We start from the raw sequence: 57,671 nt of genomic DNA on the forward strand, positions 1-57,671 counted from the left end.
CTGATGGCGATGCTACATGGCAAGAACCTCAATTTAAGGATATAAATGGAAATCTATTTTTTAATGGAAGAATTGGAATCGGAACAGAAAATGCTGGCACTCATAAATTAGCAGTAAACGGCTCCATAAATGCCAAAGAAATTCTAGTAACCGAAACAGTACCAAGTTCTGATTATGTATTTGAGGAAGATTACCCATTGATGCCATTAACAGAGCTAGAAAACTACGTAAACACCAAAAAGCATTTGCCAGAAGTAATGAGCGCCAATGAGTTTGCCGAAAACGGATACAACCTTGGAGAAATGGATGATGTCTTATTAAGGAAGGTGGAGGAATTGACTCTTTATATTATCCAACAGCAAAAGGATATTGCTCAACAGCAGAAGGAGATAGATAGTTTAAAAGAAAAGCTTGAAAACCAATAAAAAGAAAAACGATATGAAAAATATAATATTTGTGCTTGCCGCACTTTTGATTGGACTTAGCTCTTGTAAAAAAGAAGAGGAAGTGGAACCACAAGTTAATAAGGATGATTTGCTTTGTAGGACATGGCAATTAGATAAAGAAATTAAAAATGGAGTAGAAAACGAAACTATGTTTGATACCGACTATAAGTTTAATAAAGATGGTACAGCCACTGCCATAGTGTATTTTGCTCAACCATATACTTTTAATATTGAATGGCGATGGATAGATAATAAGGAGAATATAGAGATTTATGTTATCAATTCGAAATCTCATATTCTAAAACAATTTGAAAACTTTTCCTTTCCATATTTCAAATTAGTGAAGTTAGGATGGGATAAGGTGGAGATAAAAAAGCTTACTGCTCAGGAACTAGTATTTGAACAATTAATTGGAGAAGACCTCTACAGGATGGAATTCTCAGAAAAATAAAACATAATGAATAAATTGTATTTTAAACTTTTGATGTATTCTTTGGCATTATTAATACTTTCAATGTATTCATGCGATAAAGAGGAGAACTTAATAGAATTAATCAAAGGAAGTTATAATATTAAGTATGCTAGTGTTGGTGGTGAGGATTTGACAGGATATTTAATTAATGACTCTGTGAGTTTAACAAATTTAGTTGTTGGTCAAGATGGAGGTAGTTACTTGTTTTACATGTATTTCCAATCTTATGATCGTCACTTTGTTTATTCATCGAGGTATTCATTTTTAAATGATGAAAAGTTATCAATAACAAACACAACTTCAGAAAGTGGTATGCCTATGATTATTTACGAAAACATTGCTTTTCTTCCTTTTTCTAAGCAAGAAAAAATTGTTTTTAACCTTGAAAAACTAACTGAAAATCAATTGGTTTTAAATACTTTTTATTCTGGCAAAACATATAGATATGAATTTGAAGAATAAACTTATTATATTTTTTACTCTAGTTTTTTCAATGCAATCTTTTACTCAAAATAATTTTAATACCTCTATGGCTTCTGAATTGCATGAGAAATATTGGTTCTATAGAGAGCGATTAAAATATTTTGTCTTACCTGGTGAAGGTCCTGGTAACAGTGTTGTATTTGGTTCAAGAAACCATTGGGAAAGTGAAAAAGTTAGTGTTGGAGACCAAACAATTAAATTAGGTTGGTATTTATCTGTACTTGCGACAGAATATAAGCTATTAGGGAATCAGTCTTTAGAAAGGGATCAGACTTTGACAGAATTGTATTATGCAATAAAAGCTTTTGAAAGATTGGACTTATGCGAAACATATGATCCATGGTTTAAAAATGTGGCTTATAAAGATGGTTTTTTTATGAGGTGTGATATTCAGTTGGTTAACGGAGAAGCAGAACCTGATTATAATCATTTAAACTTTGGTATGAATCAAGAAGACGATTTTAAAAGTAGGCCACCTGGTTTGCCTGCATATATTAGTGATGTTCATTTTGATGGAAATACTTCTCAACATAAGAAGGCTGAAGCAATGAGTCAAGATCAAGCTGCTGTAATGATTATGGGATTTGGTATGGTAATCAAGTGTATGCCTTGGGGCGATATTACTTTTAATAACACATTGACAGGTGAAGAGAACTTTCCATATAATTTTGTACAGAATGCCATAACAAATGTGAATAATATTGGTGACTATATTGGCAATGTTGATTTAAGCAATGGTCCTGCGTATTTTAGTTTTGATGATATGGATGAAGAAGAGGGGATATATTGGGAGATATTATTTAATAGAATTCTTCCAAACCCATTGCCAGCTGTTGATGTGGCGAGTTATTGGACTATTTTTGATCCTAATCAAGAATTAGTAAACAGAGGCCCATGGGTATATTTTTTTAGATGGGGTTTCAGTGAAGCGATTAGGAAGTTAACGGGTCATACTATTCCAACCTCATTTCTAAATGATTGCACGAATGGTGACGGTAGTGAGCTATGGTGGGGATTTTCAATGTTTGCTCCAGCTGGTAATCACTACAACAGAGTGAATGCTTCTACATTAGCAGCTATTGCAAATTCATGGGATCAAGCATTTACTAATACAGATGGAAGAATTAATGACCTGCTAAATAATGAAAATCATCAATATTTGTATTTATTAGCCTATATCCTGTTTCAGGGTCCAGATGATGATGCAAATACTGAATATATAAATGATGGAACTGGGTTGTCAGGAAGTTTTAATGGAGAAGAAAATTCGGAAGCTGTTATACATGAAATGTTAGAAACAGCTCCTTGGTGTGGGCCTTATCAATTTAAGCCTGAGGGAGGAGATGATTATATCCATTTTGATTTCTGTGATTGTGAAATATATAGAAGGGCTGGGAATGGATGGGCTTCTGGTAATAGGTTTAGAAGTTATGTATCAGAACAGTATGGTGAGGATTGGATTGAGCAAGGTAGGGGTAGCTCACCTGGTTTAGACTATATGCTTTTATATAATCTATTCCATTACTATCTCAATTGGTGGTATGGTTGGGATTATGGATATATTCCATATAGAAATATGTTAAACTCTGTTTCTTCACAAGATTATCCATATCAGGAAGATGGAGTCACATATGGAAATGTTAATAACCCGGCAAATCTCCGAGCCTTTCATTCATTTACGGATAATGGAGTTGTGAGTTCAAATGGTGATTTAAACCTGGTGGCAGGGGAGATGATTAAGTTAACTCCTGGTTTTCATGTTGTTCCGGGTGGGCGTTTCTCAGCTAAAATAGAAGAATTCGATTGTTGGGATAAGGCTCAAAATAGCAAATCAACCCAGTTTGCCGATAATAATTATATTCAATATGAATGGGAAGACCTACCGGATAACTCAAGTTTTACTTCATCAAATGAGGAGGCTAAAAATATTGACAAAAGCAGTATCGTTGATAGTGAAAATGTTTTTGTAGTTATCCCTAATCCAGCTAATAATCAATTGCATTTTGAGTTTAGTAATCGTTCAGGTTTATCCTATCAGATCACAATTAGAGATGCATATGGTAAAACAGCCCAAATAGAACCCAATTATCATTCAGGAACTACTATAGATATCTCTGCCCTAAGCAATGGACTATATATTGCAGAGGTAGTAATAGATAATCAAGTTTATCAGGAAAAGTTTGTAGTGTTATAATCAATAAATAATCATTTATAAAAACCGTTTCATTTGTTCGAAACGGTTTTTATTATATAGAAGCATTTGATAATAATGGCATAGCATTTCGAGAAAAATTTATTGTAAAGCACTAAAAACTAAAATATGAAAAAAGCGTTTTTTTATCTCTCATTAATTCTATTGGTTTTAATAATCAGTTCTTGTAATGACTGTAAGGAACCTGATTGTCCTAAATTAACAGCTGAAGAGTCATCTTGGTTTCCATATAATGAATATGACTCCTTGCTTTTTAAACATACTGCATCTGATTCAATAATACTTGTCCGATTAAGTAATTACGGTAATAGTTCAAACCTTTATACTCCAACAAATGGAGATGAATGCAATAAGTACTGTCGAGCGAGCATGGGCATATATTCGCGTTATTATATTGACCAAATAGAAATATTTAGTGGTGATTTTGTTATTAGTAGAGTAAAAGAAGGTTTCTATGTTGTTATTTCTCCTTCAACTAGTATTGATGTAAGTCGTCCTGAAGCGAATAGTTACTTCGATTTGAGGTATGCCATAAAATTAGACAGCATAAACATTAATGGTAACTTGCTTGAAGATGTCTATCATTATACCTGCAAACCACAGCAAGAGGAGTTGGCAGAGACTTATGTAAAAAAAGGCATGGGCTTGGTAAAAATAGTTTTAAGAGATGGACAGGAATTTGAGTTAGTGGAGCATATAAAAGCGGATTAAATAATTAATAGTCAGGGCGCGAATGAATTATATTTTGTGAAATATTCGCAACCTGACTTCATTTTATCAAAAACAAAATGAAAAAATCAATTTTAACATTATTCATTTTTGCAGTGCTTTTTTCGGCCTGTAAAAAAGACGAGGAAGAAGAGCCAACACCTCCTACAAAAGAAGAATTACTATGCCAAACATGGAATATTGACACCTATTACTTAAATGGCCATGGCTATGCCTATCTCACCTGGCAATATGTATGGAAATTTAAAACCGATGGTAGCATAGAGTGGCGTAAAATAGAAAATGGTGAGCTTTACAAAACCACCACTTGGGCTTGGGCAGAAAACCAAACAGCATTGGATATCACGGTACCCGATTGGAATGACAAAACAGCCCGCACCACAATTAAAAAGCTAACAGAAACCGAAATGATACTAGAACCCGGGGAAACTGATATTGTTTTGGAAATGACTTTTTCCAGGTAGATTATCTCGTTTGGAAAGTTCTGCTGAGGGTAGCCTTAGTATGTTTTCTGAGTGGATATAATACTCAAAACAATTTGTTACTATCGTGGTTAGTAAAAATATAACACACAAAAAGTTTACATAAGACGAAACATTGTGTATCTTTGTAGTCTATTTTTCTTTCAAGACAATATGGTAAAACGATTTGAAACAAAATTACTAGAGGAAGCTTTTGAATTTATTAAATCGCAAAATCTTAAAACCAGAAACAAGATATTACAGAATATAAGAAGAGCAGAACAACAATCTGATCCAAAATTCTTTAAGAAACTTACTGACGAGATTTGGGAGTTTAGAACCTTGTATTCTGGGGTTCAATATCGGCTTCTAGCATTTTGGGATAAAGATGATAAAACGGAAACGCTAGTTTTTGCAACTCATGGAATTGTAAAGAAAAAGAGCAAAGTCGAAAAAAAGGAAATTGATAAGGCAAATAAAATTAGAAGCGAATATTTTAAAAATACGGAGAGATGAAAAGTTACACTTTAGACCAGGCAGAAGACCTTTTAATTGGGAAAAAGGGGACTGTAGAACGAGATGAATATGAATTTGAGTTAAAGCTTGAATTGATTGGGGATATGATTAAAATTGCCAGAAAGAAAAGGAATCTAACTCAAGAGCAATTAGGAGAATTAGTAGGAGTAAAAAAAGCACAAATCTCCAGGCTTGAAAATAGTACAGGAAATGTAACTCTTGAAACAGTAATGAGAGTTTTTAATGCTTTAGGAGCAAAACTGAATTTGAACCTTCAGATATAGAGATTCACCTTTATTAGTAAACTAGCTCGCTCGGAAAGTTCTGCTGAGCCTAGCCTCAGTATGTTTTCCGAGTGTGTAAGTTTCTCAAAACTATTTTGTTATCTTTGTTTAGCTCAGCTAGAAATCCGATAACTATCGGATGCTGAATGGCCTATTGTATTGGATATAATAATGGAAATACTTGAATTAAAAACATATGCTTAAGATACAGAAATACAGTATTGTAGGGCGCATGGAAAGCGTTTCTGCGCTAGCGGGTACTGGAGCCCGGCGACTCTGATCATCAGCTTGAAATGACTTTTTCGAGGTAAATGAAAACCAAATAACAAGATAAAAGCCGTTTCAAATGAATTGAAACGGCTTTTATTATATTTTAATCTGCGATTAATTACACTTCAAAACTTCTTTAACTTGAAATTCGGCAGCTTTAACATTTGGGCCACCAGTAACTTTTTTATAAGAAGTACATGCATTGGCAGCATCGCCTTTTCCTTCGTAAGCTTTACCAAGCTCAAAATTAACGCTGTTTCCATCTACACCTTCTGTAGCTAGAGCTTGAGTGGCAGCTTTAATGGCATCGTCAAATTTACTTTGCTTGTTATAGGCTAAAGCTAACATATAATAAGTGTTTGCAGAGCCTGTACCATAAGTGTTGGCTTTGTTTAAATAATCAATAGCTTGCTGTGTATGCTCAATTTGTAATTCTTTAGCAGCATTGGCTTCTAACATGTTTTGAGCTGCTGACTTGGCTTTATTTACTGTTTTTTCAGCTTTAGGATTTCCAGCTCCATTTTTAACTGCATTATCGAAACTTTCAACTGCAGCATCAATATCGTCTTTTTCTTTATAAGCAAGTCCCATACCGTAATAAGCATTTACACAATCGGCTTTAGATCCTAAAGCTTTTTCGAAAATCACTAAAGACTCGTCGTACTTTTTGTCACCAACTAGGGATAAACCTTGACTGGCATATACCTTAGGGATAAAGTTTTTAGCTTTTCCAGCTGTTTTTGTATCTTTAGATACTGCAGCAGCTTCAATGGCTTTATTGAACTCAGCAACAGAAGCGTCAAATTTCTTTTTCTTATAAAGAATTTGGGCATTATAATAATATGCTTTTGTTAGCTGTTTTTCTACATTAGCTTGCAGATCAGCAGCGTCAGCACCAATCATATTACATTCGTCTAAACTTGATTCGTAAAATCCAACAGCACCAGCAAAATTCTTAGCTTTAATGGCTTCGTTACCATTATTAAAAGCTTCTCCTGCAGCGTTCATATCTTGAGCATAATTAAAGCTCACCAATCCAACAAATAATAAAATCAGTACTTTTTTTAGGTTTTTCATAGTTTTCTCTTCTATTTTATTTCAATTTCATTTTAATGAGTGGCAAATATAAAAAAATACAGGAAAAATCGGGTCCACTTAACATTTTTTGGTATTCAATGAAAAAGTCATGCCAAAAGTAAAATCACTTTAGTAGTCTAAATATCAGTATGAAATACGCTGGTTATTTTTGGTGCTAATAGTGGAGATGGTTAATGTTTTCTGTTGTTGTTTTATAGTAAATGGATTCTCTTTAAAAACAAAATATTATCTTTATCAAAAATTAAAACTATGCATGGAAAAAGATTTTTAATAGCAACAGCCATAGGTGCGTTGGCAGGTGCGTTTTGCGCTTATGGAACAAAAATGTCTTCAGATGCTGGAGAATTAGGCTTTGTAGCTACTACTGGCATTATCGGCTCTGTATTTTATAACAGATTGCTCATTGGTATGTTTATTGGTTTTATGGGGAACTGTAGACCACATCCTGTAATTAGAGGTGCTATTGCTGGTATCATTGTTAGTATGGGATTAGGTATCACTCCTTTGTTAGATGGTAAGCCCATGGGTGCTGTTATTCTAGTGGGTGCAGGAATGGTGATTGGAATTATTATAGATGTAGTTGCCACATGGCTGAGCAAGGAAAAAGCTGTAAAATAATTATTTTTAAAGCTTCCAACTTCGAGCTTCGCGCTTCAAGCTTCAAGCTTCCCAACAGATTTAAAAAAAAGCTTCCTCATATTGGAGGCTTTTTCCATATCTATTATCCATGCTTTTCGCTCAATGCTTAGACAATTAATTGGTGAAACACCTTGTTTTAGTTCTAGTTTCTCATATTGCTCAATGGCCAATTCTATGATACTCGTAAATACGGCCAATACTTGTTTAAACTTTTTGAAATACCTAGGAGAGGAGCTTACTTTAAAAGCCAAGCCTAAAATTTGTTCTTCTTTCTCCTCTAAAACAAATCGGAGATCAATTATTTTTTGCGATTGATTCACATAGGTTCTAATTCCTTCTTTTTGATCATCATATAGGTCAAACACATCATCCATCAATTGTCCAAAGCTACCCAATTGATAACCTAGTGATGAGAAATCCTTTGCACTAGACTCCTGCAAAAACAGGGTGTACATAAGACCAGAAAAACCACCTTTCCTATCGCTAATATCCAAAAGCTGTTCTTGGTTTAAGGATTGGTCTTTTTGATTTTTGCTTTCTAATTGAGCCAAGAATAAATCGTCAGCCGCTTGTAAGAAAGCCTTTTGATTTATGTCAGACTTTAAAATATTATTTAAGAAATGGACAGATAGTTTTTCAGAAGGAGATAAAGCACTGTTTTTATCTGGATGATGAAGTAGTGTTCTGATGTGGTCTAAATCGGTTTTGTTTTCAAAGAAATCATCAAAAATGGGAGCGCAGGAACTTAGATTGGCAAAAAGCCTTCTTTCTTCTTTGCTCATCTTTCTCCCCAAAATACTCGTGAGCAATTCACCAAAAAAATGATTGGCATGCATATATTGCTTGGTTCTATTGTAATAACTGGAATGATAGAAATAGTTCTTTTTCAACTCCTCAGGAAAATCTAGATCCTTTGAATATTCTATCTTTAAATACAAATACAACTTCAAGTATATAATTGAAGCATTGCTATAAAGACTAATGGCTTTGGTATAGGAGCTTATTTTTGTCAAAGGAATAATTTTGGTGATAAAGATAGATATTATTCCCATTAGATAATTCTTCCTGAAAAGCGGATTGGGAATTACCTAGAAAAATTTTCCTTAATTCTTTCCTTTTTATTATATTTGTTTCGCCTTATTAAAATATGCTATGGATATTATTCTACAAGTAATTTACGTCATTATCAGTTGTTTAGTCATTTGGCGTGCAAGTGACGGTTTTGAAGCAGCTGCTAGTTATTTAGGTCGTCATTTGTCGGAGGGGGTAAAAGGAGCCACTATTAATGCCATTGCTAGCTCTATGCCCGAATTGCTCACCACTTTTTTCTTTTTGTTTTATCTGGGAGATGAAAATGGTTTTAGTGGAGGAATAGGAACTACTGCCGGGAGTGCTATATTCAATGGTATGATTATACCTGCTGCTGTTATCTTTGTGGTTATCTTCTCAGGTGTTGCTAAAAACATTGTGGTGATGCGTAAAGTTTTATTGAGAGATGGAATAGCATTGATTTTAGCAGAGATTATTTTAATAACCATGATTAGTGGTGATACTTTGCATTGGGGGCACGGTTTGATATTGATGGTAGTATATGTGATATATGCAGCCTATACTTTAGGCACCATGAAGAAAAAGGACAGAGATGCTGTTGAAGAATATCATTTGGAGGTAGATAGAATGCCTGCTATTCGAAGCTTTTTTACTTTTAATCTAAAGTCTCTAGTGTTAAGTGATAGGAAAATTAATAAATCCAATGCTTGGTTTTTATTAGTTTTGTCTACTACTATTATTGCTGCAGCTTGTTTGTTATTGGTTTTTTCCATTGAACAAATGGGTCATACTATGGGAATTCCCATTATGTTTCTGGCTATTGTTTTGGCTTCTGCTGCTTCTAGTGTTCCCGATACCATTTTATCCATGCGTGATGCTAAAAAAGGGAATTACGACGATGCTGTAAGTAATGCTTTGGGAAGTAATATTTTCGATATTAGCTTTGCACTGGGTTTACCATTGTTCCTTTATACTGTTATTTATAGTCCTATTCATATGTCCCATGAAATTATCTTGCAAAGTGGTGAACTGAGGATGTTTTTGTTGATTCTAACGGTGATAGCTTTTGTTATCTATCTCTCTGGGAAAAAACTTGGTATTGGGAAAGCTATAGCTTTAATAAGTATTTATGTGGTATTCCTACTTTATATTGTTGGACGTAGCGAAGGAGTGGAAATCACCAATCAAATTGCAGATTTCTTGTTAAAAATAGTAGACCTCATTTCCATTAAATGGTTTTAAGTTTCGGTGGTTCATTACCAGATTGAAATCTTTCCTATCTTAGCTTTTTATTAGAAACAAAAATATAGCTATGAAGAAAACTGCTACACTTTTATTATTATCATTATTTGCATCTATTGGATTATTTGCACAAACCTATGGTGAACTCACCGTCACGGCTACTACCAGTAATGCCGGAGGAAATTACAACCCACGAAATGTTGTGGCCATTTGGGTAGAAAATGACAATGGGGAGTTTGTAAAAACCCTGATGGCTTATGCTCAAAACAGAAAGACTCACCTCAATACTTGGCAAGCCTCCACAGGTGCTGCCGGAAGTGAATATAATACCACAGATGCCATTACTGGCGCTACTCGAAATAGTCATGCCACTCGTAGTTGTACTTGGAATGGCCTAGACTTTAATGGTGATTTAATGCCTGATGGAACTTATCATGTTTGGATGGAATTGACTGATAAAAACAATACTGGAAATTATTCGTCTTTTACTTTTACCAAAGGAATTGACCCAGATACACAAACCCCAGCAGATGTTCCAAGTTTTGCAGGTATCAGTATCCATTGGCAACCAAGTGGTACAGGTATTGCTGTAACTGATAAAGAAAATCTTTATAGCATCACTAATAATCCTGGGAATGGTATTTATACTATCAAAGGAGCTCAATTTGATGAAATATTAATCACAACTATGGCAGGAAAATTAGTCTACCAAGGTCAAAATGCCAATATCGATTTAAGCAAAGAGAATAAAGGGATGTATTTATTGACCATCAAGAATGATCGTCAAAAAACGGTAAAGAAATTAATTAAGAATTAATCATCCACAAACTAAACCTTTCGAGGTAATCCCAAAAAGATTGTAATAAATGAGCTGGCACATCTGTCAGCTCATTTAATGCTATCTGATAGCATTGTAGCCAAACTATTCTGGCATTCATATCAATAGTAAAAGGCAAATGTCTTTTGCGCATCATGGGCTCACCACGACTTTCCTTATAATATTCCGGACCTCCCATTAATTGAATAAAGAAGTCGGCAGAATGCTTTTTGGCAGCTGCTATTGCTCTTTCATGGGTTGGGAATATTTCTTTAATAGAACTCTCCACTAAGAGGTCGTAATGTCGGCTCACTAATGCTCTAAACTTCTCTTCGCCAAGATATTTCAAAAACTCAGGATTTGGTAAAGTCACTCGTGGTGGATTGCCATCGAAATCGGTATTAATATTGAAGTGTGTTGTGTTCATGCTACAAAATTACTGTATACTGGTTCAAAGCTTGGATATTATGAAATATTTATGAGTTCTATTCTTATGACAAAGGTTTCAATAAGTGTATTTTTGCTTTACAAATAAAAAAAATAATATCCCATGTCAGATCAGCATAAGCACAGCAATAAACTCGTTAACGAAACCAGTCCATATTTACTTCAACATGCCCATAATCCAGTAAACTGGTATCCCTGGGGAGAGGAAGCTTTGGCCTTGGCTAAGGCAGAAAACAAACTTATTTTGGTGAGTATTGGGTATTCTGCTTGCCATTGGTGTCATGTAATGGAAAGAGAAAGCTTCGAAAATGTAGAGATAGCACAGTTGATGAATGAAAATTTTGTGTGTATCAAGGTGGATAGGGAGGAACGACCCGATGTGGACCAAGTTTATATGAATGCGGTACATTTGATGAAAGGACAAGGGGGCTGGCCTCTCAATTGTTTTGCCATGCCCGATGGAAGACCTGTTTTTGGTGGAACTTATTTCCCTCCAAGCCAATGGCGTCAAACTCTTAAGTCGTTGCATAATTCTTATAAAGAGAATCCACAGAAGTTCGAAGACTATGCCAATCATTTATTGAACGGAATTGCCCAATCGGAAGTGATTCATGTGAAAAGTGATCATGACTTATTTGAGGAGGCTGATTTACATGAAATATACAAAAATACTGCTGCTACCTTTGACCATAAAGAAGGAGGTTTTGGTGGAGCTCCAAAATTCCCATTACCCATAGGACTCGAATTTGTATTAGCTTATGGTCAATACTACAAAAATACAGAGGCATTAGATTTTCTTCATCTTACTCTTGACAAAATGGCCATGGGTGGAATTTACGATCAAATTGGAGGAGGATTTGCTCGATACTCAGTAGATAATATATGGCTGGCACCTCATTTCGAGAAAATGCTTTATGATAATGGGCAATTGATAAGTTTATATGCTAGAGCTTTTAAATTAGCACCCAAAGCACTTTACGAAAAAACCATTCGCCAGAGTTTGCAATATATTTCTAGAGAAATGAGCCAAGAAGAGGGTGGATTCTATTCTGCTTTAGATGCCGATAGCGAAGGAGTGGAAGGTAAATTCTATGTATGGACTAAATTAGAAATAGACCAAGTTCTTGGAAATAGTGCTGAAGTCTTCTGTGCAGCCTACGATATTAGTGAACAAGGTAACTGGGAAGGTCATAATATTCCCATGAGAATTGAGACTTATGAAAAACTAGCTCATCAATTTAATTTGGAGGAGTCTGAATTACAAGAAATTCTAACTAGGTCGATTGAGAAATTATTAGAAGTTCGAGCAGAACGAGTGAGGCCGGGATTAGACGATAAAATCCTCACTTCATGGAATGCTATTATGTTACAAGGTTTGATAGATGCCTATGTATCCTTATATGAAACAAGTTATTTGATTATGGCTGAGAGGAATGCTAATTTTATTTGGGATAAACTGAGTGACAAGAAAGGTAAATTATACAGGACCTATAAAAATGGAGTGGCAAAAATTGATGCTTTTCTCGATGATTATTCTTTGCTCATCAAGGCTTATGTGAGTTTATACCAAGTGACTTTCAAAAAAGAATACCTAGATAGAAGCCAGTTATTGCTCAATAATTGTTATCATGAATTTCTTCATGCTGATTCTCAAATGTTCTTTTATACAGAGGAGGATAATAATTTAGTGGCGCGAAAAATGGAAACGACAGATAATGTGATTCCTGCTGCCAATAGCATCATGGCTCAAAACCTCATGGATTTAGGTTTGATATTATCCGATCAAAGATATATCAGTCATGCACAGGTGATGCTTCAGAATGTGCAGTCGAGCTTGAAAAAAGGACAAGTTTATTATGCCAATTGGGATTTATTACTCATGCGTTTTCTTAGTCCAGCCAAAGAAGTGGTGATGATGGGAGAGAAGAGTCAGGAATGGATTATTGAAATCCAAAAATCCTATAGTTTTAATACTGTGTTTGCAGGTAGTAAAAAGGATGCTTATTTGCCTCTTATGGAAGGAAGATATCAAAAAGGCACATCTTTGATTTATGTTTGTGAGAATAAGTCTTGTAAATTACCAGTTTCTAGTGTTGAAGAAGCACTAGCATTAATGTAAAACTTCATTTGTTTAAGAATATTAGAATTATGGCTGATTATGATAAATACTACGTGACTGAGAATTTGTTTGGTGAACCCTATGTTGAATTAATAAAGTTTTTTAAAGATTATCCAGTCAAAGGTAAGTTGATTGATATAGGTTGTGGTCAAGGTAGAGATGCCATTGCATTAGCAAAACTAGGATACGAGGTTACAGGTCTTGATCAATCAAAGCTTGGAATTGATCAAATGAACAAAATATCTGAAAGAGAAAAATTGAAATTAGTAGGCATAGTAGATGATATCTACCAATTTGATCAGTTCCAAGATTTCAATATTATTCTGTTTGATTCCATGTTTCATTTTGAAAAAAGAGATAGAAAGCGTGAAACAGATCTGATTATTAAAGCGGCTTTAAAAATTGAAAAAGGAGGGGTCTTATATATTTGTATTCAGGATACATGTTCTAAAGTTAAGATTCTAAAAGAGACTATTCAGAATTCAAATATAGATTTTGAAATATTAAAGGATTCATCATTAATCTATAAATATGAAGATAAGGCATCGGGGCATAAATCAGAGACAAAATACCTGATGTATATTATTAGAAAAGTCTAATGAATCTCATTAAGCTTGGTGTTTTTTCAGTAAAAAGGAATGAGCCTATTTTTTCAAGCCTTCCGCATAGAAAGTCAAAGGAAGTAAACTACCAATACCTTCTAAAACCTGAATACGAGTATGGGGACTTCCGAGAATGATTCTCAATTTTGTACGATAAAGATTTTCGTATTCTGCCATGACTTGTCTACAGGATCCACAAGGACTCCCAGGGTCTTCTAAATGCACCACATCAGATTTTACGCCTACGGCAATCGCTTTCATTGGTACTCCAGGATAGTGCGCCGAAGCATAATACATGGCTACTCTCTCTGCACACAGACCACTTGGATAGGCCGCATTTTCTTGATTATTTCCACTAACAATTTCACCATTTTCTAATAGAACAGCAGCTCCAACATTAAACCTACTATAGGGAGCGTATGCGGTATCACAGGCTTCCCATGCTTTTTTAAGTAATTCTTGATCTTGCTGGTTTAGTTCTGAGATATTTTCGAACTCTTCGATTTTTATATGTAGATCTATTGTTTTCATCTGTTGGTTTTTCATTCCTGAGCTTTGATAAGCCCTAGGAAAATTGAATTTACAAAGTAACGAAAGAATTTTTTAATTCTTCAAGTTTTTTTAAGGCCTATCTTTTGATGAGTTTGATAGTGTTAATGCGGTTTCCATTCACTAGTCTCATGATGTATAAACCATCAGAGTTTTCATGTAAATCAACTTCTGAGATTCCAACTTCTAATACTTCTTCTTTTATGATATGGCCTTTTAAATCAATGATTTGCATATGGGTTCGTTCTGAGAGTTCTATTTTGAAGTATCTAGAGCTTGGGTTTGGATAAGCGAAAATTGAAGAGGTCTCTGTATTCTCAATGCCATCAATAAATTCGAAAACTGCTTTAATATTGCGATTTGACCAAGCAGAGAAGTTATAATTATCATTTTCACTCACCAACTCACCATCCTCTTTCCAACCTACAAATGTGTAGTTGGTATTTGGCGTGGCACTAAGGGTGATGGAGCTACCATAATCATACGAACCAGCTCCTAATATAATTCCACCATATGCAGGAACTGCTAATGCTTCTATGTTGAATTGTTGAACCTTGAAATGTGCCTTTAAGTTTCTGTCTGAGGTAACAGTGAAACTGAATTCTGGGTCTATAGATACCACATCACCATCCTCTGTCCATTTTAAAAAGTAATAAGTAGAAGAAGAGTTGGCAATAACAGTGGCTGTTTCTCCGTAAATAAAATTTCCGTCTCCTTCAACTTCACCACCATCATCGGTATTAGCTGAGGTAGAAATATGATATTCTGCAATGATGAAATTGGCTTGTAAAATCATGCTGTTGTTCACTGAAAATGTGTATGTAGCTTGATCACTAATTACAATGCCATTATAGGTCCAGTTAAAGAATTCCCAGCCCGTATGGGGTGAGGCCAAGACAGTAGTTTCATCGCCAATATTAGCAAACCCACCACCGCTAGCAATACCTGCAATTGATGAACTCACAGTTGTTGAGATTTCAAAATCGTAAACACCAAAATGAGCTTCTAGATTTCTGTTTTGTTCCACAGGAAAAACAAGGTGAGGATTACTTGATATCGATGTGCCGTTTTCTTGCCAACTGATAAAATAGTATCCTGGATTTGGAATGGCATACATGTGACAAGATTGTTCCGGAGTAAAGTTTCCATCTCCTTCAATTATGGCTGAACCATCTGGAATAGCATCGGCGGTAATGGTATAATAATCTTCAGAGAAATTGGCTACAAGATTTCTGTTCTTTGTAATTTCAAATTCATAAATGGCATTTGATGAAACAACTAAGCCATTTTCTGACCAATTTACAAATTCGTAATCGTTTATTCCTGAGGCTGTCATGCTTACAATATCACCATAGTTATATTCTCCAGCACCAATTATATTTCCTCCTCCAGTAATGTTAGCCTCAGCAGTTACGGTAAACGAATTGCTCTGGAAATAAGCTATTAATTCGGTATTTTGACCGACATAAAAAGTATAATTGGTATTGGTGGATACCTGCACTCCATTTACTCTCCATTCCATGAAAATATATTCTGGATGTGCAATTGCTGATACCGATACTGACTCTCCATATTGATAGATTCCTCCACCTTCTACATTTCCTCCGATACTAGGATTGGAAATAAGGTTAACTGTAAAGTCCTTTAAAGCATAATTAGCTTGTAGTATTAAGTCTTCTTCAACAACAAAGCTATAGGTTTCGTCAGAAGTAATTTCGGAGCCATTTTTTGTCCAATTTATAAACTGATATCCTTCGTTTGCTTCAGTATGAATGGTGCAGGCTTCTCCTAGTAAATAACTTCCGTTCCCTTGGGTGTTCCCAGCTGTGCTGGGTGAAGAAAATGTTTCAATTTGAAAGTATTGATAAGGAGTGATATGAACTAGAAAGGCCACATTCCAAATTCCTTCATCACCTTCTAATTTCAAATTAAAGATAACATCTTTTTCTGGGCAGTCCTGAGCAATTTCAAAGTTGAAATCATTAGATGACCAAGCTTGTGATCCTTCAGAGATGTTGCCAAATTCTTCAAAATCATCGGTTATGGTAATGTGAGGATCGTTGGTAAAAAGTTGCCCAGAAACAGAGTGAACTGGACCATTTCCAATGTTACTAATATTAATAGGTAGTTCTATGGTTTCTCCAGGTTGGGCAACACCATTGTTGTCACCTGAACTTCCGCCTTCATTATCGTCATTTATTTCAAAGGAATCAAATGTTAATTGTGGAATGCCTGCACCAGCTATAGGTAAAAAGAATGTGCTGGTCCAGCTTCCTTCATCAGCAGAAATACTTAATGTAAACATGACTGTTTTGTCTTCACAATCATTGGCAATTTCAAAATTATAAGCATAGTTGGATAATCCATATTCACCTACATTTAAATTGGGATAAGATTCGTTGGCATCTGTAATATTAATATCGGAATCTTCGCAATTTAATACTGCAGAGATGTTATGAGCACTGGCATCGCCCATATTCTCAATTTCTATTTGTAATTCAATATTTTCTCCAGCAGAAGGAATACCATCACCATTACCATTGGAGCTACCATTGTCATCATCATCAATAATATGGTCGTTAAATCCTATTGTAGGAAAGCCTTCTGTTGTATGAATGTGTACTATAAAGGTATCGGACCAATTACCTTCGTCAGATAGAATGTTTAAGTGAAATATGACATCCTTTTCAGGAGTTCCATAACCCACAGTAAAGTCAAAATCTAAATTGGACCAATCCACTTCACCTACTGAAACAGTGCCGAAACTTTCTGTATCATCGGTAATGCTGATATCAGAATCGGAACAAGAAATAATTGCGGTTACGTTGTGAGCTATGGCAGTACCAGTATTGATTAGGGCTAATGGAATTTCTATGTTTTCACCAGGTTCGGCTTTATGGTCGCCATCTCCAGAGCTGGAGCCTTCATCGTCATCATCAATATTGAAACTTGAAAATTCTAGTTCAGGATTACCAGCTATGCTCACATGAATAGTGAAATTGGAAACCCAAACCCCTTCGTTGGAGCTGATGCTTAAGGTAAAAAGGACATCTTTATCTGGGCAATTTGGTTGTACATAAAAGTCAAATTCATTATTGGACCAATCGGAATCACCAGCATCAATGCTGCCAAAATTTTCGTTGGCATCCGTAATATCGATATGAGGATCGTTTGTGCTTAAAACTGCACTTACATTATGGGCATTTGCTTCCCCATTGTTTTGGATGAGAATAGGGAGTTCTATATGTTCTCCTGGTTCCACAAATCCATTAATATTCCCATTGTTATTTGAGTTGTCATCGTCAATTGTTAGTTCTTCGAAAGCCAATTGGGGCATTCCTTGTTCAGAAATGTGTAGCACAAAACTATCAAACCATATTCCCTGATTGGATTCAATGGTCATATTAAAAACCACATCTTTATCAGGACAGTTGGAATTCACTTCGATATCAAAGTCATTATTGCACCAAGCAACTGCTCCAGCAGCAATATCTGCATAGTATTCAAAATGATCAGTAATTACAATATGAGGGTCTGATGTAGAGATTGAAACAGAAATATCTGTGGCGTTTAGGACTCCTGCATTATGAATTTGTATGGGAATTTCAATGGCCTCACCAGCTTCTGCAACTCCATCTCCATCACCGTCACTAGAACCAGAACTGTCATCGTCAATATTATGATTGGCATATTCTAAAATTGGGGAACCTGGATGAATAATGGAAATAGTAAAACTTGAGTTCCAGCTACCTTCTTCAGAAGTAATTTGTAGAGTGAATTCTACATCTTTATCGGGACAATTAGGTGAGATATTAAAATTGTATTCGTAATTAGACCAAGATTCGTCATTTGTAATTATATCTCCAAATGATTCAGAAAGATCAGTGATTTCAATATCAGGATCGGTACAGGTAAGAATTGCCGATACATTATTGGCTGTTGCTTCGCCTGTGTTTTTTATACTTATTGGTAATTCAATAGATTCTCCAGATTCTGCAATTCCATCTCCATCTCCGTCGCTACTGCCGTTGTCATCGTCATCAATTTGGTGATTGAAATAAGAAAGCTGAGCCTGACCAGCTTCGCTCACATGAATGATAAAAGTACTCACCCAATAGCCTTCATCTGATGTAATGCTTAATATAAATTCAATATCTTTTTCTGGGCAAGAGGCAGATACCTCAAAATCGTAATCATTATTACTCCAATCAATTTCATCAACAGAAATGGTTCCAAAGGATTCTTGATTGTCTGTAATATCTATCATGGGATCGGAGCAGGAAAGAATGGCACTCACATTATGTGCTGTTAAGGTTCCGGTATTAACAATTGCTAAGGGGAACTCAACTGTTTCTCCTGCTTCAACTAAACCATCTCCATCACCTTCGCTTGCACCACTCGTATCATCATCAACCAGGTGAGAAGAATAGACAAGCTCTGCTGAGTTGACTCCTCTATTTCCTTGTGCCATAGTTTGGTAAGGAATAGATGCAAGCCAAATGCAAGCCAAAAAAATGACGCTTAAATTTGAAGACTTTAGTCTCATGAATACAACATTTACAACACAATTTGAAATTCAAAGTCTACCTTAAATTGAATTCCGACTAAAGTTTTCAGCTTTAGCTAGTTCGTTATACTCAGGATATAAGGAAAAGTTACAGTTTTATTGGATGTTTATTTTCTGGCTAGCAGTTCTTTTGCCATCAAATAAGCGAAGGAAATATATGCCTTTTTGTAATTGAGAAACGTTAATCTCGATCTCTTGACTGTTTAGAGTGTTTTTTCGTTGATTTAAGATCATTCTCCCTGAAAGGTCGAGTATCTGATAGTTAATTTCTGAATCAAAATCGGAAATTTCAACTTTTATAAATTCATCAGCAGGGTTAGGATAAATAAATAAAGAGCTTAGTGCATTTTCTGGCTTAAAAATACCATTGGCTTGTTGTGTGGTACTTGGGTATATTGTGCTGTCTGCAACTAATATAGTATCAATGATATCTGTAGCGTGAATAATAGGCCAGATGTCTTGAATAATAATGTTAGTATGAAGTATTTCAATACTGTTAATGGTGTCGTCAGCCATAATCGTATCAATATAGGTTATACTATCAAGACTCATTAAAATAACTGTTGGAAAAGATTGTATTTCGAAAGCATTTGTGATGTCATTTCCATTACCTCCTATTCCAGGAACAACGCCATGTTGAATAGATAAGGAGTCGATATACTTTTTACAGGCTGCAGAGTCATTTCCCATATTTATGGAAATAAAATGAATGTCATGCTCATTATTTCCAAAATACTGATAAGCTGAATCTACCATTGGAGAAATTTCCTGACAAAATTGGCTTTCTGTAAAGAAGAACTCTAAGGCCACATATTTATTGGGATATTCATTCCAAAATTCTACCAGATTAAAAGTATCCTTCTCCATGGTAATGGCAGTGAAATCTGGGGAATATTGAGCATTTGATTGTCCAATAGACATCATATAAAGCGTGGCAAAAAATGCTAATAGTAAACTTTTCTTCATATCATTATTTTTTCAGGCGGTAAAGATAATAGTTTGCACCAAACCAGCCTATTTAAAATGATGGGGAAATCTTAAAAAAGCTTATGGTAAAGAATGCACTGTGAATATTGAGGTAATCCTCTTGTGAAACTCAAGAAAAGATTTAAATATTTTAAGCTTTATTTATTGAAAATGGTTTTAATCTGGTCCAGAAACGCGAGATCGTTTTCAATAGCTGTTCCAATAACAACCAAGTCGGCACCAGCATCGATTTTCTCTTGAATGGCTTCAGCACTTCTTATGCCGCCACCCACCATTAATGGTAAATCAGTGATGGCTCTCACTTTGCAAATCATTTCTTTTGAAACGCTATTTTTTGCTCCACTACCAGCATCTAGATAAATCATTTTCATACCTATCATTTCTCCTGCCTTAGCAGTAAGTGCAGCAATATCTGGTTTATTGGCGGGAACAGGTAAGGTGTTAGAAATATATTGAGCTGTGGTCATGCTTCCACCATCCACTAATATATAACCCGTGGAAATAGGTTCAATATTTGCGTGAAGAATATATGGAACAGATTCTACCTGTTTTCCTATTAATAGTTCGGCATTTCTACCAGAAATAAGAGAAAGAAAGAGTAAGGCATCAGCTTTGGGATTAATTTGCATTACACCACCTGGGAAAATAATCAATGGAATATTGCAGACTTCTTTAAAGGCTAGAAGGCACTCGTCCAGCAAATCTTTACTTAATAAGCTCCCACCAATTAAAAAATAATCGATAGGGTAAGAAGACAACTTGCTAGCTAAAGGAAGGAAATCTGACACTTTATGTTTGTCAGGATCCACCAATACAGCTAATTGCTTTTTTCCTTGCTCTGATTTTTCTTTAATGCGGGAATAAATATCCATTATTCAATTTTGGCCTTCAAAATTATTAATTATGGCGGATTTATCATAAATAATATGGTTATTTCTCAAAAAAGACTTCAATCTTTGATGTTTCGACCTTTAAATGCTTGTTTTTTTATGAATCTGCTTCTTTCTGTAACATATGCCACCGCTATTCAAATTTAGATGGAGATATTTCCCTATTTTTGCAACACAATACCTAAATATACGTAACAAATAAAAAAATATACAATAAATGGCTAATTCATTAATGGATCCTATTGGGAAACTAATGGGCTTAAGATATAAATCCCACCCATGGCATGGTGTGGATGTTGGTACAGGTGCTCCAGAAGTAATGACTTGTTATATCGAAATGGTTCCTACCGATACGGTAAAGTATGAGGTAGATAAGGAATCAGGATATTTGAAGCTAGATCGACCTGCAAAATATTCTAATACAGTACCTGCTCTTTATGGTTTTATTCCTCAAACCTATTCTGCCGAGAATGTGGCGGAGTATTGTAAGAAAATGACGGATAGAAAAGGAATTGTTGGGGATGGTGACCCAATTGATGTTTGTGTTTTAACAGAGAAAGAAATCACTCACGGTGATATTCTCGTTAGAGCACGACCTATAGGTGGTTTTAGAATGATAGATGGTGACGAAGCTGATGACAAGATTATAGCAGTTTTGGATGGTGATGTGGTTTATGGAAATATGAAAGATATTCATGATGCACCTGCTTTAATTATTGAAAGACTAAAGCACTATTTCCTAACTTATAAAGATATGCCAGGGCAAAATGAACTGAATGTAGAGATAACTCATACATATGGTGCCGAAGAAGCTCAAGAAGTGATTAAAAGGTCGCTAAAAGATTATCAAAATAAATTTGAAACTCTTCAGACTATTTTATCAGGATATTAAAATTTGAATATTATTTCTTGATGAATGTTCTGGAATATCTTTCTCCAGATTTGTATTCTACAGAAATAAGATAAACCCCATTTTGAAAGTCATTCACATGGATAGTTATATCTGATGTGGATGATTTTCCATTTATAGTGAGTACCTCTTTTCCAGTGATAGCGTATATCCTAATGTTTTCAATGATTTGATTGGATTGAGATTGTATTTGAATATTATCGGTACTTGGGTTTGGAAATACATTAAAGGCCGTTTGGTTTGTAAGCTCATTTGTGGAACTAGAAATTAAACCATGTGATTCTAATAACTCAATGAGTTCTTTGGCTGAGGAGGGCTCCGGAATAGCTTGTTCTATAATACTATGATCTGGAGCTATCAGTATTAAACTTGGATAATATGGAATTTGATAAGCCTCATATGCATCACCACCACCACCATCTAATCCTGAAACCAAAGGGTAATGAGTGGCATAATCCTCCTCAAAGCCCATCACCATATCAGTAGGGAAGAACTGGTCGATGGCCATGACATATAACCCATGTTCGTTTTGGCCGAAATAATGATACACTGAATCTATCATAGGAGCCATAGTTTGACAAGGTCCACAAGTCACACTAAAGAAATCAATAAGTACATATTGTTGATCTTCATCCAATATAGTAAAGAGTTGTTGGATTCCGGCATGAATATCTTTGGTTTTAAAATCTACAGCTTCGGTTAAAGGCGTTTGCGCTTGTAGGCCTAGGCTGAGTATTAAACTAAATAGGATAATATAGATTGATTTTTTCATGATTCAGAATGATATAGTATTGTGTCTTGCAAAAATAGGCAAATTCCTTGCTTGCATTTGTTAAAAGATTTTAAAGGGTAGGCCTTCTGTTTCTTTTATGAACTTTCGCATCTTGTTGGAGTATAGGGGGTAAATTTTTTTTTCTGTCCGCGACAATTTGCGTTTAAACCTTGACCGTAGTGTCAAGGCTTCCTTTTTTTTATGCAATTGCCATTTGTGGTCATCCATATCTGTCTTGGTTTACCTTGCCATTCCTGCATGGGTGGCAAATTAATAATTCTCCTATTTGTAAATCCAATTTCATCCCCATCCTCAAAATTCTTATTTTTGCGCAAATAGCTGATTTCTCATGAGAAGATTTTTTGTTTCCCTATTAATGTTTATGGTGATTTTGTCTTATAGTCAGGTGACTATGGAGAATGTACTAGTAGAGATAGGTACGGCCACATGGAGTTCTGCTTGTGCAAATGAGGCTCAGATTATTGAGCAAATGAAAGCTGATGGCTATCAGATTAGTGTCATCAACTATCACTTAAACGACCCCTTCTCTAATATATATGCCAATCAGAGAGCTGGTTTTTATCAGATTCAGAATATTCCATATCCTATAATAGGTGGTCAAGCCATAGCAGCCGGAGCATACGAAGATTACGTTAGTGCCTTCCATCAATCAAATAATACACCATCTTCATTTACAATAACCGCAACAGGTGAGTTTTTTGAGGATACTCTGGTTTTAGAATTAGGTATATTTAAAGTAGCAGCTATTGAAAGTGACACCATTAGTTTGATTTTGGCACTTACCGAATCCGAAATAAACTATGAGTGGCAAGGCAGTTATATTTTGAATCATGTGGAAAGAATCATGTCGCCCAATGCTCAAGGTATATCTTTGGATTTTTCAGAATCAAATTACCTTGAAATAGAAGCACAATTTTTATTAGAGGGGGAGTGGAATCCTGAAAATATGGAATTGGTAAGTTTTATTCAAAATGACACCACCAAGCAAATTTTGCAATGCCATTCTGAAAATGTTACCGCATTTGCTCCTTTACCTGTTCATGCTTTTTTTCAGGTAGAAGATACTATGATTTGTCGTAAAGATATCATCACATTCGAGAACTACAGTACGGGTGATGTTGTGAATACCCATTGGTATTTTGAAGATGGAAATCCTGAGGAGTCGAATGATATTAATCCTGCGGTTAAATATGAAGAATCGGGTGTTTATCAAGTAAAATTGGTGGTGAGTAATTCGGTAAGTTCCGATACTTTGCTCCTTGAGGATTATATTCACGTTCAGGAATTACCAGAACTTTCATTTGCTTTATTACCTGAGTTTTGTCACAATCATGTGGCTTATCCTCTAATCGAAGGACAACCTGAGGAGGGCCAATATTTTGGACTTTTTGTTGATACCGGTTATTTTCATCCTGAAGCAGCTGGAATAGGAAATCATTTTGTCTATTTCACCTATCAAGATCCAGTAACCCTATGTTCTGATACTTTGGGGCAAGAAGCTTTTGTTGATTTATGTGAATCAGTTGAAGATTTTGAACAAGAAGATTTTCAGATGTTCATTACTAATGATGATCAACAAGTCAGGGTGTCTTTCCCTTTTTGCAAAAATGTGATAGTGAGCGGTTTTAGTGTTTTTGATTTGAAAGGAGCAATGATTTATCAATTGGCTAAGGAACCTAAAAATGAGGAAATCATTCAATTTCCCATCCCTTCATACAACCCCTGTTTGATTTTTCGTGTCCATACAGCCAAAGGAATTCAAGTATTTAAATATAGTTTAAAGTAAAGCTGATAAATTTAATAATTAACAGCTTCATACTTAAATTATTAGTATACTTGCGCTATCTTTTGAAATATTTTTACAAACTCAAATAAAATTCAATCATGAAGAAATTTTTACTAATTGCTATGGCTGTAATGATGGGCTTTGCCTCATTTGCAGACGGTAGCTTTTCTGTGAATTATTCACAGAGCTCTGATAGTGAAAGACAATTGTCGTTTACACTAGGCGAGTACAGTATTGAAAACACAGTAATTAATGGTCAAAACTATTCTAAAATTATTTTTGACCATAGTGTAGTTACTCGAGAAAAAGGATGGGCTGAACTACCATTTTTAAATAGTTCTGTTCAAATCTCGAATCAAAAGAACGTAAGTATTGATGTCGCTAATAGTGAATATGTAGATATCACATTAGATTATCCTTTGGTACCTTCAAGAGGAACCATCTACAGAAATCAAGATCCTAACACTATTCCTTATGAGATAGATCCAGCTTCTGTAAATGATTCTTGGTATCCAAAATCAATTGCAAGTGCAGATGAACCTTTCATTTTGAGAGATGTTCGTGGTACTAATGTTAAGGTATATCCTTTTCAATATAATGCCGCAAATAATACACTAAGAGTTTATACTGAAATCACAGTAAATGTTAATGATAACAATAGCCGTGCTATCAATCCTAAAACTCGTACTTCAGTTATGGTTCTTCAAGAAATGGATGCCATGTATAATAGTATGTTTGTAAACTATGCAGACTATACTCGTGAAGCACTTCCTATCGGAAACTTTGGTGATATCTTGGTCATTACTACTGAAAGAGATGAGGATGCTTTACAGCCATTTATCGATTGGAAAATGGAAAAAGGATTCAATGTTTATAAAGAAGTTGTTGCTACTGGAACAAATGTAAAGTCATTGATTCAAGAGTCTTACGATAATAATCCTGATATCATGTATGTTCAACTTTCAGGTGATTGGGCTGATATCAAAAGTGATTTAGGTGGTGGTGCCAATGCACCTATGGATCCTATGATGGGTTGTGTGGAAGGAACTGATTGGTATCCTGAAATTGCAATAGGTCGTTTCTCTGGTTCTTCTCCTGCTCATATTACTATTCAAGTTGATAAAGCTATTAACTATGAGAAAAATCCTGAAGTAGGTGGTGAATGGTATACTCATGCTTTATCATTAGGAAGTAATGATGGTAGTGGTGGTGATGATGGTGAAAAAGACTGGGCTCATACAAATGTTATCTATGATAATAAATTAGAGCCTTTTTCATATACTACACATACCACAGCTTACGATCCAGGAGCCAATTCTGGTATGGTAGCTAATGCTGTAAACGATGGTATTAGTATTGCTAACTATTGTGGTCATGGTTCTGAAAATTCTTGGGTAACTTCTGGTTTTAGTAATTCTCATATTGCTTCCTTAACTAATGAAAACAGGTTACCTATTCTTTTCTCAGTAGCTTGTGTTAATGGTGCTTTCCATTCTGGTGAGTGTTTTGCTGAAGCTTGGTTGAAAAAAGAAAATGGTGGTGCTGTAATGGCATTAATGGCTACCATTAACCAGCCATGGAACCCTCCAATGAGAGGACAAGATTATTTCAACGATATTTTAACTGGTGGATATGATTATGCTACAAATCCTGGTAATGGTACAAGTACCGAAGAAGGAAGAACTTTCTTGGGAAGTATTGTTGTTAATGGATTGAACTTGATGTATGCTGAGGCATCTCAAGGAGAGGATCTTGAAACTGTTCAAACATGGACTACTTTTGGTGACTGTGCATTACAGCCTAGAACTATGGCTCCTGCTGAGTTGAGTTTAAGTAGCGAAACTATTATTAGTGGTATTGCTTTTTCAACAACAGTAACTAGTGATGGAACTCCAATGCCAGGTGCAATGGTTGCTATCTCTCAAGCTGCTGATGGTCTTTATTATAGTGCTATTGCTGATGAAAATGGTGAGGTAACTATTGAGCATGAATTACTTCCTGGTGATGCCAAACTAGTAGTTACTGCTATGAATACCCAAACTATTTATGAAACTGTTCAGATTATTTCTCCTGAAGGACCTTATATGGTTATCGAAGGTTTTGAAGTAAATACTGATGATGGTTTAGTCATGTATGATTCTGAAATTTCTATGGATGTTGCATTTAAAAACTTAGGTGCTGATCCTGCAACTGCAGTTACAGTTACCATTACTTCTGAAAATGATGATTATTGTACTTTATTATCAGCTGCTACCATTACTCTAGGTGATGTTGATGCTGATGAGATGATCACTATGGAAGATGCATTCAGCTTTGCTATCGCTGATAATGCTCCTGACCAATATATGGAAACCTTAACTTTCGAAATCAATGGTACTGCTAAAGATATGTGGGAAGATAATGTAAGTTTCAAAATTAATGCTCCTGCTTTAAATATTGTATTTGCTGAGATTGACGATGCAGCTGGTGACGGAAACGGTCGTTTAGATGCTGGTGAAACTGCTATCCTTAAATTCAATGCTAATAACAATGGCCATGCAGGTTCTCCTGAAGCCAATATGACCATTGCTACTTCTAGTCCTTATATCACTATCAATACAAGTGCTGCTACTTTAGGTGCTTTAGATGCTGCTGGAACTGCCATGGCTGAATTCGAAATTACTGTTGCTGATGACGCTCCTCTTGGAGAATTAGCTAATTTCTCAACTGATTTAAGTGCAGGAAATTATTCAACTAGTAATTCTATCATGCTTCCTCTAGGTTTGGTAATTGAAGATTGGGAAACTGGTGATTTCACTCAGTATGAATGGACTTTCTCTGGAAATGCGGATTGGACTATTATTGAAGGTTCTGATGTTTACGAAGGAACATATTCTGCAAAATCAGGAACTATTTCCCATAACCAAAGTTCAAGTTTAGAAATTGAAGTTTCTGCTGCGAGTGAAAGTTTGGTAAGTTTCTATAGTAAGGTAAGCTCTGAAGGAAATTATGACTTCTTAAAGTTCTTCATTGATAATACTGAGATGGATTCTTGGTCTGGTACAGAAGCATGGGGAATGCATGAGTATACTTGTCCTGCTGGAGAACATACCTTAAAATGGTCTTATTCTAAAGATGGTTCTGCATCAAGTGGTAGTGACTGTGCCTGGGTTGACTATATCGTTCTTCCTGGTGCTAGCTCTTCTTCTCCTTTATTCGCCGATTTTGCTGCTGACCAGCAAGATGTTTGTGATGGTGAGATGGTAGAGTTCTCTTCTAATTCTGTTGGAGCTGTAACTACTTATAGCTGGACTTTCGAAGGTGGAGAGCCTGCAACATCAACTGATGAAAACCCAACTGTAGTTTATGCTACTGCTGGAGTATATAATGTAAGCTTAACTATTGGTGATGGTACTAATGAAAATACTATGACAAAAGAAGCCTATATCACCACACATAACTGTACTGGTTTAGGTGATGTACAAGCTTTCAATATGGAAGTATATCCAAATCCTAATAATGGTCAGTTTACTATTAAATTGAACCAATCAGCGAAAGTTGAAATTATCAGCGCTGTTGGACATACCGTTTATTCAAACCAATTGATTGGTAAAGAAATGATTGATTTATCAAGTCAAGCGGAAGGGGTTTACTTTGTAAAAGTAGAAACTGAAACAGAAAGTAAAGTAGAAAAAGTGGTTGTTAGAAAATAATAACTGTTTATGATATTTTTAAAACCTCGGCTTTTGGTCGAGGTTTTTTTTGTGCTTTTTTTGAGGAGCTTATCTTGGGTGTTTAGTTTCATTCCCAAATAGCTGCAATGGATTTGTAATCCGTTGCCAACTTCTTTTATCTATCATATTGTAGAAAGCTTAAATTAAGAAAGCGGAAAACATTTCCGCTTGAGCTGGAAGATTAAATAATGAGCTGGAAATATTTACCTAAAACAAAAAAGCGACAGAAAACCTGTCGCTCAAAATAATATCAATAGAAATATCTTATTTCTCCGTTAGAAAATGTCAAACTCTTCGTTACTTTCGTTTTAAAACAGTCATTTACGAAAGTAAATTCCTTGGCTTTTAAAACTTCAAAAGCCTCTATTTTGCCTTTTTCTAATCAGAGATTTTCGCTTTCTTATCCATGTAAGTCCAAAGTGTGAATCATATAGATAGAATGCATTAGTGTTTTTTGAATTTCTTCTAAATACTCTTTTACAGCTCTTGGGCTACCAGGTAAACAATAAACTAAGCTTTGGTCGATAACACCTGCAACAGAGCGACTGGTTAAGGCAGAAGGATGAATCTCGCCATATTTCATGCGAATTAAATCCATGATACCAGGAATCTCTTTATCAAGCATAGGTAGCACGACATCTGGAGTTAGATCCTTTGGTCCAATTCCAGTACCGCCAGTGGTGACAATGATGTCGCATTTATCTTCAACCATTTTTTGAAGGGTAGCGGTAAGTATTTCAGCATTATCAGGTATCAGTTGATAATCGAATTCTATAGGACGTTTTTTCTCTTCAAAGAAAGAAGTCATTAGTTTTTGGATTTCTACGCCACTTACATCTTTATAAAGTCCTTGAGAAGCACGATCGCTTAGAGTAATCACACCAACTCTGATTACTTTTTGTTTATATTTAAAAGTATCTCCGGCTTTTAAATCGCCATATTTCAGAACTCTTACAAAAATACCTTCCTTAGGCATCACGCAATTACCTACTTCTTGAAAAATCTGGCAATTACTACCATGGCATTTTTTACCAATTTGAGTGACTTCCAACTCTACATTCTCGCCTACAAAGCGATCCAATGGTAAGGTTTCGTAAAGTACTAGTCCTTCTGTAGTGATGTTTTCAGCAAATTCACCGTATTCTATTGTTCTTCCAGCTTCCTTGGAAAATTTATCGAAGCTTTCGGTTCCTAATAAGCTCACCATACGATTCCATTTTCCAGAATGGGCGTCGTTTTTAACTCCAACATCGCAAAGCTGTATTTGATCAACGGCTTTTTTTACGGTTCCTTTTTTCTCAGAAACATTTACAGATATGACTTTGAATTTTTGCATCTTAGTTTTCTTTGGTTTTTTCGATTAATTGTACAGCGTCTAATACCATGTTTTTGTCTACGGCTTTACACATGTCATAGATGGTAAGTAATGCCACCGAAGCAGCTGTTAAAGCTTCCATTTCTACGCCAGTTTGTCCTTGGCATTGTACCATGGTAAATACTTCTACTCCATGTTCTCGTAAATGGCATTTTACTTCTATTTTTGAGAGCAATAGATTGTGACAAAGTGGGATGAGATAAGGAGTTTGTTTCGCCGCTTGTATACCGGCCAATTCGGCTACTGTTATCACATCGCCCTTTTTCATTTCATTTTGGCTTATGAGTTCTACTGTGGCCTCCTCTAGTTTTATAAACCCTCTAGCTTTGGCTCTACGTTTTTGTATAGGTTTATTCCCAACATCTACCATGCTGGCTTTTCCTTCATCGTTGATATGACTTAAAGCTTCCATTATCCTCCAATATTATAAAATGAACCTACTTTATTACTGTGGCCACTTTTTGGTTTTAAACCAACAGCCATGTTATAAGCATTTTCTATACCTAATTCTTTAACATTATATCCACTAGAACTAAATAAGCAAGGCATAATATCGCCTTTAGCTGTTAATCTTAGTCTATTGCAGATACTGCATTTTCCTCCTTCACCACCTTCTACAACGGAGAATTCTCCTTTCTCAAGAGACATTTCTTGAATGAAACGTAATTGTAATCCTTCTTTGTTACAGAAAGATTTCAAATCTTCTTTGTCAACGGTGGTGGTAGTTGGAGTAACTACACAGTTTATTTTCACAGGCTCCAAACCTGCTTCTTTTGCAGCTTGAATTCCTGCTAATACTTCTTCTAGTTGACCCACTCTAGATAGCTTTTTAAATTTCTCAGCATCTAAACTATCCAAACTAATATTAACCCTATGAAGTCCGGCTTTTTTTAATTCTTGTGCAAATTCTGGAAGTAAGATTCCATTGGTGGTCATAGCGATATCTTCAATACCATCAATAGCTGCTATTTCTTTCACCAGACTCACAATACCTTTTCTTACTAAGGGTTCACCACCTGTAAGTCTAATCTTTTTAATGCCTAAACTGGCTCCAACTCTGGCCACTTCAGCAATCTCTTCTAGACTGAGTATTTTTTGATGTGGAATCCAATCGATACCCTCCTCCGGCATACAATAAGTACATCGAAGATTACAACGGTCGGTCACCGAAATCCTTAGGTAGGTGATAGGTCGTTTATAGGAATCTAACATCGACTTTATCTCCTTTTTTTAGTTGTTTTTTTCCAATAGGGAAGCATGCTAAAGCCTCCGCATTCTCGTAAGCATTAATATGAGCCGAACCATGATATTCCAAAGGATGCACTTCCATGTTTTCATCTACAACAACAGGTAAGAACAAATCTCTTTCACATACTTTCCTATCCATATCATTAGAGATAGGAAGTTGGAAGATTCTTGTGGCTTGACTTTTCCCCATTAATTTATTGATTAAGGGCTTGGTCAATAATTCAAATTGAATGGAGGAGGATACCGGATTACCAGATAGTCCAAATAAGAACTTATCGCCAAGCTTACCATAAAGCATAGGTTTGCCGGGCTGGATAGCTAGTTTTTCGAGTAGTATTTCTGCTTTAAGCTCTCGTAGAACCTCTTCAGAATAATCGAAGTCACCAAAGGAGGCCCCACCAGTAAAAACGATGATATCATGATCTGGAATTAATGATTTTATCTTCTCCAATATGGCTTCAGGACTATCCTCAACTACGCCTATATTATTTGTTTCTGCTCCTAATCTGTGGCAAAGTGCTTGTATTTGATAGGAGTTGCTATTTCTTATTTGAGGAGGAGTGATGGATTCTGATGGGTCCACTAATTCTGTTCCAGTGGCTAATATTCCAACCTTAACAGTTTTGTGAACAGGAACTTTTACCGCTCCCACATTGGCCATAATGCCAATATGTGCTGGATTAATGATGATACCTTTTTGAAGAACTACATCACCTTTCTTTTTATCTTCACCTTGGTATAAGATATTGCTTTTGCTCTTTTCTTTAAGGAATTTTATCTTTCCATTTTCTAAGGTTTCAGTTTGTTCAATCATGATTACAGTGTCTGCACCTTTTGGAACCATAGCTCCAGTCATAATGCGACTACATTGACCGCTTTGAACGACTTTCTGAGGAGCAATACCAGCAGGAATATGCTCAATCATCTCCAGCTCTTTAAACAAATCTTCCTGTTTCATGGCAAAACCATCCATGGCAGATTTAGAAAAAGAAGGGACATCGGTATCTGTTTTGATATCAATTGCCAAACATCTATTTAGCGATTCGTGAATATTCACTTCTTCGGTTTCCACTGACTGCGCGTCTTGCAGAACAATTTCCAAAGCTTTACCTAATGGAGTCATCTTTTTTAACATACAAAGTATTTTATTAAGAGCATTATGTTGCTAAAAATATTCATCATCAAACTATAAAATATACGGAAAGGACAATATCAGAAAATGACATTGTTTTACTCCTTTCCAAAGTCAACCTGATAAAATCGTCAGGTATCGGGAGGCTGATGGTTTCCCAGGCAACCCATTGGTTTTCATCTCATATATCCAATGGATACTTAGAAAATCAACTCGGAGTTTAATGAGACACAAAAGTAAAAATAAAATCAATGGAATGGCAATTTATTAACATATCGCTTTTTGTTAACCATAGCACATGCAATTAATTGAAAAGAATAATTTATTTCGTTAATAAATTGGGTTTGAAAGTGAGCATAATACTAGCCCAATAGGGCGAAGTGCTCATACCTCTTGGTACGCCCTTTACATACTCTGTAGTTTCGGTTGCAAAATAATAGCCGAAAAAGGCTTGAATATTAAAGGTCTTATCATATTTATAGGTGTAACTAAGATCAAGTTCAGCACCTAGATCCTTATTTAGGTATGAATAATCTCCTCCAACCATATATGTATAAGAAGCTGTTTCGAGCCAAAATTTATGGAAAGCTGCATATAAGAAATGTTGTTTATTAATAGACCATTTAATATTGGCGTTAAGGTCAATGAGTCCTCCATTCTTAGTGTTTCCAGGAATGACATAATAATTCATCTTACCATTATACTTAGAGCGTGCTCCATACATATTATCAAAAGCGGCATTGTTTTCTCCATCTCCGCTAATGTATTCGAAACCCGCTCCAAGTTCAATTGCATTGATTTTGTGTTTTCCCGAGATGGTTAACATATAGGAGCTTTTATTTTGATTCGAGCTTTTATTACCATATTGATAAAACACATTTGCTAAAACCTTGGTATTTTCTGTATGATAATCGAAATGCACAGCTGTAGTAGCCAAGGTATATAAAGTAGAAGTAGTATTTGGAGCTAAATAGTTAGCAATATATTCTGATAGGCTAATAGAGAATTTCTTGGAAGCATGGAATTTCATCCATAAGAAATTGAAATACTTGATTCGATATCCTAATGGTTCTTCAAATGGGCTATTGGGGTTGAAGCTTGTTTTGTCAAAGCTAAGCCAAGTGTTATTTATTGAAGAACCCAGGTGGAGCTGAAAATCATCTTTATCTAAGTGTAAAAGAAAAGCATCATAAGCCAATCCATATTGGTTCCAATTTCTCCATGATAATAATCTTCCATCGTCATAATTCCATATTTGTCGACCTGTTTTTAAGCCCCAATTCTTAGTAAATCTCCAATCGAACCAGGCTTCTGAAATTCCAAATCCTTTAGTGCTGGTTTGTATTCCAGTTTTAGTGGCTATATCGTTCTCTCCCCAGACTCTTACATCTTGTATGCTAAAATAGGAGACGAATTTTTCGTTTTTATAATTTAAATTCAATCGGCTTCGTTGGGAGACAAATAATACGGCTTCAGAATTCTCTGTGGGAAGAGTCATGAGTCCATGATTCAATTCAGCTCTAGTTCTGAGTTCTGCATTGATGGTGAATTGAGCAAAAAGGGGAGTGCTGATTAACAATACGAACAGCACTAAGAAATTTAAATATCTATTCATGATTTAGGTTTTGGTTGCCGCAAATATAAAAAAAAGAGGAGCCGTTGGGACTCCTCTTAAATATTCATCAAAAAAATTTAATGAATGAAGCAGATCTTTATTTCGTTATAGGGTTCGATGCAGTCTCTTTCCATTCGTTCATAGCACCATCATATACTTTTACATTAGGAAAACCTAAAATTGTTTTGGCAACTAAGTAAGGAAGTCCAGCTCTAACAGAAGTAGTACAGTAGAAAACAATAGTTTTGTCAGCAGTGATACCAGCAGACTTCATTAGAGATTCTAGAGTAGCTTTATCTTTTAATACACCTTGGTCAGTAACTAAAGTTTCCCAATTTAAATTAATAGCGCCAGTGATATGACCAGGACTAGGATTTTTAGTAGAAGTGCCAGCAAATTCTTCACCATCTCTAACATCAACAATAGTTACCTTGGCATCTTTAGCGTGAGCTTGTACCCAAGCCATATCCACAATAATATCAGTGTTTACATTAGCAGTAAAAGTTGTAGCTTTAGCTTTTGCGGGGGCTTTAGTTAAAGGTACTCTAGCTGTTCTCCAGGCATTCATGTCTTTCTCAAGAAGATTTACATTTTCAGCACCTAAATACTTTAGTATCCAATATACTCGTCCAGCATATTTGTCTTTTGCACCATCATAAATAATGATAGTATTGGTATTTGAAATTCCTAAGTCACCAAAAATTTGAGCAAGCTCCTCAGGTGATTTAAGCATGCCTTCAGGTTTACCATCTTTGTATAGGCTTTTGTGGTCTACATGAATAGCATCTTTAATGTGAGAAACACCATAGTTCTTGCCCGTTTGTGCAGAAACTACAACCGTGTTTTTGTCTTTTATGGCTTTGCTGAAATCTTTAGCCGTGATGATATCACCTTGAGCAAATGAAAAGCTAGCTGCAAATAAAAAGGCTATAACTAGCGTGAATGTTTTGATTGTATTTTTCATAATATAGTTTTTTTAATATTTTTAATTTACTAATGAGCTATTGATTAACAGCCACCAACTTCACCACCACCTTCGTGAACTTGGTCAAGGTTTTTCTCTTGTTCAAGAGGGTAAGTTAATTCCCATTTCTTGAATCCACCATCTAGTACCTTAACATTTTTGAAACCTAATTTTTTCACTGCGTCTACGCTCATAATACTTCTATGGCCTTTTTTGCAAATGAGTATAATGGTTTCTTCTTTTAATGGAGGATATAAAAATTGATCTTCCCAAAACTGATCTTTTGCAATTTTAAATTCAATTAAACCACGAGGGATGTTAACAGATCCTGGGATAAAACCTGGATTGAATTCATTGGCTTCTCTTACATCAATGAGCAGAACCATTCCGGTATCTAGCCAAGTGTGAAGTTCTTCAACAGTAAGCAAATCCACTGAAGGAGTGAGCTCTACTATCATTTCATCCACATTTTGATATACTTTAGTGTTATCACTGCAGGAAACCATCAAAACGATGCTTAATAATCCTAGCAGTTGAAATAAATATGACTTTTTCATTATCTTGATTTTTTCTTATTATCTATTTCTTTATTTGTCCCACTGCATGGCAGCAGCATTTTTAGCATCTACATCTAGTATGAAGCCTTCTACACCATTGATTTTTCCATCTTTGATACAAGGTGTCATGGTAATAGTGTGATAACCAACGCTTCCGTCTTGGCATTTTCTCATCACCAAGCCATGTTCTATGGTCTCGCCCTTCATTACTTTTGCAAAAGAATCCTCTAATTCTTTTAAGGCTTCTTTTGAACGGGAAAGGCTATAGTGTTTTCCAATAACATCAGATGGGCTTAGGTATTTATATAACTTCACCCAAGCTTTATTTACATCTTCAAAGTTCCCTTTAGCATTTATTTTAAAATAACCAGCTCCACTATTGGCAATCACATCGCGGAATTGATGTTCTTTATTGATCCCCATTTTCTTTTCTGTGGCTTCAAGTGCATCATCTAAGAATTTACTACTGTCTTCTTTAGACATGAGTTGTTCTTTCGTCTTTTGAAGGTTGTGTTCCATAGAGCTAATGATAAGTTCTTTGGCTTCTTTCTCATCCATCTCTTCCCAACCTGTAAGCATGGCTTTCATACTACTCATTGGCTTATGACCAGTAGTAGTTAAATAGATGTGTGCTATAACAAAGATGATAAGGAAAAAGGCACCCATGGTATGAATGGCAGCAACTGTATCTAGAGATGCCAACTCAAAAGCCATATTGGGATAATTCAAATACATATAGGCAAATCCTGACAATACCATTACTGGGATTACCAAAATTTTCAGGCCTAAATAAATCATTCTCTGTAAAGGGTTGAATTTATTATAAACTAACTTGTTTGTGGGGTGTTCGGCTCCTTTAAAAATACCTGTGATATAGTATTGTGCTTGTTCTTTAAGCATTTTTGTAGTTGGAATATATTGTCTCCATTCACCAGTGGTGAAGTGCCAGAATATGGCAAAAACAATAAGTACTAAGAAGGCCCATGCTGCATTATCGTGAAATAGAACAGCTTCTCTATATCCAAATAATTCATAATAGCCATGGATTTCAAAGCCTGTAATAGCAAGGAATAAAATTAGCAAGGCTTGAGTCCAGTGCCAGAACCTCTCAAATATTTTATATATATATACTTTCATAATTTTTCTTTTTTCAAGTGAAGAACCGACCTACTTCTCTTTGTGATTAGCATTACTACCTAAAACAACTCGGATTCCGCCATGAATAACCACACCTGCTAGTGTTAATAATAATAGAAGGATTCCCATATTATCAATTAGAGCAAATCGGTCTCTTCCAGGTAAATAGAAGTCGCGAAGATTTGCCAAGCGTCCTTTTTTACTACTAGTGTGACAATCGATACATTGTAAAGAATGACTAGCGGGAGAAACTTGATGGTTTAAAGGCCAATACATTTCGGTTTCAGCGAAATCATACTCTCCACTATATGGAAGGCCTAAATAGCCCATGCCCGCTATAATGGATTCGTTCCAATCGAAATCTACCCAATAAGCACTGTCACCTTTTACTGGCGACCATAATTTAGGTTGAACTAAGGTCATGTTTACCTTATCGTAGGGCTGTTTACCTCTGTGCACTTTAACAGGCCAAATCTTTGAACTTCCAGTGGATTCAATATTGGCATTTTTATCGGTATAAGAACCAGCTAATGAATTCATTTGGATAGGAAAAGACCTGATGGTGTCAGTAATTAGCATATGATCTGCTAAACCATTAAACCAAAAATACTCGGGAATTACATGATCGTTATAAACGAAATTCCCCTTTATACTTAGGTAATTATGATTTCCATCCGCATCATTCTCATGTGTGGGGTGGCCGTCTTCGTCTAATCGTCCAGCTGTACTCCAGTCCCAAATCATCTTTGTAGAATTGGCTTTGGCATATTCTGGAATATGACAGGTTTGACAAGCAACACGATAACCATGGTCGTTTAGAATTTTGTCTTGATGTGGTTTGTCAGTGTGACATTGGTCACATGTGACCCTGTTTTTGTTTTCAGAAGAAAGAGCATAAAGTTTACCAGAAATGTAGTGATTCTCTGTTACGTGGCATTCTATGCAACTCATGTCTTCACCTTCAGTGGTCATGTGAACATCTACTTCTCTAGAGCAGTCGTTCATGGCTTTGTCTAGGTCACCATGTTTTACATTGTTTCCGCCTCCACCCCAGTAGTGGCATATCCCACAGTTTGCTCTTTCTGGAGAGCCAACACTCTGAGATATTACATTTAAGTTCAAGCCTGCAATTGGATTTCCAGCCTTTCCTTTTTTATACATTCCACTTTGATCGTGACACACCAAGCAATCAATATTTTCTTTTTTTGAGAAATCGAAACTCTTGTCTTCCCATCCATATCCAATATGACAACGAGTACATGTTTTCTCGCTGGCATTTACTCCAATACAAAAATTGTTAAGAATGTTCGTTTTACCCACTGAAACTAAGCCTCTGCCGTGAAGTTTTTCTTTACGGTCCCAAGTCCAGTGGTTGTTGGCCATGATTTCTCCATGTCTTTCGGTGTGACAGCTTAAACAAGCCAAGGTCACATCTTGTGGACGTTCGAAATCTTGTCGTAGCTCTTTAAATTTGGTATGATCTACTACTTTTTTATCCAACCTGTCGGCTTTCTTAATGTAGTTGACCAATTTGATGTCTTTATCTTGCTCCTCATCGATATTGGTTATGTAACCAAACACAATAATCTGCGGAACAATCAAAATTAAAATTACATAAAATATCCGCTTCATACTTTTTTGTTATAATATTCACAACAAAATTAGAGCTAGTGGACTTGATTGGCAAAAAATAGATAGCCAGATACATAGGTTTAAAATCAAGATTAAATCAAATAAAACTTGATATAAATCAAGTTTAAATTTGTTGTGGAGTTCCCATTAAAAATACAATGCGCAAAAGTATTGGTTTTGAGATGTTTTTCTTCCCTCTAATCTACAAACAGTCAATGTAATATGAGGCGTTTTTAGACTGGTTTTAAGAAAGGGAAATGGAGAGGATTTGAGGGAGAATTAATGCGGAATCTTACAAACTGCTGGACGAGATTTTACAAGCTCCTCAAAATTTTGTCTTAAACTAGCTTTTATTACTGTAGAATTTTCAGAATGACAAGAGAGACAAGCGCCTATTTTTAGAACTTTGTTTTGTTCTTCCTGATTCAAGGATCTAAAATCACTTCTGGTAGATTTTCCTCTCATTTCTTTTTGGTCTATAAAACTTGTCCAAGCATCTTCTGGTAAGCCATCATATTTAGAATTTGCAAAGCTTGGATTGAATACCCATTGGTTTTTTTGGAAATCTAATCTTAAATCTCCTCTACCAAATCCTAGAGCTAAAGAATTGAGGTGGCAAGACTTGCAATCTCTGCCTTTGGATTGTGTGGTGTGTGGGCTTACTGGAGCATATAATCTATGAAAAGCATGAGCGCCTTTTCTATTATAAAAACTGGCCGTATCAATGGTCATAATCATTCCTGGTGCAGCAGATTCGTATATGAGCTTATTGCCATGCTCTCTCACTCCAATAACTGGCGCTTCATGGAAATACTTCCCAATAAACTCGTTCCACTCTCCTTGAATTTTCTTTCTGTCGAGTAAATCATAAGCCATTTCATCCTCTGAATCATAGGCATTATGACATCCTAAACATTGAGGAACCCAAGAGCTATGACAAAGAGAACAACTTACGTTTTTGTGAGCCTCGGCGGTACAGACTTCAGCTGGAGGATTTAGAGGATGTTGTTTTTCGGTGAATTTCCCTAATAAATAGGCTTCATTTTCATTAAGTACTCTTGAGTTTAAAACGGCTACATTATCGTTCAGGGTTTTTATTATTCCTAGCTCTGAGTTTATATATTCCCTTAAATCGAATACGTTTTTCTCTTCTCTATTTAGATCTTCGTAATTGGTCGTTGAAGTAAAGGCCTTACTGTGACAATCTATACATTGTATTTTTACCGCTTGCTCCTGATGTGCATATTTTTTACCATCCCCCATTACTCCTTGATAAAGGTGGCAATCGATGCATTGTAGGCCCGCTTTATGATGAACATCAGCTTCTATCATTTCGAATACCCTTTTATCATTTAGTAAACGAAGGCTATCTGTTTTTACATAATCCTTATGGGAAATTAATGTTTCATGCCATCCTTCGTAATTGGTAGAAATTCTTCCAGAGCGGCTATGGCAACCAAAACATTTTCCATTATCTACTTGTATATTGAGTTGAGGATGTTGATAATTGAGGATACTGTCTAAAGCTTTGCCATTTGAGAGTGCTTGATGAGAAGCCAATTGTGTATCTGAGTATTGGAGATGACAAGCTAAACAGCCTCCTCCTCTCGACTTTTCATGGATAGGGCCAGTTTCTGTTTTTTCTTTTCCCAAATGACAATTGGCACACAGGTTTCTAATGTGGGTTTCTGCAGGAGAATGGCCTATTTCTTCAATATGATATCGAGCATCGAGATTGTTAGATTCATGAAACACAAATTTATCCACAGCCACCAATCCACTATTACTCGTCATCAGCGAATTGTTAATATGCTCTAATTCATTGGGATGACATTCACTTGTTCCACAGGTTTGCTTAGCATTGGAAAGATTTCCGGGAAATAATACCATGCCTTGGTGTGCAATATCTTTATCAGTACTTAATCTATTCCCCAAATGGCAAGAAGCACAGCCTATGGCTTGCACATCATGTGATATGACAAAGCCACTAACCTCACCATGACACCACATGCAAGATTCTTTACTTTGAATGTCAGAATCGGGTCCATTAGGCTCCTCCATTCCCCTCCATATATTATAGGGCTCAAAATATTCAGTATCCTTATTGATTTGGTTTTCCCATTTCCAATTTTCTCCTCTAAAATAAAAACCGATAATGGTTAGGGATAAGTAGATGATAGATAGTGAGATGAAGAAAACAGTGGTGTATTTTTTAAATTTACTAGGAATAAATTTCAATATATAAAGCAGGAGTATGATTAGGCCAATAAAAAATAAAGACCAAGCCGGTTCCCCCATCCAATGCAATATCTCTTGTAGCCCGACAAAATACCATGGCCCTTTTAAAGTAGCATCTAATCCTTGATGCAGTGGTGCGTTGAAAAAAGAAGACAGTAAAGCTAAAAACATCAAAGAAATGACAAAAACTAATCCTCTTGGCCAGATTTGCTTGGCATGTTCGAAAATGATGAATATAATGATGATGCTAAAGGTTGCCACGTGATGCATATAGGGAATCAACAGATTGGTAGTCTGATCACCCAATAAGAAATAGGCAATGCTATCTCCTATATATGGAATAGAAGAACTTAAGAAATGGAGGATTTCCCAAGCTTGTTTGCTATCGGCATCACCTTTCAATAGGAAACCGGAAAGCATCACTAAGTAAATAATCAATATGCTTATCACAAGTCTAAACCATAGCCCATGTTTTATTTTGGATTCTGATTTTTGAATCAAATGATCAATGAAATGAAGGATAGTGAAGATTAAAAAGAGTTGACTACTCCAATAGTGTAGGTTTCTGAAAAATAATGCAAATGAATTTTGTATACTAAAACTGATAATGGATTGATAAGGCTGATTCACATCATAAGGGATGATCAGGAAAACTCCTGAAAACAAACAAATCATCAGCATGGCAATAGACCATTGTCCGAAGGAAAACCCAAGGAATCTCTTGATCAGCGAATTCATTTATGTGTTTTTATAGATGAGGTATTTCTTTTCATCTGCAAGATACTCATATTTCAGAGATTTGAGATTTTTGGTGGCAGGGCCATTTATAACATGGCCATTGACATCATATTCTGAACCATGACAAGGACATATTAATACTCCCTCTTTTATTTGATTGATATGACAACCCAGGTGGCTGCATTGTGCAGAGTAAAATGATACTTGCTCGTTTTCTATTCTTACAAATACCCCTTCAAGGAATTGCTTGTCTATTAGTTTAGCCTCCTCAATAAATAATTGGTTTTTCGATTGAATATGTTTTTGCCTTTTTATGGAAAAGAAAGATAGCAATGCTGCAGGAAAGAGCATTGCTAAACTAAGTCTTTTAAAAAATAAGCGCCGATCCATATGGAAATTATTAAATTCTAACCATAAAGGCTGATTTCTTTCAATTTATCAAAATTGAGGACACTAATCATTTTGCCATCCACATCAATTAATTTTTCTTCTTTAAATTCTTTGAATATTCTGATCACACTTTCTGAAGAGAGGCCTGTTAAGTCAGCCAAATCGTTCCTGCTTATATTTAATTTGAATTTGCCTTTTTTAAAGACGTTTTCAGCCAAGCATAAAATGATATCTGCTACTCTTCCATGAGATTGTTTTCTAGAAATACAGTAAAATCTACCATAAATTTGAGCTGTATTAGAATTTAATAAGTTGATGATTTGAGTGGCGAATTTTGCATTTTTTCTAACCAATTGTTTGAAAATATCAACACTGATCAGTGTTGCTGTAGATTCCACATAGGTAGATACACTATATATAAAGGTGTCGTTTCCATCAAAAATAGAAGAGAGACTTACAAAATGATTGTCTGGCACAATCTTAAGAATTAAGTCTTTTTGGTTTCCCTCTAAATATACTTTTACCAGACCCTCTTTTAAGAAAACAACATGAGAGGCAAAGGAGCCTTGTTTGGCTATAACCTCACCCTTTTTAAATTTAACATCTCTCTTGTTTGCTGACAATAAAGCGGCCTCCTCTTCGGTAAGAGAATCGAACCAATTAAAGTGTGAAGTGTTAACTATACAACTGGGAGCTGCTATGGTTTCTGTCATAATTATAGGTTTATTTTAGACTAGCAAAAATAGTAAAAAAAAGAACATATGTGATTTTCTGCATATAAAAACTTGATATAAATCAGTTTTTTAGAATGGATATGCCTTGTTTTTTCATGTGGAATTACCATGTCAGTTTTTCTGTTACTAGGATAACAATAGATAGATTTGTAACATAAACAAAAAGAAAGTTACTTATGAAAAATTTTATGAAGTTTTCCTTGTTAATAGGAATGATCGCGATTTTATTTTTAAGCGCATGTAAAAAGGATGAACCGACTCCGGTTCCGGCAACCAACAATTTTGAAATATTAAAGCAATATTTGGTAGATAATACTATGGATTTACCTGATGTATTAGGTTCATGGATTACTACAGCCGAAGCTATATATCCAAATATGGCATCTTTACATATTATTGATATTAGAAGTGCAGAACATTATGCTGCTGGTCATATCCCTGGAGCTGTTAATTCAACTTTAGCTGGGATATTAAATGAAGCTGCTAATGCCAATGGTAAACCAATTATTGTGGCTTGTTATACTGGCCAAACGGCAGGGCATGCTGTAATGGCTTTAAGATTAAGCGGATATGCTGATGCTAAAGTGTTAAAGTGGGGTATGAGTAGCTGGAATGCTCAAACTGCAGCAAGCTGGCAAGATAATACAGGATCTATTGCTGTAGGAAACGCAAGCTGGTCTTTCCCTGATGCTATCACACCAAACCAAACATTCTCTACTCCTAATCTAATTACAAGCGCTGAAGATGGTGCTGGTATCTTAGCAGAAAGAGTTACTGCTTTACTAACAGGTGGTATGAATATGGCTAAAAACACTGATGTTTTAGCTGCTCCATCTGATTATTTTGTAAATAATTACTGGGCTTTGACAGATGTAGAACATTATGGTCATGTAGCTGGTGCTTATAGGGTTAATCCTTTGAGCTTAGCTGATGGTGAATATTTAAATTTAGATCCTAATGCACCAGTCGTTACTTATTGCTGGACTGGACAAACTTCTTCTATGGTTACTGCTTATTTAAAAGTTTTAGGTTATGATAGTAGAAGTTTATTATTTGGTACCAATGGAATGATTTATAGTGAGCTCGAAAGTCATAAATATAGCGATGGTGAGATTATGGGATATGAATTAGAAACTTCTACTCCTGTTACTAATGGTTTCCCAGTTTTGAAGCAATATTTAATTGATAACTCAATGGATGTAACTGAAGTTTTAGCTGCAGGTTGGATTACTTCTTCTACTGATGTTTATGATAAAATGACAGATGCTGATGCAACAAATGATTATTATGTAATTGACATTAGAAGTGATGTTCATTTTGGTGAAGGACATATTGATGGCGCTGTAAATTCTACTTTGGCAGATGTTCTTACAACAGCAGAAAATGCAGGTGGAAAAACTATCGTTGTTGCTTGTTATACTGGACAGACTGCCGGACATGCTGCAATGGCGCTTCGTTTAAGTGGATATCCTGATGCTAAATTAATGAAATGGGGAATGAGTTCTTGGAATGCAGCTACTTCTGCTTCTTGGGCAAATAACACTGGTAATGCTGGTACTGAAAGTGAAAGTTGGACAGATGCTCCAGGTGCTATTACGGAGAATGTAAATTATGGTGATCCTTTAATTGATACGGAATTAACTGATGGAGCTGCTATATTAGCAAATCAGGTTCAAGTATTATTAACTGGAATGAATAAAGTAACTAATACAGATGTTTTGGCCACACCAACCAATTATTTTATTAATAATTTTTGGGATGCTACAGATGTAGAGCATTATGGTAATATTACTGGAGCACGTAGAGTAAAGCCTCTTACATTAGCAGGTGATGAATATCAATTCTTAAATCCAAATGCAACAGTAGTATCTTATTGCTGGACAGGTCAAACATCTTCTATGTTAACTGCATATCTTAAGGTTTTGGGTTACGATAGTAAGAGTTTATTGTTTGGAACTAATGGAATGATTTATGATAATTTAGAAACTCATAAATTCTCAAGCGAAGAAACCAAAGATTATCCTTTGGTAACTAAATAAAGATTCAAAGTCGAAGGGAGAAAAATTATTCTCCCTTCTTTTTAGATTCAAATCATAAAAAATAAGAAAATGAAGAAATTTTATATCGCAATATTAGCGTTAATACTTATGTTTCCCTCTTTGTCTTTTGCACAAGGATGTATGGGTTCTGATAGTGACGAAGGTGTTAAAGTTGTAGGTTATATCCAACCTCAATTCGAATACCAGTTTTTGGGAGATGATGTTAAGCCTATGCATGGGTTAGAATCAAATAATAGTTTCTATTTCAATCGAGCCCGAATTGGTGTTGTTGGAAATATTCCTTATGACTTCTCCTATTATGTAATGGCAGAATTAAGCCCAACATTAGGTGGTCCTTATCTTTTAGATGCATTTATTTCATATAAGAGATTCGATCCGTATTTGATAGTTTCTGCGGGACAGTTTAAATCTCCTTTTGGATTGGAATTAACTACCCCTTGTCAGAGTTTACATACAGTAAACAGATCTAGAATTGTTAATGAATTGGCCAGTCCTTTCCGTGATTTGGGTATTATGTTTTTAGGTTCTACTGGAGAATTACTTCCAATAAAAGATTTAGTTCAATATCGTGTGGCCATCACAAATGGTACTGGTTTAAATAAGTTTGATACTGACAAATTCAAGGATATTACAGGAAGAATTATCATTACGCCTATTGAAGGACTTAGTATTGGTGCTTCTTATAAGTTCGGAAAAGAATTGATAGCAGATACAACAGGTGTTGTGGTAGAAGATCCTATTCCAAACGAAAAATCGCGTTGGGGTGTAGATCTTTCTTTTGAGAAATACAATGTATTGTTTCAAGCAGAATATATTGACGGAAGTGATAAAGGATCCTCTTGGGTAGGAGGTGGCTGTGGTGAAGAAGCTACTCTTGTTGAAGGTGATTCTAAAAGAAATGGTTATATGGCTTTAGTTGGTTATATGACACCTTGGAATTTGCAGCCTATTGTAAAGTACGAAAGTTATGATCCTAATACCGAAAAAGATTACGACAAACAGCAAGATGTTACCTTTGGTATCAATTACTTCTTTAACGAATGGACTCGTGTTCAACTAAATTATGTTTATCGTTCTGAAGAAAGTGGAGATATTCCTGCAGATTATCATGAAGTAGATAACGATTTCTTCGTTATGCAAGTTCAGGTGAAATTCTAAATTAATTTTATAAATAATAACCATCAAAAATTTTTAATAATGAAGCAGATTTTTAAAAATATCACGATAGTTATTGCCTTCTTATTTGTACTTCCAACTGTATTTGCACAGCTTGACATGATCAACGCTGCAGAATACAAAGCATTGGTGAAATCAGATAAAAACGTAGTAACAGTACACGCAGGCAAAGCGAAGAATTATAATGCAAATCATCTTAAAGGGTCTATCTTAATTTCTTATAAAAGCACTGACCAAGAAGGTGATATTAAAGGATTAATGTTGAATCCTCAAGATTTAGCCACTTTATTCGGCGAATCAGGAATTAGCGAAACAAATACCATTGTTCTTTATGATAATGGTTCTCAAAAATACTCCACAAGAATGTATTGGTTGCTCAAGTATTTAGGAGCACCAAATGTGAAAATCTTACACAAAGATAAAGATGAATGGCGTAAAGCTCGTCTTGTTTTAGTAAGTACTCCTACAAAAGGAAAAGCTACCACTTTTACACCAAGTGTTGATGCTAGTATTTTAGCATTAATGGCCGATGTTGAAGCTTCAAAAGATGATGCAAATGTTGTATTAATTGATGTGAGAGCTGCCGATGAATTTAACGGAACTGCTGAAAAAAGCAATGGTCATATTCCAGGCGCTATCAATATCAACCATGAAGATTTTTTAACTGAAAGCAAAGCTTATAAATCTGCTGCAGATTTAAAAGCAATGGTTGAGAAATTAGGAGCAACTTCCGATAAAACTATCATCCTTTATTGTATCACATCTATACGTGGTGCTGTAGGATATGTAGCTTTTAAAAATATTCTTGATTATCCAAATGTGAAGCTTTATGATGGAGCAGAGCAGGAATGGATCACAAAGCATAAGTTAGAAAAGTAGAATTTTCTCATGAGTAGCTTGTGAAAGCAAGCTGCTCATATTTACTTATTTGCCACTCTCTCCGAGTGGCTTTGGAGGATTATTATGGAAAAAAGTAGAAGAAATTTTATCAAAGTTTCAGCACTTGGTGTGGGCGGAGCTATGGCATTGGGTTCCTCATGGAACTTGGTGAATGCCTCAGTTTTCGACAGCAGCAAAGGAGAAGAAGTTTTGAGCTCAGAAGGTAAAAAGCTGAAGAGATACCCGACTTATTGTGAGGTGTGTTTCTGGAAGTGTGCTGGTTGGGTATATTTAGATGAAGAGGGTGGTATTGAAAAAATAATTGGTAACGAAAAAGACACTCATTGCGAAGGCCGCCTATGCCCAAGAGGCACAGGTGGAGTTGGAATGTTTAGTGATCCTGATCGATTAAAAACACCTCTCATAAGAGTTAAAAAAGAAGATGGAGATATTTTTCAAGAAGCATCTTGGGAAGAAGCATTAGATCTAATTGCTTCTAAGTTCTCTGGTATTAAAGAGAAATATGGAGCTCCTTCGGTAGCTTTATTAAAGCATGGCTCCCCTGGGAAACATTTTGAGCATTTATTTAAAGCTTTTGGTTCCGATACCATAGGTGAACCTGCTTATGCTCAATGTCGAGGACCAAGAGAGGAAGGATGGGCTGCCACATTTGGGGGATGGGTAGGCTCACCAGAACCAACAGATATTAGAGATACAAAATGCTTGGTGCTGATAGGTTCACACATTGGTGAGAATATGCATAATAGTCAAGTGCAGGAAATGGCGCAAGCTATTGATAAGGGTTCTTGTATTATAACTGTAGATCCTCGCATGTCTACCGCCGCTACTAAATCTAAGTATTGGCTTCCAATTAAACCCTCCACAGATATTGCCTTATTATTGGCTTGGATGCATGTTATTATATATGATGAATTATATGATGCTAAACATATAGAGCAAAATACACATGGTTTCGAGGAACTGAAAAAACACGTTCAAACCTTCACCCCAGAATGGGCCTATGGACATACTACCATTAAACCTGATGTGATAAGAAAGACTGCTCATGAGATGGCAAATGCTGCTCCTGCAGTCATTGTTCATCCGGGTAGACATGTGGCTTGGTATGGAGATGATACACAAAGAGGAAGAGCTATAGCCATCCTGAATGGTTTGTTGGGTTCTTGGGGAAAACGAGGAGGCTTTTATTTGAAAGAAAGCATCTCCGTACCCAAATATCCTCACCCAAAATACCCTCATCCAAAGTGGGATTGGAAAGATTTAGCCAAGGATTATCCTATGGCAAAAATGGGTTTAACTCAAGAAGTTATTAGAGCAAGTATTCCTAGTGAAGCAGGAGAGCATCAAGTTAAAGCTTGGCTTGTTGCGGGTACTAACCTTCCCAAGACTATTCCAAACAAGGCCATTCTTAAAAAAGCTATGGAAGCCGTTGAGTTTATTGCTGTGGTAGATACTATGCCGATGGATATAGTTCAGCATGCCGATGTGGTTTTACCCGAATGTACTTATCTGGAAAGATACGATGGCATCAGATCGGCTGCCAACAGAACTCCCTCTATTGCCTTAAGAATGCCAGCTAGAAAACCGATGTATGATTCTAAGCCTGCTTGGTGGATAGCCAAACAACTGGGTGAAAGAATGGGCTTGGGTGACTATTTCAATTATAATGATTATAGCGAAGTTATTGATTGGCAATTACAACAAATGGGTTCTTCATTAGAAGAAATGCAACATAAGGGAGTGAAAAACTTCCCAAGAAAATCAGGTTCTCCTTATTATCAAGATGGGGAAACCATAAAATTGAAAACCAATACTGGTAAAATAGAGCTTTATAGTACAGAATTAGCAGCTTTAGGTTTCGACCCTATGCCGGTATTTACTAAACATCCTGAACCAGATCCAGGTTTTTATCGTTTGATTTATGGTAGAGCGCCTATGCATACCTTTAGTCGTACGAGTAATAATGCCAACTTATCCGATTTAATGGATACAAACTCTTTATGGATGAATCCGAAGACAGCTAATGTTTGGGGATTTTCTGCTGGGCAGGAGGTATATTTAAAAAATCAAGATGGTATTATTTCAGAGTTTCCTATTAAAATTCGTGTTACGGAGAGAATGCGATGGGATTCTGTTTATATGGTTCATGGTTTCGGACATAGTAACCGTAAACTCACCAGAGCCTTTGGCCATGGAATTAGTGATACCGATATGATAACCAATGTAAGTATCGATCCTATTATGGGAGGTACTGGAATGCGAGGCAATTTTGTCACATTTTTAACTGAAAAACCTGAGGAGGCTGAATCATGAGATACGGAATGGCGATTGACACATTAAAATGTGTAGGCTGTGCAGACTGTGTGGTAGCCTGTCAAACAGAGAATAAAGTACCTATTGGGTATTGTAGAGATTGGATAACGGAAACTGTTGATGGGACTTATCCATTGGTAGAAGTAGAGTTGAGATCGGAGCGTTGTAATCATTGTGAAAATTCACCCTGTGTGCGTTGTTGTCCAACTGGAGCAAGTCATATTATTGAAGGAGGGATTGTATTAGTTACTCCAGAAGCTTGTATTGGATGTTCGGCTTGTATTGAGTCTTGTCCTTACGATGCTCGTTATACTCATCCTTCTGGTCATGTGGACAAGTGTACTTTCTGTCACCATAGAGTGGAGAAAGGATTAAATACCGCTTGTACCTCTGTTTGCCCGACTCACTGTATTTATTTTGGTGATTTGGATAATCCAAGAAGCGATGTTAGCCTGGCTTTGAAAAACAGGAAGTATAAGGCCTTGGCACCAGAAGCAGGTACCGGACCACAAATCTTTTATTTAATCTAAAACCTATTGATTATGAGAGAAGAATTATTTGTAAGTGGAAGAAACTTACCCAATATAGATCCTCATTTACATGCATGGCATTGGCCTATTCCAGTATATCTTTTTCTCGGTGGTCTGGCTGCCGGTTTGTTATTCTTTGCCAGTTATTATACTATTCTTGGAAAAGAGAAAACAATGCCTACCGTTGTAAAATGGGCTCCTTTTATTGTTCCTATTGCCTTAGTTGTTGGTTTAATGGCACTTTTCTATGACCTAACCAATAAGCTATATTTTTGGCGGCTTTATACCACGCTTCGATTGGAGTCTCCCATGTCGTGGGGTGCTTGGGTATTGATGTTGGTGACACCGTTATCGATGGTTTGGGTAGCTACCTATATCAAAGAGTTGATTCCATCTTGGGATTGGAAGTTTCCAATCATAGAAAATACCATTGAGTGGTTTGCCAAGTACAGAAAAGTGATGGCTTGGATTTTATTACCTATGAGCATCATTTTAGGTATTTATACAGGAATTTTATTGTCTGCCTTTAATGCTCGTCCACTATGGAACAACTCCATCTTAGGACCTCTATTTTTAGTCTCTGGATTATCCACTGCTGCGGCATTGATTATCTGGACCTCTAAAGACCATGCAGAAAGACTCCTCTTCAGTAAAATCGATTTGGTTTTAATTGGAATTGAGCTTTTCATTATTGTTCATATGATGATGGGATTTATGGCCGGACCGAGTGTACAACTGGAAGCTGCTGCTTTATTATTTGGTGGTGCATATACTGTTGTTTTTTGGGTGTTTGTAGTTATCCTAGGATTATTATTCCCCGCAGCTTTAGAAATTGCCGAATTGATGGGTTATAAAATACCTGTAGCCGTTCCTGCAATCATGGTGTTGATGGGAGGCTTGATATTTAGATTTGTGATGGTGGAAGCCGGACAGATAACCAGATATCTCTATTAATACTCATTTAAAATTTGTAATTATGAATTTCTTATTAGAAGATAGAAAAACACGGATTTATTGGAATCCATATTTTGGTGGTTTCTTGTTGGGCCTCATCGTTATATTTTCATTTTATGTAAGTGGACGAGGAATAGGAGCCAGCGGAGGAGTAAAAAGTGCTGTAGTGGCAACAGTGAATGCTGTAGCTCCTTCACATGCTGAGAATTCTGCCTATTTCAGTAAATTTTTAAAAGGAGATAAAAGCCCTTTAAATACTTGGTTGGTATTTCAAATGTTGGGTGTTATTGCTGGAGCTTTTTTCTCTGGTGCCGTTAATAACCGACTAAAGATTAGAATCCAACATTCACCTAAGATTACAGCCAAAACTAGGCTCTGGTTTGTGTTATTGGGAGGTTTCCTTTTTGGAGGAGGTTCTCAATTAGCAAGAGGCTGTACCAGCGGAGGTGCTTTGAGTGGCTTTGCGGCTAACTCTTTAGGTGGACTTATTATTATGATAAGCATATTTGGCTCCGGCTATTTGTTTGCTTATTTCTTTAGAAAATTATGGATTTAATCATCAAAAAAGAAAAATTATGGGACCTTTAATTCCGAATGAAATAATATCGCCCGAATGGAATCATGTTTTTGCTGTGCTTATAGGTATTGCCTTTGGTATAGTGATGGAATCTAGTGGGTTTTCTTCCTCCCGAAAAATCATGGGCTCTTTTTATGGTTATGATTTTACCATGATTAGAGTATTTATGACCGCAGCCATCACTTCATTGATAGGAGTATTATATATGGATTATTTTGGCTGGATTGATAGAACTGAGTTATTTGTTGTGCCAACCTATTTGGGTGCTACCATTACTGGTGGGGCATTGATGGGCTTGGGATTTCTTGCTGCAGGCTTTTGTCCAGGAACAAGTTTCTTGGCCGCAGCCATTGGTAAGGTTGATGGTATGGTATTTATTGGTGGTGCCTTTTTAGGCATCCTGTTTTTTGGTGAGATTTTTCCTCTCATCAGTGATTTCTATTATGCCAATTACTTAGGACATATCACAGTAGAAGAAAGCTTAGGGATAGCACCAGATTGGTTTGCTTTGATTTTTGCGGTCATTGCTGTTGTTGTTTTCTATGTGCTCAGTATCATCAGAAAAAGCGTTGAAAAAGTTAAATACTAAAAAGAAAAGCGATGTCAAAAAGATATATATTCATATCAGTCGTATTTATAGCAATGGCTTTGGTTTTGGTTTTGCTTCCAAAACAACAAAACAGAGATGCTTTTCGACCTGATTTATTATTATTAGAAATAAATAGTGGTGAAAGATTCCTCTCAGTTGATCATATCGCTGAAAGAATTATTCAAGGGGATCCTTCTATTTTATTAGTAGATGTGAGAAGCTCAGATTTATATGATGAATATCATATTCCTGGCGCTATCAATATTCCGCTAAACGAGGTGTTGAACGATTCCTTGAATGCGGCTCTTCTATTGCCATTTAAAGATATTGTTTTCTATAGTAATTCTACACTAAGTGCAGATCAAGCATGGATATTGTGTAGAAGAAACAAAATGGAAAGCCAATATGTAATGGAAGGTGGACTTAATACTTGGTTCGACCATATTATGACTCCAGAGCCTCCTCAAGAAGTAGAAGGAAATGATGCCATTGCCTTGTATGAATTTAGAAAAGGGGCAAGCGTATTCTTTGGAATGCCAGCTCCTGTAGTTCAATATACTGCTCCTGAAAATACAAATGCAAAACCTGCTGCTGTTAAGAAATCCAAACCTGCTAAACAAGTGATTGAGCTTAAAAAGGTGGAAGAGGAAGAAGAGGAAGAAGAAGGCTGCTAAAAGTCAATTGATAATTTTTAAACGATAAAAAGATGAAAGAATTAAAAAGAACAAAGAGACTTTCTGTTAGCATCATAGGCTATTTAGCTATTATCCTCATTGGTTTAATGAGTTTAAATACTCCTGGCATTTATTTTAATGTATGTGAGGGTCATGTTATGGACGAGCTTGCTGAGATGAGTAATGAAGTTTTTCCTGATGAGGCTTTGGATTATATAGAAAACAATGAGCCAGGATATTTATTTATTGATGTGAGAGATGAGTATAAATACCTTCAAAGTCATTTAGATGATGCGATAAATATACCTATGAACCAACTTTTGGAGGACGACAACATTGAGGTTTTTCAAAAGGCACAACAAGATAGTCTAATAGTGGTCTTCTATGGTGATAGTCAAATACAGGCTAATGGAGCTTGGATGCTCATGTATCAACTTGGATATACCAATGCAAAAACAATGTTGGGAGGCTATGATTTAGTTGCATCTCCAGATTTTGATCCTGATCTTATGGAAGCTTATTTATTAGAGGAAGCTCAATATGATTTCTATATGATTATGGAGGAAGCTCGTGATCAAGTAGAAAACCCTATGATACTTGAGGATAAGCCTACCATGCAGATTGTTCCGGTTCAGCGAGTAGAAAACGAAATTGATGAAGGAGGATGTTAAACGAAATATTTTGATAATTATTTAATACTGTTTGGGCTATCTACTTAATAGAATTTACTTCGTTATTTAAGCGCGATCATTCATAAGTTAGTAGAATGTTAAGTAGTAGCCCTTTTTTTAGTTCAAAGCCTTTCTGAAATATGTTATGGCCAATAAACCCATTGATAAACCAATGATTATCCAACTGATTATTCCAAAAGAATTTTCATAAAAACCACATCCAGCCTCACAGAGATTAGCAAAGATTCCAACTAAGGAAATCATGAAATAATCTACAAAAAGCACTACCGAAACAACTAATAAAAACACGATTAACTTTTTCATTTCTCCTCCTATTTTATAAAGTGTTGTTCTTCACAACCTTCAATTAATTATATGGTAAAAATACAACCTTCAAACCCTATCAAACAATAGTATTCGTGTGAGACTAGTGGTTGTAAGGTGTGATAAACCCTATATGAAAATGTGGAAAATCTCACATAAAACAGCAATAATATTTTGGTAATAAGGTGTGAAATGTAGTAGATTTGTACTTATAATATTGTTAATCAAAACACAAACAGTATTTATAATGTGAAATACATCACATTGTGATAAAGACGCTATAAATGGGAAATGCAAATTGTAAGAAGTGTGATAAAATCTCTTGTGCAGCACTAAACTTAAGTACAACTCAGTTGGAATTGCAAAATTCTACCTGCAATGAGTCTACTATAAAAGCGGGTGATGTGATTCTATCGGAAGGCTCACTAACCTCTCATATTATTTATCTACGATCAGGATTAGTTAAAGAATTTCAACGTGTTGAGAATTCGAAACATGAATATATCATGAACTTGATTAAAGAAAAAGCTTATTTGGGTTTACACTCTTTATTTGGAGATAAGTATAATCACTATTCATATACCGCCCTTACCGATGTAAGTGTGTGTTATATAGATAGAAACATATTTAAAACCCTCTTGCTTGAAAACGGGCAGTTTGGGTATAAAATATTAGAGGCTGTGAGTAGAGATAGTTTAAATACCTATCACCGCTTTGTAACTCAGCACCAGAAGAAAATATTTGGAAAGTTAGCCGATGCTTTGCTCTATTTCTCAAAGAATATTTATAACAGTGAGAGTTTTTATTTGCATTTAAACAGAAATGAAATTTCCTATCTAATAGGGACTAGTAGGGAGAGCGTATCCAAACAACTTAGACAATTTGAGGAAGAGGGGCTAATCACCATGAAGGGACGAATTGTAAACATATTAAAACCACTTGAGCTCGAGCGCATCAGCAAATTTGGATAAAGGAAGGGATTAATTATGGCTAAACCAGTGTATACTAAAGAATGTTTAGAAGCATTCTGTGGAAATCTTTCAACTTGTGAACTCACTGTTGAGGATATTGAATTATTAAATCAGCATAGGGTTGAGGTAAAATATAATAAAGGGGAAAATGTTTGTAAACAAGGTTCTTTTGCTAATCATTTGATTTATATCAAAGAAGGTTTGTCAAAATCCTATTTAGAAGAGGATAACAAGGTTCAGATCATATGTATTAATCCGGCAGACTGTCTTCTCGGAATTCAATCAATGACCACTTCTAGTATTTTTCATTATTCTGTAGCAGCATTAGAAGATGTTTATGCTTGTTTGTTCGATATGGATGTAGTCAGAACCATTGCAAAGAGAAATCCGGGTTTTGGATATGCCTTATTGTCACAAGCTAATGAAGCACAGATACTTACCTATGATCGATTTTATAGCTTAACGATGAAGCAATTACATGGTAGAATGGCCGATATTATTCTTTGTTTAACCAATAGAGTATATAAAGCCGATCAATTTATTGTTAATCTTTCTAGGAAAGACTTAGCAGAACTCACTGCCATGTCGAACGAGTCTGCAACCCGAATTCTTAAGGATTTTAAGGATGATAAAATCATAGATTTGGATGGGAAAGCCATCACAATTTTGGATAAAAAGAAACTAGTTCAGGTCAGTAGGTTTGGTTAAAAAAACTCTACGTATAGATTCGTTCACTTGATTGGTTGCCGATTCTTGTAGAACCTAAAATAATTGCATCCTAATAATTATTAAAGATTTCTCGCTTCGCATCAAAATGACAGATGTTTTGACAAAGAAATAGGAAGAAGGGGTTTTAATATGAAACTTGTATTGGACATTATTGAACCTAAATTTAGAAAAATCAGATTATTTCTTGTTTGGATTTGAGCTATTTTATATAGTAAATTTGCAGATTATATGTCGATATGCAAAACAAATGCATATCGTATTGTGCAAAACAAATTTCTTAAGAAATAGCGAATTATAAATGAGGAATCCAGGTTGTGAAAACTGTGATAAGGTTACGAGTTCTGTATTGTATTTAAACCCCAGTCAACTAGAAGTATTAAACTCCACATGTAGTGCGGTCAGTATTAACGCAGGTGAAATGATTATGTCTGAAGGTTCTCTAACTTCACATATCATCTATCTGAGATCGGGACTGGTGAAAGAATATCAAACTACTGAAACTGGTAACCATGAATATATCATCAAGTTAATTAATGAACAAGCTTATTTGGGTCTTCATTCCTTATTTGGAGATCGCCTTAATCATTTTTCATATAAAGCTTTAACAGATGTAGATATTTGTTTCTTCGATAGAGAGGTGTTTAAAAAGCTATTAAACGAAAAAGGGGAATTTAGTTATAAAATTCTAGAAACCGTAAGCCGAGATAGTTTAAATACCTTTCATCGTTTTGTAAATCAACATCAAAAGAAAATATATGGAAAGGTAGCAGATGCCTTGCTCTATTTCTCATTGAAAGTGTATAAATCTAATTGTTTTCATTTACACCTATCCAGAAATGAGATTTCTTATTTGGTAGGAATTAGTAGAGAAAGTGTTTCAAAACATCTTAAACAATTCGAAGAAGAAGGAATTGTATCTTTTAAGGGGAGAGAAGTGGAGATACTAAAGCCAAAGGAACTGGAACGAATAAGTAAATTTGGATAGATTTAGGTATTACGATTCCAAAATTTATGATTTTTTTAAAATTTACATTGGATTTTTAGTTTTACTTTTGCCACATCAAATAAAAAAATTAAAATTATGGCACAAATAACATTACAGGGTAACGCAATCAATACAGTTGGTGATTTACCAAAAGTTGGAACGCAAGTTTCAGATTTCAAATTAGTAGCAGTAGATTTAAGCGAGAAAAGCTTAGCAGATTATAAAGGTGTTAGATTAGTATTAAACATCTTCCCAAGTTTAGATACAGGTACCTGTGCAGCTTCAGTTAGAAAATTTAATGCAGAAGCAAGTAAATTAGAAAACACTAAAGTACTTTGTATTTCAAGAGATCTTCCTTTTGCTCAAGCACGTTTTTGTGGTGCTGAAGGTTTAGAGGATGTGATTAATCTTTCTGATTTCCGTTATGGAAGTTTTGGAAAAGATTATGCTTGTGAAATAGCTGATGGACCATTGGCAGCTTTATTGAGCCGTGCAGTTGTTGTAGTTGACGAGACTGGTAAAGTAGTATATACTGAGCAAGTTCCTGAGATTGTAGACGAGCCAGATTATGAAAAAGCATTAGCTGCTTTATAATATAAAAATACTTTGATAAAAGCGCCACAAAACATTTGTTTTGTGGCGCTTTTTGTTTTTATAAGCCTGTATATCATTTCCTAAAAACAATTATCTTTGCTTTCGATTTAATACATTTACTTTCGCAATCTGGAACTTTTTTATGAATTGAAATCTAAAAAGCGATGTTGCTAAAGTTTCAATACACCATTTAGACCAAGAATATGAACCGTATTTATGCAATTTTATTAAGCCTACTTGTGCTCTTTTCTGTGAGTACTTTACAATCACAATCTGCATTCCCTGATTTAGGCCCCGTATTTAGAGATGATATGGTCCCTCGAGTTGATATTACCATAGATCCTGATACTTTAGACTGGATATACGAGAATGTAGACAGTTATGAGGAGTTTACATGCGAGTTTAAATTTACCACTGATACATTACAAGAAACATTGAGTAATGTGGGTTTTAGGTTAAGAGGAAATACTTCTCGAAACTCTTGGAAAAAGTCTTTCAAATTATCATTCAATACTTTTGAATCGGGAAGAGACTTTTATGGACTTGAGAAAATTAATCTCAACGGGGAACATAATGATCCTTCTATTATCAGATCTAAAATTGGCTGGGATTTAATGAATAGCTTTGGAATTCCAGGTTCAAGAGCCAATCATGTGGAGGTTTATATTAATGGCAATTATTATGGACTTTATATACAAGTAGAACATATTGATGAGGTTTTTGTGGATTCTCGTTTCGAAAACATGAATGGAAACCTTTATAAATGCCTTTGGCCAGCCGATTTGGATTATAAAGGTACGAACCCCAATAGTTATAAGTTTGAGCAAGGCGATAGAAGGGCTTATGATTTAAAAACCAATGTGGCAGAAGATGATTATTCTGATATAGCCAATTTCATTACCAAATTAAATCAATTGCCAAATGAAGTTTTTGCCTGCGAAATTCAAAAGGTATTCAATGTTTATGATTATTTGCGAGTAATTGCAACAGATGTATTTTTAGGTAATTGGGATGGACCATTATATAATAAAAACAACTTCTATCTTTATTATAATTCATCCTCCAATAGAATAGAATACATCCCCTATGATTTAGACAATACTTTGGGTATTGATTGGATGGGTCGTGATTGGAATACTAGAGATATGTACGATTGGGCCAAGCATGGCGAGCCACGACCATTGTATACCAAAATGATAGCCAATGAGGAATTAAGAGCCATTTATACCCAATATACTTCTGATTTAATGAATAATGTGGTGAATGAGGATTTCACACAGAGAATCTTAGCCATTAAAGAAATGATTACTCCCTATGTGGCCAATGATCCTTACTATCCTTTAGATTATGGATATTCTATAGATGATTTTAATAATTCCTATTATTATGGGATAGATGATCATACCCCAGTTGGGCTTTTTCCTTATATAGAAACGCGAAAGCAGTCCACTTTAGAGCAATTAGAAAGTTTTGAAGAACAAGCTGTGATCAATCATGTGAGATATAAAGCCAAGGATGGAGGTGAAGATTTAAGAGTAAGAGCTTATGTAAGAGAAGCAGTAACTAGCGTTAAGCTTATATTTACGGCAAATGATGGAGCAGAAGAAGAACTTGAAATGTTTGATGATGGAAACCACAGTGATATAGAAGCAGGCGATGGTGTTTTTGCCAATGAAATTGAGGAAATACCTATTGGAACTCAAATTCGCTATCAGGTTTTAGCAGCGAAGAGTGCTACAAATCTGACTTTGCAACCTTGCGATGCCATTCTCTATCATTATC

At 35.6% G+C, this 57,671-nt stretch carries 51 protein-coding genes, 1 pseudogene and 1 riboswitch (1 of these 53 running past the window's edge); of the genes and pseudogenes, 31 read left to right on the plus strand and 21 right to left on the minus strand.

All coding sequences use genetic code 11. The annotated features are described in order from the left end of the window. The 8 genes and pseudogenes from HNS40_RS10700 to HNS40_RS10735 form a co-directional block, all read left to right on the plus strand. A pseudogene (locus HNS40_RS10700) lies at positions 1 to 425 on the plus strand (hypothetical protein); the annotation flags it as partial. 13 nt (positions 426 to 438) lie between these two features. Next, on the plus strand, positions 439 to 897 hold the full coding sequence (locus HNS40_RS10705; protein ID WP_172280614.1) for a hypothetical protein: 459 nt from the start codon (positions 439 to 441) through the stop codon (positions 895 to 897). Positions 898 to 903: 6 nt separating this feature from the next. Further along, positions 904 to 1,380 (plus strand): hypothetical protein, encoded by a 477-nt coding sequence (locus HNS40_RS10710; RefSeq protein WP_172280616.1) that lies wholly within the window; start codon positions 904 to 906, stop codon positions 1,378 to 1,380. Further along, positions 1,364 to 3,595 carry a T9SS type A sorting domain-containing protein gene (locus HNS40_RS10715; protein WP_172280618.1) on the plus strand — a complete coding sequence of 744 codons (2,232 nt, stop codon included), beginning with the start codon at positions 1,364 to 1,366 and terminating at the stop codon, positions 3,593 to 3,595. The genes HNS40_RS10710 and HNS40_RS10715 overlap by 17 nt, the downstream gene beginning before the upstream one ends. Positions 3,596 to 3,721: 126 nt before the next feature. Next, positions 3,722 to 4,324, plus strand: coding sequence for a hypothetical protein (locus tag HNS40_RS10720; protein ID WP_172280620.1), 603 nt, complete (start codon positions 3,722 to 3,724; stop codon positions 4,322 to 4,324). A gap of 77 nt (positions 4,325 to 4,401) precedes the next feature. Next, the gene (locus HNS40_RS10725) at positions 4,402 to 4,806 is read left to right on the plus strand and encodes a hypothetical protein (protein WP_172280623.1); all 405 of its coding nucleotides are present in this window, start codon (positions 4,402 to 4,404) and stop codon (positions 4,804 to 4,806) included. 171 nt (positions 4,807 to 4,977) lie between these two features. Further along, on the plus strand, positions 4,978 to 5,319 hold the full coding sequence (locus HNS40_RS10730) for a type II toxin-antitoxin system RelE/ParE family toxin (RefSeq protein WP_172280625.1): 342 nt from the start codon (positions 4,978 to 4,980) through the stop codon (positions 5,317 to 5,319). Further along, complete coding sequence (locus HNS40_RS10735; protein ID WP_172280627.1) at positions 5,316 to 5,603, plus strand: helix-turn-helix domain-containing protein; 288 nt, start codon at positions 5,316 to 5,318, stop codon at positions 5,601 to 5,603. Before HNS40_RS10730 ends, HNS40_RS10735 begins: the two co-directional genes overlap by 4 nt. 384 nt (positions 5,604 to 5,987) lie before the next feature. Here the strand turns inward: HNS40_RS10735 and HNS40_RS10740 are convergent, their stop codons facing one another. Next, a complete protein-coding gene (locus HNS40_RS10740) occupies positions 5,988 to 6,950 on the minus strand; it encodes a lipopolysaccharide assembly protein LapB (protein WP_172280629.1) in 963 nt (320 codons plus the stop codon). Between the two features lie 270 nt (positions 6,951 to 7,220). Here HNS40_RS10740 and HNS40_RS10745 point away from each other — a divergent pair, with 270 nt between their 5' ends. Then, a complete protein-coding gene (locus HNS40_RS10745; RefSeq protein ID WP_172280630.1) occupies positions 7,221 to 7,589 on the plus strand; it encodes a hypothetical protein in 369 nt (122 codons plus the stop codon). Positions 7,590 to 7,624: 35 nt separating this feature from the next. Here HNS40_RS10745 and HNS40_RS10750 read toward each other — a convergent pair whose 3' ends face one another. Continuing rightward, positions 7,625 to 8,623: a class 1 isoprenoid biosynthesis enzyme gene (locus tag HNS40_RS10750; protein ID WP_172280632.1), complete on the minus strand. Its 999-nt coding sequence runs from the start codon at positions 8,621 to 8,623 to the stop codon at positions 7,625 to 7,627. Positions 8,624 to 8,762: 139 nt separating this feature from the next. Between HNS40_RS10750 and HNS40_RS10755 the strand changes: the two genes are divergently transcribed. Both HNS40_RS10755 and HNS40_RS10760 read left to right on the plus strand, forming a co-directional pair. Continuing rightward, positions 8,763 to 9,902, plus strand: a complete 1,140-nt coding sequence (locus HNS40_RS10755; protein WP_172280633.1) for a sodium:calcium antiporter — start codon at positions 8,763 to 8,765, stop codon at positions 9,900 to 9,902. Between the two features lie 70 nt (positions 9,903 to 9,972). Next, complete coding sequence (locus HNS40_RS10760; protein ID WP_172280634.1) at positions 9,973 to 10,719, plus strand: DUF2271 domain-containing protein; 747 nt, start codon at positions 9,973 to 9,975, stop codon at positions 10,717 to 10,719. Here HNS40_RS10760 and HNS40_RS10765 read toward each other — a convergent pair. Beyond that, positions 10,709 to 11,146, minus strand: coding sequence for a globin (locus tag HNS40_RS10765; protein ID WP_172280636.1), 438 nt, complete (start codon positions 11,144 to 11,146; stop codon positions 10,709 to 10,711). The two genes, HNS40_RS10760 and HNS40_RS10765, sit on opposite strands and share 11 nt — an antisense overlap. A 123-nt stretch (positions 11,147 to 11,269) precedes the next feature. Here HNS40_RS10765 and HNS40_RS10770 point away from each other — a divergent pair, with 123 nt between their 5' ends. Both HNS40_RS10770 and HNS40_RS10775 read left to right on the plus strand, forming a co-directional pair. Continuing rightward, positions 11,270 to 13,285 carry a thioredoxin domain-containing protein gene (locus HNS40_RS10770; protein WP_172280637.1) on the plus strand — a complete coding sequence of 672 codons (2,016 nt, stop codon included), beginning with the start codon at positions 11,270 to 11,272 and terminating at the stop codon, positions 13,283 to 13,285. Between the two features lie 29 nt (positions 13,286 to 13,314). Next, the gene (locus HNS40_RS10775) at positions 13,315 to 13,884 is read left to right on the plus strand and encodes a methyltransferase domain-containing protein (RefSeq protein ID WP_172280639.1); all 570 of its coding nucleotides are present in this window, start codon (positions 13,315 to 13,317) and stop codon (positions 13,882 to 13,884) included. A gap of 45 nt (positions 13,885 to 13,929) precedes the next feature. Here HNS40_RS10775 and HNS40_RS10780 read toward each other — a convergent pair whose 3' ends face one another. From HNS40_RS10780 to HNS40_RS10795, 4 genes are all read right to left on the minus strand, one after another. Next, positions 13,930 to 14,487 (minus strand): cytidine deaminase, encoded by a 558-nt coding sequence (locus HNS40_RS10780; RefSeq protein WP_371742934.1) that lies wholly within the window; start codon positions 14,485 to 14,487, stop codon positions 13,930 to 13,932. A gap of 28 nt (positions 14,488 to 14,515) precedes the next feature. Further along, entirely contained in the window at positions 14,516 to 18,907 is a 4,392-nt protein-coding gene (locus tag HNS40_RS10785; RefSeq protein WP_172280642.1) for a T9SS type A sorting domain-containing protein, read from the minus strand. 192 nt (positions 18,908 to 19,099) lie between these two features. After that, a complete protein-coding gene (locus HNS40_RS10790; RefSeq protein ID WP_172280644.1) occupies positions 19,100 to 19,969 on the minus strand; it encodes a T9SS type A sorting domain-containing protein in 870 nt (289 codons plus the stop codon). A 158-nt stretch (positions 19,970 to 20,127) separates the two neighbouring features. Then, on the minus strand, positions 20,128 to 20,862 hold the full coding sequence (locus HNS40_RS10795) for a geranylgeranylglyceryl/heptaprenylglyceryl phosphate synthase (RefSeq protein ID WP_172280645.1): 735 nt from the start codon (positions 20,860 to 20,862) through the stop codon (positions 20,128 to 20,130). A gap of 235 nt (positions 20,863 to 21,097) precedes the next feature. Between HNS40_RS10795 and HNS40_RS10800 the strand changes: the two genes are divergently transcribed. Further along, the gene (locus tag HNS40_RS10800) at positions 21,098 to 21,772 is read left to right on the plus strand and encodes an inorganic pyrophosphatase (protein ID WP_172280647.1); all 675 of its coding nucleotides are present in this window, start codon (positions 21,098 to 21,100) and stop codon (positions 21,770 to 21,772) included. A gap of 10 nt (positions 21,773 to 21,782) precedes the next feature. On the opposite strand, the gene HNS40_RS10805 is transcribed toward HNS40_RS10800, so the two are convergent. After that, on the minus strand, positions 21,783 to 22,562 hold the full coding sequence (locus HNS40_RS10805) for a T9SS type A sorting domain-containing protein (protein WP_172280648.1): 780 nt from the start codon (positions 22,560 to 22,562) through the stop codon (positions 21,783 to 21,785). A 349-nt stretch (positions 22,563 to 22,911) separates the two neighbouring features. On the opposite strand from HNS40_RS10805, the gene HNS40_RS10810 reads away from it, so the two are divergent. Next, positions 22,912 to 24,369, plus strand: coding sequence for a PKD domain-containing protein (locus HNS40_RS10810; RefSeq protein ID WP_172280650.1), 1,458 nt, complete (start codon positions 22,912 to 22,914; stop codon positions 24,367 to 24,369). 98 nt (positions 24,370 to 24,467) lie between these two features. Further along, entirely contained in the window at positions 24,468 to 28,061 is a 3,594-nt protein-coding gene (locus HNS40_RS10815; protein ID WP_172280652.1) for a C25 family cysteine peptidase, read from the plus strand. 421 nt (positions 28,062 to 28,482) lie between these two features. Here HNS40_RS10815 and HNS40_RS10820 read toward each other — a convergent pair whose 3' ends face one another. The 12 genes from HNS40_RS10820 to HNS40_RS10875 all read right to left on the minus strand — a co-directional run bounded on the left by HNS40_RS10820 (position 28,483) and on the right by HNS40_RS10875 (position 41,821). After that, positions 28,483 to 29,418 carry an MOSC domain-containing protein gene (locus HNS40_RS10820; RefSeq protein WP_172280653.1) on the minus strand — a complete coding sequence of 312 codons (936 nt, stop codon included), beginning with the start codon at positions 29,416 to 29,418 and terminating at the stop codon, positions 28,483 to 28,485. 1 nt (position 29,419) lies between these two features. Then, positions 29,420 to 29,869, minus strand: coding sequence for a cyclic pyranopterin monophosphate synthase MoaC (gene moaC, locus HNS40_RS10825; RefSeq protein ID WP_172280655.1), 450 nt, complete (start codon positions 29,867 to 29,869; stop codon positions 29,420 to 29,422). Continuing rightward, positions 29,869 to 30,669, minus strand: a complete 801-nt coding sequence (locus HNS40_RS10830) for a GTP 3',8-cyclase MoaA (protein ID WP_172280656.1) — start codon at positions 30,667 to 30,669, stop codon at positions 29,869 to 29,871. The genes moaC and HNS40_RS10830 overlap by 1 nt, the downstream gene beginning before the upstream one ends. Continuing rightward, positions 30,653 to 31,840, minus strand: a complete 1,188-nt coding sequence (gene glp / locus HNS40_RS10835; protein WP_172280658.1) for a gephyrin-like molybdotransferase Glp — start codon at positions 31,838 to 31,840, stop codon at positions 30,653 to 30,655. Before glp ends, HNS40_RS10830 begins: the two co-directional genes overlap by 17 nt. Positions 31,841 to 31,922: 82 nt before the next feature. Next, a riboswitch (molybdenum cofactor riboswitch) is annotated at positions 31,923 to 32,068 on the minus strand. Positions 32,069 to 32,159: 91 nt separating this feature from the next. Further along, a complete protein-coding gene (locus HNS40_RS10840) occupies positions 32,160 to 33,452 on the minus strand; it encodes an alginate export family protein (protein ID WP_172280660.1) in 1,293 nt (430 codons plus the stop codon). A 97-nt stretch (positions 33,453 to 33,549) separates the two neighbouring features. Beyond that, a complete protein-coding gene (locus tag HNS40_RS10845; protein ID WP_172280661.1) occupies positions 33,550 to 34,416 on the minus strand; it encodes a sulfurtransferase in 867 nt (288 codons plus the stop codon). A gap of 44 nt (positions 34,417 to 34,460) precedes the next feature. Next, entirely contained in the window at positions 34,461 to 34,973 is a 513-nt protein-coding gene (locus HNS40_RS10850; RefSeq protein WP_172280663.1) for a rhodanese-like domain-containing protein, read from the minus strand. Between the two features lie 30 nt (positions 34,974 to 35,003). Beyond that, the gene (locus tag HNS40_RS10855; protein ID WP_172280665.1) at positions 35,004 to 36,110 is read right to left on the minus strand and encodes a cytochrome b/b6 domain-containing protein; all 1,107 of its coding nucleotides are present in this window, start codon (positions 36,108 to 36,110) and stop codon (positions 35,004 to 35,006) included. Positions 36,111 to 36,140: 30 nt separating this feature from the next. Next, positions 36,141 to 37,742, minus strand: a complete 1,602-nt coding sequence (locus tag HNS40_RS10860) for a tetrathionate reductase family octaheme c-type cytochrome (RefSeq protein ID WP_172280667.1) — start codon at positions 37,740 to 37,742, stop codon at positions 36,141 to 36,143. A 279-nt stretch (positions 37,743 to 38,021) separates the two neighbouring features. Beyond that, positions 38,022 to 40,718 carry a hypothetical protein gene (locus HNS40_RS10865; RefSeq protein ID WP_172280669.1) on the minus strand — a complete coding sequence of 899 codons (2,697 nt, stop codon included), beginning with the start codon at positions 40,716 to 40,718 and terminating at the stop codon, positions 38,022 to 38,024. Beyond that, positions 40,719 to 41,108: a ubiquinol-cytochrome c reductase iron-sulfur subunit gene (locus HNS40_RS10870; protein ID WP_172280671.1), complete on the minus strand. Its 390-nt coding sequence runs from the start codon at positions 41,106 to 41,108 to the stop codon at positions 40,719 to 40,721. A 17-nt stretch (positions 41,109 to 41,125) separates the two neighbouring features. Beyond that, positions 41,126 to 41,821, minus strand: a complete 696-nt coding sequence (locus HNS40_RS10875) for a Crp/Fnr family transcriptional regulator (RefSeq protein WP_172280673.1) — start codon at positions 41,819 to 41,821, stop codon at positions 41,126 to 41,128. Positions 41,822 to 42,018: 197 nt separating this feature from the next. On the opposite strand from HNS40_RS10875, the gene HNS40_RS10880 reads away from it, so the two are divergent. The 10 genes from HNS40_RS10880 (at position 42,019) to HNS40_RS10925 (ending at position 52,286) form a co-directional block, all read left to right on the plus strand. Continuing rightward, positions 42,019 to 43,881 carry a rhodanese-like domain-containing protein gene (locus HNS40_RS10880; protein WP_172280675.1) on the plus strand — a complete coding sequence of 621 codons (1,863 nt, stop codon included), beginning with the start codon at positions 42,019 to 42,021 and terminating at the stop codon, positions 43,879 to 43,881. 69 nt (positions 43,882 to 43,950) lie between these two features. Beyond that, complete coding sequence (locus HNS40_RS10885) at positions 43,951 to 45,060, plus strand: porin (RefSeq protein ID WP_172280677.1); 1,110 nt, start codon at positions 43,951 to 43,953, stop codon at positions 45,058 to 45,060. A gap of 39 nt (positions 45,061 to 45,099) precedes the next feature. Further along, positions 45,100 to 45,957, plus strand: a complete 858-nt coding sequence (locus tag HNS40_RS10890) for a sulfurtransferase (RefSeq protein WP_172280680.1) — start codon at positions 45,100 to 45,102, stop codon at positions 45,955 to 45,957. A gap of 84 nt (positions 45,958 to 46,041) precedes the next feature. Further along, positions 46,042 to 48,291, plus strand: a complete 2,250-nt coding sequence (locus HNS40_RS10895) for a molybdopterin-dependent oxidoreductase (protein WP_172280682.1) — start codon at positions 46,042 to 46,044, stop codon at positions 48,289 to 48,291. Beyond that, positions 48,288 to 48,821 carry a 4Fe-4S dicluster domain-containing protein gene (locus HNS40_RS10900; RefSeq protein ID WP_172280684.1) on the plus strand — a complete coding sequence of 178 codons (534 nt, stop codon included), beginning with the start codon at positions 48,288 to 48,290 and terminating at the stop codon, positions 48,819 to 48,821. Before HNS40_RS10895 ends, HNS40_RS10900 begins: the two co-directional genes overlap by 4 nt. Before the next feature lie 12 nt (positions 48,822 to 48,833). Next, positions 48,834 to 49,775: an NrfD/PsrC family molybdoenzyme membrane anchor subunit gene (gene nrfD, locus HNS40_RS10905; protein ID WP_172280686.1), complete on the plus strand. Its 942-nt coding sequence runs from the start codon at positions 48,834 to 48,836 to the stop codon at positions 49,773 to 49,775. Positions 49,776 to 49,797: 22 nt separating this feature from the next. After that, entirely contained in the window at positions 49,798 to 50,331 is a 534-nt protein-coding gene (locus HNS40_RS10910) for a YeeE/YedE thiosulfate transporter family protein (protein ID WP_172280688.1), read from the plus strand. A 19-nt stretch (positions 50,332 to 50,350) separates the two neighbouring features. Further along, the gene (locus tag HNS40_RS10915; protein ID WP_172280690.1) at positions 50,351 to 50,941 is read left to right on the plus strand and encodes a YeeE/YedE thiosulfate transporter family protein; all 591 of its coding nucleotides are present in this window, start codon (positions 50,351 to 50,353) and stop codon (positions 50,939 to 50,941) included. Positions 50,942 to 50,952: 11 nt separating this feature from the next. After that, entirely contained in the window at positions 50,953 to 51,615 is a 663-nt protein-coding gene (locus HNS40_RS10920) for a rhodanese-like domain-containing protein (protein WP_172280692.1), read from the plus strand. A gap of 32 nt (positions 51,616 to 51,647) precedes the next feature. Further along, positions 51,648 to 52,286, plus strand: a complete 639-nt coding sequence (locus tag HNS40_RS10925; protein WP_172280694.1) for a rhodanese-like domain-containing protein — start codon at positions 51,648 to 51,650, stop codon at positions 52,284 to 52,286. Positions 52,287 to 52,403: 117 nt separating this feature from the next. Here HNS40_RS10925 and HNS40_RS10930 read toward each other — a convergent pair whose 3' ends face one another. Continuing rightward, the gene (locus HNS40_RS10930) at positions 52,404 to 52,610 is read right to left on the minus strand and encodes a hypothetical protein (RefSeq protein WP_172280696.1); all 207 of its coding nucleotides are present in this window, start codon (positions 52,608 to 52,610) and stop codon (positions 52,404 to 52,406) included. 284 nt (positions 52,611 to 52,894) lie between these two features. On the opposite strand from HNS40_RS10930, the gene HNS40_RS10935 reads away from it, so the two are divergent. The 5 genes from HNS40_RS10935 to HNS40_RS10955 all read left to right on the plus strand — a co-directional run. Further along, positions 52,895 to 53,581, plus strand: a complete 687-nt coding sequence (locus tag HNS40_RS10935; protein WP_172280698.1) for a Crp/Fnr family transcriptional regulator — start codon at positions 52,895 to 52,897, stop codon at positions 53,579 to 53,581. A gap of 15 nt (positions 53,582 to 53,596) precedes the next feature. Beyond that, the gene (locus tag HNS40_RS10940) at positions 53,597 to 54,289 is read left to right on the plus strand and encodes a Crp/Fnr family transcriptional regulator (RefSeq protein WP_172280700.1); all 693 of its coding nucleotides are present in this window, start codon (positions 53,597 to 53,599) and stop codon (positions 54,287 to 54,289) included. Between the two features lie 319 nt (positions 54,290 to 54,608). Continuing rightward, the gene (locus HNS40_RS10945) at positions 54,609 to 55,295 is read left to right on the plus strand and encodes a Crp/Fnr family transcriptional regulator (protein WP_172280702.1); all 687 of its coding nucleotides are present in this window, start codon (positions 54,609 to 54,611) and stop codon (positions 55,293 to 55,295) included. 96 nt (positions 55,296 to 55,391) lie between these two features. Beyond that, on the plus strand, positions 55,392 to 55,889 hold the full coding sequence (tpx, locus tag HNS40_RS10950; protein ID WP_172280704.1) for a thiol peroxidase: 498 nt from the start codon (positions 55,392 to 55,394) through the stop codon (positions 55,887 to 55,889). A gap of 203 nt (positions 55,890 to 56,092) precedes the next feature. Continuing rightward, positions 56,093 to 57,671, plus strand: the 5' portion of a protein-coding gene (locus HNS40_RS10955; protein WP_172280706.1) for a CotH kinase family protein. The gene runs 677 nt beyond the window's last position; 1,579 of the gene's 2,256 nt are visible here — the first part of the coding sequence; it begins with the start codon at positions 56,093 to 56,095; its stop codon lies off the right edge, out of view.

It is taken from the genome of Lentimicrobium sp. S6 (assembly GCF_013166635.1).
GTDB lineage: Bacteria > Bacteroidota > Bacteroidia > Bacteroidales > UBA12170 > UBA12170.

Coding starts and splice junctions, on each gene's coding strand:
- HNS40_RS10945 (WP_172280702.1), top strand. CDS start 54,609: ATGAGGAATCCAGGTTGTGAAAACTGTGATAAGGTTACGAGTTCTGTA.
- HNS40_RS10940 (WP_172280700.1), top strand. CDS start 53,597: ATGGCTAAACCAGTGTATACTAAAGAATGTTTAGAAGCATTCTGTGGA.
- HNS40_RS10705 (WP_172280614.1), top strand. CDS start 439: ATGAAAAATATAATATTTGTGCTTGCCGCACTTTTGATTGGACTTAGC.
- HNS40_RS10815 (WP_172280652.1), top strand. CDS start 24,468: ATGAAGAAATTTTTACTAATTGCTATGGCTGTAATGATGGGCTTTGCC.
- HNS40_RS10710 (WP_172280616.1), top strand. CDS start 904: ATGAATAAATTGTATTTTAAACTTTTGATGTATTCTTTGGCATTATTA.
- HNS40_RS10765 (WP_172280636.1), bottom strand. CDS start 11,146: ATGAACACAACACACTTCAATATTAATACCGATTTCGATGGCAATCCA.
- moaC (WP_172280655.1), bottom strand. CDS start 29,869: ATGGAAGCTTTAAGTCATATCAACGATGAAGGAAAAGCCAGCATGGTA.
- HNS40_RS10935 (WP_172280698.1), top strand. CDS start 52,895: ATGGGAAATGCAAATTGTAAGAAGTGTGATAAAATCTCTTGTGCAGCA.
- HNS40_RS10730 (WP_172280625.1), top strand. CDS start 4,978: ATGGTAAAACGATTTGAAACAAAATTACTAGAGGAAGCTTTTGAATTT.
- HNS40_RS10915 (WP_172280690.1), top strand. CDS start 50,351: ATGGGACCTTTAATTCCGAATGAAATAATATCGCCCGAATGGAATCAT.
- HNS40_RS10800 (WP_172280647.1), top strand. CDS start 21,098: ATGGCTAATTCATTAATGGATCCTATTGGGAAACTAATGGGCTTAAGA.
- HNS40_RS10870 (WP_172280671.1), bottom strand. CDS start 41,108: ATGGATCGGCGCTTATTTTTTAAAAGACTTAGTTTAGCAATGCTCTTT.
- HNS40_RS10770 (WP_172280637.1), top strand. CDS start 11,270: ATGTCAGATCAGCATAAGCACAGCAATAAACTCGTTAACGAAACCAGT.
- HNS40_RS10760 (WP_172280634.1), top strand. CDS start 9,973: ATGAAGAAAACTGCTACACTTTTATTATTATCATTATTTGCATCTATT.
- HNS40_RS10925 (WP_172280694.1), top strand. CDS start 51,648: ATGAAAGAATTAAAAAGAACAAAGAGACTTTCTGTTAGCATCATAGGC.
- HNS40_RS10910 (WP_172280688.1), top strand. CDS start 49,798: ATGAATTTCTTATTAGAAGATAGAAAAACACGGATTTATTGGAATCCA.
- HNS40_RS10720 (WP_172280620.1), top strand. CDS start 3,722: ATGAAAAAAGCGTTTTTTTATCTCTCATTAATTCTATTGGTTTTAATA.
- HNS40_RS10795 (WP_172280645.1), bottom strand. CDS start 20,862: ATGGATATTTATTCCCGCATTAAAGAAAAATCAGAGCAAGGAAAAAAG.
- HNS40_RS10810 (WP_172280650.1), top strand. CDS start 22,912: ATGAGAAGATTTTTTGTTTCCCTATTAATGTTTATGGTGATTTTGTCT.
- HNS40_RS10790 (WP_172280644.1), bottom strand. CDS start 19,969: ATGAAGAAAAGTTTACTATTAGCATTTTTTGCCACGCTTTATATGATG.
- HNS40_RS10715 (WP_172280618.1), top strand. CDS start 1,364: ATGAATTTGAAGAATAAACTTATTATATTTTTTACTCTAGTTTTTTCA.
- HNS40_RS10745 (WP_172280630.1), top strand. CDS start 7,221: ATGCATGGAAAAAGATTTTTAATAGCAACAGCCATAGGTGCGTTGGCA.
- HNS40_RS10885 (WP_172280677.1), top strand. CDS start 43,951: ATGAAGAAATTTTATATCGCAATATTAGCGTTAATACTTATGTTTCCC.
- HNS40_RS10900 (WP_172280684.1), top strand. CDS start 48,288: ATGAGATACGGAATGGCGATTGACACATTAAAATGTGTAGGCTGTGCA.
- HNS40_RS10820 (WP_172280653.1), bottom strand. CDS start 29,418: ATGCAAAAATTCAAAGTCATATCTGTAAATGTTTCTGAGAAAAAAGGA.
- HNS40_RS10850 (WP_172280663.1), bottom strand. CDS start 34,973: ATGAAAAAGTCATATTTATTTCAACTGCTAGGATTATTAAGCATCGTT.
- HNS40_RS10920 (WP_172280692.1), top strand. CDS start 50,953: ATGTCAAAAAGATATATATTCATATCAGTCGTATTTATAGCAATGGCT.
- nrfD (WP_172280686.1), top strand. CDS start 48,834: ATGAGAGAAGAATTATTTGTAAGTGGAAGAAACTTACCCAATATAGAT.
- HNS40_RS10740 (WP_172280629.1), bottom strand. CDS start 6,950: ATGAAAAACCTAAAAAAAGTACTGATTTTATTATTTGTTGGATTGGTG.
- HNS40_RS10830 (WP_172280656.1), bottom strand. CDS start 30,669: ATGTTAGATTCCTATAAACGACCTATCACCTACCTAAGGATTTCGGTG.
- tpx (WP_172280704.1), top strand. CDS start 55,392: ATGGCACAAATAACATTACAGGGTAACGCAATCAATACAGTTGGTGAT.
- HNS40_RS10930 (WP_172280696.1), bottom strand. CDS start 52,610: ATGAAAAAGTTAATCGTGTTTTTATTAGTTGTTTCGGTAGTGCTTTTT.
- HNS40_RS10735 (WP_172280627.1), top strand. CDS start 5,316: ATGAAAAGTTACACTTTAGACCAGGCAGAAGACCTTTTAATTGGGAAA.
- HNS40_RS10755 (WP_172280633.1), top strand. CDS start 8,763: ATGGATATTATTCTACAAGTAATTTACGTCATTATCAGTTGTTTAGTC.
- HNS40_RS10845 (WP_172280661.1), bottom strand. CDS start 34,416: ATGAAAAATACAATCAAAACATTCACGCTAGTTATAGCCTTTTTATTT.
- HNS40_RS10805 (WP_172280648.1), bottom strand. CDS start 22,562: ATGAAAAAATCAATCTATATTATCCTATTTAGTTTAATACTCAGCCTA.
- glp (WP_172280658.1), bottom strand. CDS start 31,840: ATGTTAAAAAAGATGACTCCATTAGGTAAAGCTTTGGAAATTGTTCTG.
- HNS40_RS10875 (WP_172280673.1), bottom strand. CDS start 41,821: ATGACAGAAACCATAGCAGCTCCCAGTTGTATAGTTAACACTTCACAC.
- HNS40_RS10840 (WP_172280660.1), bottom strand. CDS start 33,452: ATGAATAGATATTTAAATTTCTTAGTGCTGTTCGTATTGTTAATCAGC.
- HNS40_RS10725 (WP_172280623.1), top strand. CDS start 4,402: ATGAAAAAATCAATTTTAACATTATTCATTTTTGCAGTGCTTTTTTCG.
- HNS40_RS10865 (WP_172280669.1), bottom strand. CDS start 40,718: ATGAATTCGCTGATCAAGAGATTCCTTGGGTTTTCCTTCGGACAATGG.
- HNS40_RS10895 (WP_172280682.1), top strand. CDS start 46,042: ATGGAAAAAAGTAGAAGAAATTTTATCAAAGTTTCAGCACTTGGTGTG.
- HNS40_RS10860 (WP_172280667.1), bottom strand. CDS start 37,742: ATGAAGCGGATATTTTATGTAATTTTAATTTTGATTGTTCCGCAGATT.
- HNS40_RS10880 (WP_172280675.1), top strand. CDS start 42,019: ATGAAAAATTTTATGAAGTTTTCCTTGTTAATAGGAATGATCGCGATT.
- HNS40_RS10785 (WP_172280642.1), bottom strand. CDS start 18,907: ATGGCACAAGGAAATAGAGGAGTCAACTCAGCAGAGCTTGTCTATTCT.
- HNS40_RS10775 (WP_172280639.1), top strand. CDS start 13,315: ATGGCTGATTATGATAAATACTACGTGACTGAGAATTTGTTTGGTGAA.
- HNS40_RS10890 (WP_172280680.1), top strand. CDS start 45,100: ATGAAGCAGATTTTTAAAAATATCACGATAGTTATTGCCTTCTTATTT.
- HNS40_RS10855 (WP_172280665.1), bottom strand. CDS start 36,110: ATGAAAGTATATATATATAAAATATTTGAGAGGTTCTGGCACTGGACT.